Below are 56,249 nucleotides of genomic sequence, written 5' to 3'. Positions count from 1 at the left end.
CAGCTTCAGCGGCGCGTCGACCCGGTCGAGGTCGATGCCGTTGTCGATAACGAACGGCGCGCCGCGGAAGCCGTCGACCGGCTTGCGGGTGATCATGCGCACCGAGTGGATGGTACCGACCGCCGCAGCGGTGACGGCGTCGAGGCCGATCAGCGCGCCGGTCGGCACGATGATCTGGCCGCCATTGGCCTTGGCGATGTCGATCAGGTCCGGGTTGTCGAGCAGCGCGGCGGCGCTCATCACGATCGCGCTCTTGCCGCGGCTGACGAATGGCTCGACAATTTCACGTAGCAGCCGGCTCGGTGCGGCCTCGATCACCAGGTCGGCCTCCTCCCACAGCCGGTCGAGCGTCCGCACCCGCGGCAGCGTCTGCAGCGACTGCAGGAAACCGCGGTGTTTGGCCGGGTCGGCGGAGGCGACTGCCTCAAGCGCCATGCCGTCGACGCCGCCGCGGTCGAGTTCGCGCGCGATCGCCTTGCCGATCGCGCCGAGCCCGGCAATGGCGACACGCCGCCGCGGACGAGGCTGAGTGGTCACGCGGCTCTCCCTAAACCACCCGCTCGCGATGCACGCAGCGGCAGTCCATCTCGTAATCGAGGCCTTCGACCGGCGGGCGGTTGAAGTGCCAGGTCAGGCCGTGGCGGAACACGCCGCGCCTGCCGAGCTCGCTCTCCAGGAACGGGTGGATGTCGTGCACGGTGTAGAGCTGCGCGCCGGTGATGTCGGCCCAGGTGCCGCCGAACGCGCTCATCCGCCGCTCCATCTCGCCGAGCACGAACTGCGCCTTTTTCTGCAGGCCGGCCGCGCTGGTGTCGCCGAGCGCCACGGTGTGGTCGCGATAGTTGCCCTTGCCCTCGGGCGCCTCGCCGCTGCCGGCGATGACGAAGGACTTCGGCGCATTGTCGGCCGGCACCGTGTAGGAGAACGCGTAGAAGCTCGGCTCCGCCGGCGGATCGATCGCCGGGCACACGTTGCTGCGCGCGATCGGGTTGACGCGATCCTGCATGATTCCCCAGTCCATCAGCGTCTTGATGTAGATCTCGTTGAAAGCGACGAAGCCCTCTTCGGTGAACGGCGCGGGCGAGCGCAATTCGCAGGCGCCGAACGCGGTCAGCGGCCGGCCGGCCTCTTTCAGGATCTCGGCGATCTTCGCAAAGCCCTGCTTGAGCGGCACCGGATTGGCGAAGCGCACGCGCTCGATCGCGAAGCCCGGCAGCGCGGCGATGCCGCAGGAATACTGGAAAACGCCCGGCATGTAGCGATAGCCGCTGTTCGGGGCTTCGACGGTCTCGATCATGATTCCTCTTTCGATCAGGCAGTGAAACTTTGGATTGTCATTCCTGCAGCACGCCCAGATAGGCGTCGCGGACGATCGGATCGGCGAGCAGCTCCTCGCCGGAGCCCTCGCGGACGATGCGGCCCATATCCATCACGAAGGCACGGTCGCACAGATCGAGCGCGATGGTGACGTCCTGCTCGACCAGCAGGATCGAGGTGCCGTCCTTGTTGAGCGCGCGCAGCGCATCGACCAGCTGCTCGACCAAAAGCGGCGACAGGCCGAGCGAGAGTTCGTCGATCATCAGCAGCAGGGGCGCGCTCATCAGGCCGCGGCCGATCGCGCACATCTGCTGCTCGCCGCCGGACAGCGTCGCGGCCTGCTGATTGCGGCGCTCGCGCAACTTCGGGAACGTGGTGTAGACCTGATCGAGGTCGCGCCTGATCGCGGCGCGGCTCGCGCTGCGCAGATACGCGCCCATCAGCAAATTCTCTTCGACGCTCATCGCGCCGAACAGCCGCCTTCCTTCCGGCACGTGGACGATGCCGTGTGACAGGATCTCGGCGGCGCTGCGGCCGGCGAGGTCGTGGCCCTCGGAGCGATAAACGCCGCCGCGCACTGCGACGAGGCCGGACAGCGTCCGCATCAGCGTGGTCTTGCCGGCGCCGTTGGAGCCGATCAGCGCGGTGATCTCGCCGCGGCGCACCGCGAGGTCGACGCCCCACAGCACCTGGATCTCGCCGTAGCCGGCATCGAGTCCCCTGGCTTCGAGGATGAGGTTCTCAGCCATGGCGGGCCGCCCGTTGCGCGTATTGCTGGCCGAGATAAGCCTCGACCACGGCCGGATTGCTGATCACCTCGCGCGGCGGGCCGTCGGCGATCGGGTGGCCGTTGTGCAGCACGACGATGCGGGTGCAGACGTTCAGCACCACCTTCATCAGATGCTCGATCATCACGATGGTGATGCCGCCGGCCGCGAGCTGGTGGATCAGTTTAGTCGCGCGCTCGACCTCGGCGCTGTTGAGGCCGGCATTGACCTCGTCGAGGAACAGCAGCTTCGGCTCCATCGCCAGCGCCTTGGCGAGCTCGAGCCGCTTGCGCATCGCCAGCGTCAGCGTCGCGGCGGGCTGCTCGGCCTGCGCCTCGAGGCCGACGAAGGCGAGATGCTCGCGCGCGGCCTCGCGGGCCGATTTCAGGCTGGCGCCGGGCTGCGAGAACAGCGCCGCGGCGGCGACGTTGTCGAGCGCGGAGAACTCGGCGAACGGCTGCACGATCTGGAAGGTGCGCGACAGGCCGAGCCGGGCGGCCTGGTAGGTCTTGATCCGGGTGATGTCCTTGCCGTCGAACACGACGCTGCCGGTGTTGGCCGGGGTGACGCCGCAGATGGTGTTGACCAGCGTGGTTTTGCCGGCGCCGTTCGGCCCGATCAGGCCGAGCACTTCGCCGCGCGCGACCGACAAATTGACGTCGCGCAGCGCCTGCAGGCCGGAGAAGCGGCGCGACACGCCGGTGAGGCGGAGCAACTCAGACATGCTTGGCCCTCCGCCACAGACGATCGGCGCGCAGCGAGGTCAGGCCGTGCGGCAGGAACAGCAGCAGCAGCACGATCAGCACGCCGAGCACGCCGGTGTGGATGTGGGTGTAGTTGCGCCACACCAGTTCCTCGAGGCCGAGATACAGGAACGCGCCGCAGGCGACGCCGAGCGGCGAGCCGAGACCGCCCATCAGCGCCATCACGATCGGCTTCACCGAGTAGAGAATGTCAAACACGTCCGACGGGTCGATATAGTGCACCCAGGCGGCGTAGATGCCGCCGGCTACCGCGACGAAGCAGGCCGACAGGCCGAACGCGGCGGCCTTGGCGAGCGTGGTGTTGAGGCCGACCATGCTGGAGGCGGTCTCGTTCTGCCGGATGCAGTTGAGCGCAAAGCCGAGCTTGGAATTGGCGACCGCGATCACCATCAGGGCGGTCAGCAGCATCACGCCCCACATGGTGTAGAAGTAATAGGTCGCCTCCGCCATCACGCCGGCGCCGGAAGCGAGCGGGATGTTCAGCCCCATGCCGCCGCCGGTGAGGTCGGTGGCGTTGTTGACCAGTTCGCGCAGCACCTCGGCGAGCGACAGGCTGGCGATCGCGAAATAATGCCCGCGCAGCCGCAGCAGGATGGCGCCGAGCAGGCCGGCGGCGAGCAGCGCCAGCACGCCGGACACGATCAGCGCTAGGCTCATCGGCATGCCCTTGCCCATCAGCACGCCGGTGCAATAGGCCCCGAAGCCGAAGAACGCCGCGGTGGCGAACGACGGATAGCCGGCGAAGCCGCCGACGATGTTCCACGACAGCGCCATCACCGCATACATGCAGGCAATGGTGCCGAGCCGCAGCGCATAGGCGCCGCCGAACAGCGGCAGCGCCGCCACGCAGGCGATCAGGATCAGGAGGGCGACGTGGCTGCGGGTCATTCGAAGCCCTTTCGGCCGAGCAGGCCCTGCGGGCGCAGCACCAGGAAGATGATCAGCAGCAGGAACGACAGCGTGGTGGCGTGCGCCGGGCCCAAATAGGTGGCGCCGACGCTCTCGACCAGCGCCAGCAGCAGCCCGCCCGCCAGCGCGCCCGAGACGCTGCCGAGGCCGCCGAGCACGCAGACCACGAAGGCCTTGCCGAGGAAGGTGGACGAGGTCAGCGGCGAGATCGGGAAGATCAGCGCCATCAGCACGCCGGCGCAGCCGGCCAGCGCGGCGCCGAGCCCGAACGCGACCGCGTAGATCGACGGCACGTGCACGCCCATCAGCACCGCAGCATCACGATCGAGCCGCACCGCCACGATGGCGCGGCCGACCTTGGAGCGGCGCAGCAGCAGATAGAGCAGGCCAGTGAGCGCCAGCGCGGTCGCTGTGGCGATCAGGCGGTCCACCGGAACCACCACGCCGCCGAACGCCAGCGAGCCGAGCGGCGGGCTCAGGATCAGCTTGCGATAGTCGGCGGTGAAGAAATAGATCATCGCGTTGTTCAGGATCAGGTCGAGCCCGAAGGTCAGCGTCAGGGTCACCAGCACCGGCGCGGTAATCACCCGGTTGAGGATCAGCCGCTGGATGACGTAGCCGAACGCGAAGAACAGCGGCGCCGCGATGAAGATCGCGTACCACGGCGACAGATGCAGCGACTGGTACAGCATGAACGCCAGATAGCCGCCGAGCACGATGAACGAGCCGTGGATCAGGTTGATGACGTTGAGCACGCCCCACACCAGCGAAAATCCGATCGCGATGCAGGCATACAGGCTGCCCAGCACCAGCGCGTTGATCAGGATCTGGAGGGCTTGCATGAGCGCGATTTCACTTGGGTAAGAGACGACGAACGTCGAGGCGCAGCTTCAGCTTGTCGAACGAAGCTTTTGCCCCGTCATTGCGAGCGTAGCGAAGCAATCCAGGGGGCCCATGCGTGGCATGGATTGCTTCGTCGCTGCGCTCCTCGCAATGACGGGGAGAGGCCGTGAGCGGACCCAGCGACGCCTACTCGACGCCGATCTTGAGGTCGCCCTGCTTGATCGCCTGCGGGAACAGCACCACCGGCTTGCCGCCCTGGATCTGGAAGACCGGCGGATCGAGCGAGTTGATCTGGCCGTTGGCGCCGAACTTCACCGGGCCGAAGAAGGTGACGACGTCCAGTTTGGCGAGTTCGTCGCGGACCTTGTCACGGTCGGTCGAGCCGGCCTTCTCGATGGCGATCTGGAACAGCGCGCCGCACAGCGCCGCCGAGGCGTGCGCGTAGTCCGGCTCGCTGTTGTACTTCTCCTTGAACAGCTTCACGAAGTTCGCGGTCGATCCGAAAATGTCCTTGCCGTCGTATTGCGAGGCCGGGTGCCACCAGGCGGCGGACGAGACGTTCTCGGCGCCCTTGCCGAGCGCGTCGATGAACTCCTGATAGGCCGGGCCGGCGATCATCGACACCACCGGCGCCTTGATCTGCTGGTCGGCCATCTGCTTGCGCACCAAGAGCAGGTCGTTGGTGTAGCCGGTGACGAAGATCCACTGCGGCGCCAGCGCCTTGATCGACGACAGCGTCGCCGAATGGTCGAGCGTGCCGATCGCGTATTTCTCGAAATACGCCACTTCGAAGCCGGCGGCCTTGGCGGACTTCTCCATCTCCTGCGCGATAGCCAGCGGGAACAAATCGTTGCGGGCGAGGATCGCGATCTTCTTCACCTCCGGCACCTTGGCCTTGATCATCTCGGTCAGCGGCGTCGTCAGCGTGTCGTTCGGCGTGAAGGTGCCGAACAGATACTTGTAGCCCTGGTCGTAGACCTGGACCGACGACGCGGTCGCCGCCAGGGTCGGCACCTTGTACTTCTCGGAGACGGTGGAGGCTGCCTTGGCGGCGCCGGAGCCGAACGGTCCGAACAGGAAGTTGACGTTGTTCTGCGTGATCAGCTGCTCGCTCGCCTGCACGGCGCGCGGCGTGTTCGACTGATAGTCGGTGTAGACGATCTCGACTTTATACTTCTTGCCGCCGACCGAGATGCCGCCGGCCTTGTTGGCCTGTTCGGCCCACAGATTGTAGCCCTGCTGCTGCTTGATGGCTTCCGGCGCCAGCGGTCCGGTGATCGGCAGCGGCGCGCCGATCTTGATGACGTCGTCCGCCGAGGCGGGGCTGGCTTGTCCGGCGTATCCGAGCGCGAGCGCACCGAGCGGGACGCAGAGGAGGCGAACGCAGCGAGCAATCCACGAGTGGTGCATGTTGTTGTTTCTCCTTGGCGGCTTCGTTGGGACGATCCTGCCAAACGATGAATTCGAATAAAAGCATTGAAATTCGAGGTGTCGGATCGAATAATTCGAACGATGGACGGCCGCTGCCGCGGTTCTGGGCAGTGTCCGCCGGAGGACCTGCCGATGATCGAATCCGCCGCGATCCGCTATTTCCGCGAGGTGACAGAAGCCGGCTCGATCAAGCAGGCCGCCGCGGCGCTGCGGATCGCGCCGAGCGCAATCAGCCGTCAGGTCCAGGCGATCGAAGAGGAACTGTCGGTCAAGCTGTTCGACCGCGGTGCCCGCGGCATGGTGCTCACCGATGCCGGGCGGCTGCTGTATCGCTATGCAGTCGACAACCGCAGCCAGCTCGACGGCATCCGCGCCAAGGTGCAGGAATTCGAGACCATGCGCCGCGGCCAGATCAAGTTCGCGACCGTGGAGGGCATGCTCTCGAACTTCCTGTCGAATTTTCTGATCGGGCTGTCGCGCGACTACCCGGGGATCTCGGTGTCGACAACTGTGATGGGGTCGCGTGCGGTCGCCGAGATGGTGGGCCGCAACGAGGTCGATCTCGGCTTGGTATTCGGCCGGGCGCCGCGTCGTGACCTGATCGAGCTGGCACGGATGCGGCAGTCGCTGTGCCTGATCGTGTCGCCGCGCCATCCGCTGGCAGACCGACGCAGCTGCGCCGTCAAGGAACTCGCCGGCCTTCGGACGGTGATGCCCGATCCGTCGTTCGGCATCCGGCAGGAGATCGACCGCGCCTGCGCCAACGCCAAGGTGAGGCTCGAGATCTGCAGCGAGACGAATTCGCTGGCGTTCGCGCAGATGATGGCCTCGCGCACCGATCTGGCGACGTTCCTGCCGCGCGACACTGCGATGCCGGCTATCGAGGCGGGTCGGCTGGTCGCAGTGCCGCTGCGGGACAAACGGCTGGAAGCGACCCAGGTGACGCTGGTGCGGCTCGCGTCTCGCAACATGTCGCCGTCATGCCGAATGGTCGCCGACCTGCTCGTCGCGCGGATGAAGGCACGGATGGACTGAAGATCCGGTGAGCTCTGGGGCTCATAAATCAATCATGCATCGCCACCGGCCTTGCATGCGCCGCGCGGGCGAATTTCTTCAGGCCCATCGGCTTGCCGAACAGATAGCCCTGCACCCGGTCGAAGCCGAGTTCGTGCGCGGTCTGGAAATCGGCGCGGGTCTCGACGCCCGTCGCGGTGCAGCGCGCGCCGTAGTCGCCGGCGAGTTCGACGATCCGCTTGCACACCGTGCGTTTGAGGCGGTCGTCGGCACAGCCGGTGACGAACGAGCGGTCGACCTTGAGCTCGACGAACGGAAACGTATCGAGATGCATCAGCGCCGGCCAGTCGGCCCCGACCTTATCGATCGCGATCGCGACGTTGCGCAGCCGCAGCCGGCGACCGATCTCGGTGATGTCGGCGAGGTGATCGACGATGTCGGCGGCGTCGACTTCGACGATCAGGCCGCCGAACGCCGGATGCTGCGGAATCCAACCGGCGAGGTCGTCGAGTGCGTTGTCGTTGCCGACGAAGCTCACCGGCAGGTTGATCGACAGATCGACCGGACCCTGATGGTCGAGCAGATAGTGCCAGTCGGAAATCGCGCGCTTCACCACGAATTCAGACAGCGCGCGGAAATGCGGGTCGTTGCCGTCGGGCAGGAACGCCGAGGGTGACACCACGCCCCAGTTCGGATGCCGCATCCGCAGTAGCGCCTCGGCGCCCTGCGGCGTCAGCGAATGCGCGTCGACGCAGCGCTGGTACCACAGCTCCAGCCAGCCCGCCTTCAGCGCCTCGGCGACGTCGATCTCCGGCTCCGGCGCCGGCTCCTGCGGCAGCAGCGGCGCCAGACTGGCGCCGAGGCTGCGCGTGCTGAACGGCGTCGCCAGCACCGGCAGCATCTGCAATCCGCGGGCGGCGCCGTGCTGCCGGATCGCATCCGACATGATGGATTCGCGCGGCGCGATCGTCAGAACCCTGCCGGTGAAGCCGGCTGCCACCAGCACGTCGACGATCGCCTCGGCCTCGACGCCGTCGATGGTCGAGCCGATCACCAGAACATCCGGCTGATGCTCCGCAAGCCGTGCCGGCAGTTCGGTCGCGCCGCCGCATTCGGCGGTGATGAAGCGGAATTCCTCGAGCGCGTCGGCCAGGAAAGCCCGCAGATGCGGCTTGCGATCGACGATGCACGCGCGCGGCGCCACCTTGCGGCGGCCGAAACCGCCTGCAGGTGCGCACGCTTCCGCTTTCGTCGTTGCTCTCATTGTCCATCCCCCCGGAAATAAGCGCCAAACTTTAGGGGTTGGAGAGAGTTCAAAATGTGGAATTAAACCGAAACCCACACTAAGTCCCGGGTAGGGTTAAACCGATGCCTCTGATTCAAATACGATCTTTTCAAACCCGCATGATCTGATGGGTTTAGGTGCCACGCAGCCGTCACGGCCCGAATTGGCGTGGTGACCTTTCGATGATCAATCCTGCACACCTCGACGCGGATCGGTACGACTAAAGCGGAGAGATGCCCGCGGTCTTCGCCACTTTTTCCCACTTGCCGATCTCGGCCAGGACATGGCGCTGCATGTCGTCGGGCGAACCGCCGCCGGGCTCGGCGCCGATCTCGCGGAGCTTCGCCATTCCGGCATCGCTGCCGAGGGAGGCGGCGACCGTGGTGTTCAGGCTGGTGATGATCTCCGGCGGCGTGGCGCGCGGCGCGCCGATCGTGAACCACGAGGCGGTATCGTAGCCCGGCAGGCCGGATTCGGCGATGGTCGGCAGATGCCGCATCGAAGCCCAGCGCTGCGCCGTCGTCACCGCCAGCGCGCGGATCGCGCCCTGCTCGATATGCGGCTTCGAGGACGGCAGATTGTCGATGGTGAGATGCACCCGTCCCTCGGCGAGATCGTGCAGCATCGGCGCCGATCCCTTGAACGGCAGCGGCGTGATTTCGATTCCGGTCATGGTCCTGAACAGCTCGGTCGACAGATGGCCGGTCGAGCCGAGCGCCGAGACGCCGTACACCAGTTCGCGCGGGCGCCGCCGCGCGTAGTCGATCAGCTCGGCGACGCTGGTCACCGGCAGCGTCTTGGTTACCGACAGCAAATTGGGCACGCGGGCGATCACGATCACCGGCGCGAGATCGGCGACAGGATCGTAGCCCATGCTGCGGTAGACGAGGCGGTTGGTGGCGTGGATGCCGGGCGTGCCGACGATGAAGGTGTAGCCGTCCGGTGCCGCGCGGGCGACGAAGGACGCGGCGATGTTGCCGCTCGCGCCGCCCTTGTTGACGATCACGAACTGCTGTCCGTAGTGCTTGGTCAGGTCGTCGGCGATCAGACGCGCCAGCATGTCTGTGGTACCGCCGGCCGCGAACGGCACCACCAGCGTCACCGGCCGGTTCGGCCAATCAGCCGCCCGGGCGCCGCGCGCCAGCAGCGGCAGCGCGGCGGCCGCCGCGGCTCCGCGCAACAGACTACGCCGCGTGATGCGCCATCGCGAATGGACGAACTCGGTCATCGTTGCTCATCGAACGTCATCCGGCGCTGCCGGGCAGCGCAGCCGGTCTGGACGAGCGGCCAGCATGATCCTATGCGCGCGATTCGGCGAGGACCAGCATCGGCGTCGCGCACAGTGCTACGTCGTCTGATTGTCGTTAGCGAGTGATGAGTCCGGGGCGGCCGGCTTCGACCGTGAGCGTACGCACCGTCTGCACCGTCTGCACTGTCTGCACCGTCTGTCCGGGTAACGAAATGCTGTCGATGCCGCGAAACTCCGCCTGCCAGTTTGGCGGCGTCACGGTGTGCCGGGTGTAGCCGCGCTGATCGCTGAAAAACTTCAAGTGCGGATTGTTGCGGTGCATCGCGGCGAGCGCCGCGTCGGTCGGCGGCGCGCCGCCGGGCGACGAGATCGAGGTCGACAAGAATTCCACGCCGACGCAAGGCGACGCGGGATCGCGCCAGTCGCGGTGCAGTTCCAACGCCAACGCCCGGTGCAGGTCGCCGCTCAGCACCACCGCGTTGTCGGCCTTGGCTTCGCGCAGCATCGCGATCACCCGGTCGCGCGCCGCGGTGGCGCCGCTCCAGGTGTCGACGTCGGCGACCGGGGCCCCGGTGTCTTCGATTCCGGGAAAGCCCCGCCAGTCGAACGGCGCGAACAGCACCTGCTGCGCCAGCACCCGCCAGGTGGCGTCGCCGCCTTTCAGCCTTGCGGCGAGCCATTGCTCCTGCGCCGCGCCCAGCATGGTGCGGCCCGGCCCGTCGGCCTCGGCGCAGCCCGGCAGGAAGCCGTCACCGCAGGGCTGGCGCGAGCGATATTGCCGGGTGTCGAGCACCGCGAGGTCGGCCAGCGTGCCGAACCGGAATCCGCGATAGGCGGTCACGTCGGGTCCGCGCGGGCGCTGCGCGCGCCGCACCGGCATGTGCTCGTACCACGCCTGCAGCGCCATCGCCCGGCGGACCAGGAACGCTTCCGGCGGAGTCTGCTTTGGATCGCTGTCGCTCGCCCAGTTGTTGGCGATCTCGTGGTCGTCGAAGCTGACCAGGAACGGGCAGGAGGCGTGAGCGGCCTTCAGATCGGCATCGGACTTGTACAGCGCGTAGCGGCGGCGGTAGTCGGTCAGCGTGTAGCAGGTCGGAAAGTCCTTCGACATCGTTCGCGGCCAGGGCGCGCCGTTCTTGTCGGTGGCCGCAAAGCCGTATTCGTAGATGTAGTCGCCGTAGTGGAACACGAAGTCGAGCTGATCCTCGGCGATCGCGCGCCACGCCGAATAGTAGCCGCCCTCCCAGCGCTGGCACCCGGCTGCGGCAAAGCGGAGCTGCTGCAGCGTCGCGTCCGGTGCCGGCAAGGTGCGGGCGCGGCCGATCGGGCTGTCGGCGCCGCCGGCGCGAAAACGGTAGAAGTAATCGCGTCCCGGCGCCAGTCCCTCGACCTCAACGTGCACCGAATGCGCCAGTTCGAGATACGCGATGCTGCGTTCGGTGCGCAGGATGCGATGCATCGCCGCATCGTCGGCGATCTCGACCGTCACCTCGACCGGCTGGGCGCTCATCCCGCCGCGGGCTTTCAGCGGTTCCGGCGCCAGCCGGGTCCACAGCACGAAGCCGTCCGGTGCCGGATCGCCGGAGGCGACGCCGAGCGTGAACGGGTCGGAGCGGAACGATACTGGTACAGCCGCCTCGGCTCCGCTTGGAACCAGGCCGATCATGCCGGCTCCGAGCGCGCCCCGCAGCAGCGTACGGCGGTCGAATTCGGGCTGATCGAACTGAAATTTCACCATCGGTTTACTTCATTGCGCGGAGGTTCTGCGATCTGCCCGGACGGATCGGCCCGGTCGACGGCGTGGCCGACCGTCCCGACGCCGCCGGATTGTGATCGGCGGATTTTGTCGATAGCCTGCGCCGTCATTGCTGGATAGTCTGTATGAATATGGAAGACCTTTATCGGCTGCTGCGCACCAGCCACGTCCAGGCGCAAGGCATTGTCGACACGGTCGCCGATCCGATGCTGGTGCTGGACGCCGGTCTCTGCGTGCAAAACGCCAGCCGTGCGTTCTTCGAGACCTTCAAGGTCGATCGTTACGAGACCATCGGTCAGCCGCTGTTCGAGCTCGGCAACGGGCAGTGGGATATTCCCGAGCTGCGCCGGCTGCTGCTCGAGGTCATTCCGAAAGCCACGGCGGTGATCAACTACCAGGTTGATCACGATTTTCCCGGCCTTGGGCGGCGGACCATGCTGCTCACCGCGCGGACGCTGGTGCATCCGGACAACGCCAGCCATGCGATGCTGCTGTCGATCGTCGACATAACCGAGCGTGCCAAGCAGGACGCCGCCAAGGACATCCTGCTCGGTGAGATGCGGCACCGCATGAAAAATCTGTTCGGCGTCATCCAGTCGCTGGCGCACCGGACAGCGGTGGAGGGGCGGACCGCGGAGCAGTTCAGAAGCGATTTCCTCGGCCGTTTCGCCGCCTTGATGGAGGCGGAGGATCTCGCCTTCTCTGGCCAGGACGGAACCGCCCTGGCCAGCCTGTTTGACCGTATTCTGGCACCATATCGGTCCGACCCGGCGGCGATCGCGATCGAGCCCGGCCCGGCGGTGAAGCTCCCGCCGAGGGTCCTGATATCGCTCAGTCTGGTGATCCACGAACTGGCGACCAACGCCGTCAAATACGGCGCATTGTCGGCGGGCGGCGGCGCGGTCCGTGTGACCTGGGGATTGGATCCGGCCAGGGGCGATCTCCGGATCACCTGGGTCGAGAGCGGAGGACCGGCGGTGACTCCGCCGCAGCGCGCCGGCTACGGCACCGAGCTGATCCGCTCGGTCGTCAGCTACAGCCTCGGCGGAAGCGTGGAACTCGACTATCGCTCGGAAGGTTTGCTTGCTGACATCGTGATCCCGCTGAGCAGCTCATTGCCCTCCGAGTGAAGGTCATAGTGCAGAAGTCCGTTTTGATCGTGGAGGACGAATTTCTGATCGCCATGGACCTCGCGCGCATGATCGAGGGGGACGGGTGGAAGGTCATTGGTCCGGTGCCGAGCGTCCCAGCGGCGTTGCGTCTGCTGCAAGACGAGCTTCCGACCGTGGCGATGCTGGACGTCAACCTGGGAGGCGAAGTCGTTACTCCGGTCGCCGAGAAGCTCAGGGCTCACAATATACCGTTCGCGATCGCCAGCGCTTACGACAAGCCGGAAAACGTCGGAGGCGCAATCCTGGCTGGAGTGCCCAACGTCGGCAAGCCCACCAACGAGCGGCGCCTGCTCGAGACGTTGCGGCTGCTGACCGGATCCGAGGCGCCCCGCTGACCCGCGCGGGGCCGCCGACGCCGCTACGCGACGGATGAGGTTCGCACCGCTGACGTTGCGGGCGGCGCGGTCGTGCCGCGATCGCGGGTTTCAGGCATCAGCATCAGAAACAGCAGCAGGGCGGAGGCGGCGATCGCAGCGAGCGCCAGGAAGGCGGCGCTGTAGCCGGCGCTGACCACGATCAGGCCGGCGAAGCCGGTCGACAGCGCCGCACCGACGCCGGCGGCGGTGGCGATCGCGCCCTGGCTGATGTTGAAATGCCCGGTGCCGTAGGTGAGGTCGGCTACCACCAGCGGAAACAGCGCGCCGTAGATCCCGGCGCCGACGCCGTCCAGCAGTTGCACCCCGACCAGCCAATATGGATCGTCGGACCAGGGATACAGCGCGCCGCGCAGCGCCAGCACGCCGAGCGCGACCGCGAAGATCGGCTTGCGGCCCCAGACGTCGGCCTTGTGGCCGACCAGCGCCGCGACCGGAACCATCACCAGTTGGGCGGCGACGATGCACACCGACATCAGCGTGGTGCCGAGGTTCTTGTTCACCAGCGCCAGTTTCTGCCCGACCAGCGGCAGCATCGCGGCGTTGGCGAAGTGAAACAGCACGGTCGCGCCGGCAAAGATCAACAGCGGCCGGCAGCTCAATAGCACCCGGAAGCCGGACGGCCGGCCGTGATGCGCGCCGGGCGCGGGATCGTCACCGAGGCCGCGGGCGACCTCGTCGTCGATCGCCGCAGCCGGGATCGACAGCGTGGCGAGAATACTGGCCAGCGCCATCGCGGCCATCAGCCAGAACACCACGCCGGGACCGAACCCGTAGGCGAACGCGCCGGCGAGCGTCGCTGCCACCGCGTTGCCGGCGTGGTTGAAGGCTTCGTTGCGGCCGGTGCGGCGGGCGAAGGCGCGGGGGCCGACGATGCCCAGCGTCAGGGCCGCCACCGCGGGGGCGAAGATCGCGCCGGCGGCTGCCGCCAGCGCCTGGGTCGCCGCGACCAGCGCGAAGCTGTCCAGCCATGGCAGCAGCACCGACGCCACCGTGACGACGACCGCCGCCGCGACGATCAGGACGCGCTTGGCGGTGGAGCGGTCGATCAGCGCGCCGGCCGGGGTTTGCGCCAGAATGCCGGCCGCCGCCGCGATCGACATCACCAGCCCGATCGAGGCCTCGTTCCAATTCTGCACCGCCAGCAGATAGATCGCCAGATACGGCCCCAGGCCGTCGCGGACATCGGCGAGAAAGAAGTTGAGGGCGTCGAGCGGCCGCGCCAACGGCTGGGTGGGGAGCGGCACGGGGGCCTCTTCGGCAGCATTGAACGGAGACGTACAATTCGCCTCCCGGCGGTCCGGTTCCGCTGCCGCCCGCGGCGTTACCGATTTGACGGGTTGACCGCGACGTTTTGGCCGGTCAGTTTCTCATTAATAACTCAGGGGAGAAAACTGTTCATGAAGGCCAGATTGTTCGGTGTCGCCGCGGCTGCGGTGGTTTTCCTTGCGGCGCCGCAGGCCCGCGCTCAGCAGTTCGTCAACGTGCTGACCGGCGGCACCTCGGGGGTGTACTATCCGCTCGGCGTCGCGCTGTCCAAGATCTACGGCGAGAAGATCCCGAACGTGAAGGCGCAGGTGCAGGCCACCAAGGCGTCGGTCGAAAACCTCAATTTGCTGCAGCAGGGCCGCGGCGAGATCGCCTTCAGCCTCGGCGATTCGCTGAAAGCCGCCTGGGACGGCGATGCCGAAGCCGGCTTCAAGTCCAAGCTCGACAAATTGCGGGTGATCGGCGCGATCTATCCGAACTACATCCAGATCGTCGCCACCGCCGATTCCGGGATCAAGACCCTGGCCGATCTGAAGGGCAAGAGCCTGTCGGTCGGCGCGCCGAAATCCGGCACCGAGCTGAATTCGCGCGCGATCCTGAAAGCCGCCGGGATGGACTACAAGGATCTCGGCAAGGTCGAGTATCTGCCGTTCGCCGAATCGGTCGACCTGATGAAGAACCGCCAGCTCGCCGCCACGCTGCAGTCGGCCGGCCTCGGGGTGGCGTCGCTGAAGGATCTTTCGAATTCGACCGAGATCAACGTCGTGTCGGTGCCGAAGGCCGTGGTCGACAAGATCGGCCCGCCGTTCGTGGCCGAGACGATTCCGGCCGGCACCTACAAGGGCCAGGACAAGGACGTGCCGACCGCCGCGGTGATCAATTATCTGGTGACCTCGAGCGCGGTGTCGGACGATCTGGCCTATCAGATGACCAAACTGGTCTATGAATCGCTGCCGGAACTCGCCACTGCCCACGCCGCCGGCAAGGGCATCAAGCTGGAAACCGCCGCCGCCGGCAGCCCGGTCCCGCTGCATCCCGGCGCGATCAAGTACTTCAAGGAAAAGGGCGTGCTGAAGTAAGCACGCGGTCCAACCTCGCGCGATATCGTCATGCGCGGGCTTGACCCGCGCATCCATCGCTTTCGAAGAAGATGGATGGCCGGGTCGAGCCCGGCCATGACACTGAGAATAACAAACCCCACAACAAACCACGCGGCGGAAACGGGCGTCCATGCTGAAGGCTGAGGTTGCGGTCGAACAGGCTCCCGGAGCCGTCAAGGTCGAGTTCGACAATTTCGAGCACGGCTTTCCAGCCGGGTTCGGACCGCACGGCTGGCGCTATCTGGCCTATGCGGTGGCGATCGCCTTCGCGTCGTTCCAGTTGGTGATCGCGGCGTGGAACGTGCTGCCGAGCCAGGTGGTGCGCGGCGTCCACGTCGGCTTCCTGCTGCTGCTGACCTTCGGGCTGATCGGCAACTTCACCGCCCGCACCGATTTCGGCCGCGCCATCGCCTGGTTCACCGGCGCGGTCGGTTTCTTCTGCGGCCTGTACCAATGGATCTTCTACGCCGACCTGATCCAGCGCGACGGCGACCCGACCCGTCTCGACCTCGTCGTCGGCACGGTGCTGGCGGTGCTGATCTTCGAGGGCACGCGGCGGCTGATGGGCTCGGCGCTGCCGATCATGTGCGGCGTGTGTCTGCTGTACTGGTTCTTCGGCCAGTATCTGCCGGCGCCGTTCAATCACCGCGGCTATGATTTCGATCAGGTCGTCACCCATCTGTCGTTCGGCACCGAGGGCTTCTACGGCGTGCCGATCTACGTGTCGGCGACCTACATCTTCCTGTTCATTCTGTTCGGCTCGTTCCTGGAGCGCGCCGGCATGATCCAGCTGTTCACCGACGTGTCGCTCGGCCTGTTCGGCCGCAGCCGCGGCGGCCCGGCCAAGGTCGCGGTGTTCGCCTCCGGGATGATGGGGACGATCTCCGGCTCCGGCGTCGCCAATGTCGTCACCGTCGGCCAGTTCACCATTCCGCTGATGATCAAGTTCGGCTACCGCCGCGCCTTCGCGGCCGGCGTCGAGGCCACCGCCTCGATGGGCGGCCAGATCATGCCGCCGGTGATGGGGGCGGTCGCGTTCATCATGGCCGAGACGCTCGGCGTCGACTACGCGGTGGTGGTCAAGGCCGCGGTGATCCCGGCGATCCTGTATTTCGCCTCCGCGTTCTGGATGGTGCATCTCGAAGCCGGCAAGCACGGCCTGGTCGGGATGAAGGCGTCCGAGATCCCGAGCGCATGGCGCGCCGTGGTCGACCGCTGGTACCTGGTGTTGCCGCTGGCGGCGCTGGTGTTCATGCTGTTCGAAGGCTTCACCCCGCTGTACGCCGGCTCGATCGGGCTGGCCTTGACGGTGGCGCTGATCCTCGGCGCCAGCATCGTCCACGGCTTCTCCAACGCCGCGCTGCGCTACGTATTCTGGATCGGGCTGGCGCTGGTGGTCGGCGCGGTGTCGCACAACGGCCTGGACATCATGCGGATCGTGATCATCGTCGCCGCGCTGGTGGCGATCGCCGCGATCACCCGCGGCGGCCGCGCCACGCTGCACGCCTGCCGGGATTCGCTGGCCGACAGCGCCAAGTCGGCGCTCACGGTCGGCATGGCCTGCGCCATCGTCGGCACCATCATCGGCATGATGACCCAGACCGGCGTCGGCACGGTGTTCGGCACCTGGGTGATCAGCCTCGGCGAGCACAGCCTGTTCCTGGCGCTGGTGATGACGATGCTGCTGTCGATCCTGCTCGGCACCGGCATCCCGACGATCCCGACCTACATCATCACCGCGGCGCTGGCGGCGCCGGCGCTCGCCAATCTCGGCGTGCCGCTGATCGTCAGCCACATGTTCGCGTTCTACTACGGCATCATGGCCGACCTGTCGCCGCCGGTGGCGCTGGCGGCGCTCGCCGCGGCACCGATCGCCAAGGAGAACCCCGACAAGATCGGCTGGGAGGCGATGCGGATCGCGCTCGCCGGCTACGTCATTCCGTTCATCGCGGTGTATTCGCCGGCGCTGATGCTGCAGCCCGGCGACGCGATGGCGGCCGAGCTAGGCTTCTACGGCGCGGTGCTGTACGCGACGCTGAAGGCGCTGATCGCGATCGGCCTGTTCGGCATGGTGTCGATCGGCTTCCTGTTCACGCGGATGACCGCGCTCGAACGGCTGGTGGCGTTCGCGGCGGCGGTCTGCCTGCTCGGCGAGTTTCGCTACAGCGACTATGTCGGTTTCGTGATCGCGGCGCTGGTCGTGGCGTGGCAATGGCGGCAGCGGCCGCGCAATGCGGTGGCGGCGGCGTGAGCCTGTGCGTCGCGTCGGCCGGCGTGGTGAAGACAGTGGCGATCGCCGCTTTCACGCTGGCCTGGACTCATTCGATCGAAAAGACCGAGTGGCAGGAAGACTGGCGGGTGACGCCGCAGGGGCTGCAACTGATCGCCGCGCGCGTCAAAGGCAGCGGCGCCGGCATGGAACCGGCGCCGGAGGCGCGGCTGGTCGGCGGCTGGTTTCAATGGCCGGTGACGCGTCCGCCGCAGCGTGACCTGGTGCTCGGCAATTCCGGGATGGCGGGCGAATGGCGGCTGTGCAGCGGCGGAAGCTGCCGCTCGTTGTCGGAGATCATCGGCCACGCCATCGGCGCGCAGCCGACCACGCTCAGTCGCTGCGACGGGTGACCTCTGCGGTCTCCAGCGCATCACCGACGGTTGAAGATCGATCCTCGCAATTCCGATTAATCGCTTGCGGCCACCGCCATTGCATGGGCACACTGCGCCGCAATGCAGATCGGCCGTTCGACGGGCGATCGGCCGGTCCAGGGAAAGGTGTCGCCAATGGTTCCGGTCGCACGCGCGAAGCGGAAGTTCGTGCTGCTGCTGATCAAACCGTCGCATTACGACGACGACGGGTACGTCATCCGCTGGTGGCGCGGCATCATCCCCTCCAATTCGCTCGCGACTCTTTACGGCATCGCCGCCGACGGCGCCGCGCGCCGGATTCTCGGCGCCGATGTCGAGATCGAAATCGAAGCGGTGGATGAGTTCAACGTCCGGATCGACATTCCGAAGCTGCTCGATCGCTTCGCCCGCAACGGCAATTTCGGTCTGGTGGCGCTGGTCGGGGTGCAGTCCAACCAATACCCGCGCGCGCTCGACATCGCCCGGCCGTTCCGCGCCAGCGGCGTGCCGGTGGTGATGGGCGGCTTTCACGTCTCCGGCTGCCTGTCGATGCTCGACGGCCATGCGATCGGGCTCGACGAGTGCCGCGATCTGGGCGTGTCGATGTTCGCAGGCGAAGCCGAGGGCGGCCGGCTCGACGACGTGTTGCAGGACGCCGCCGCCGGAAGGCTGCAGCCGGTCTACAACTTCCTCAACGACCTGCCCGGGATCGAGGGCGTGCCGGCGCCGTATCTGCCGCTCGCCACCGTGAAGCGGACGCTCGGCCTGTCGACCAGCGTCGACGCCGGGCGCGGCTGTCCGTATCAGTGCTCGTTCTGCACCATCATCAACGTCCAGGGTCGCAAGTCGCGCTACCGCACCCCCGACGACATCGAGGCGATGGTGCGCCGGAACTGGGCGCAGGGCATCAGCAAGTACTTCATCACCGACGACAACTTCGCCCGCAACAAGGATTGGGAGGCGATCCTCGACCGGCTGATCGAACTGCGCGAATCCGAAGGCCTGCCGCTCGGCTTCATGATCCAGGTCGACACGCTGTGCCACAAGATTCCGCGCTTCATCGAGAAGACCAAGCGCGCCGGCGTGACCCGGGTGTTCATCGGGCTGGAGAACATCAACCCGGCCAACCTGCTGACCGCCAACAAGCGGCAGAACAAGATCACCGAGTATCGCGCGATGCTGCTGGCCTGGAAGGCCCACGGCATCATCACGCTGGCCGGCTACATCCTCGGCTTCCCGGCCGACACGCCGGAATCGATCCGCGCCGACATCGATATCATCAAGCGCGAACTGCCGATCGACGTGATGGAGTTCTTCTGCCTGACGCCGCTGCCCGGCTCGGAGGATCACCAGACGCTGTGGCGCGCCGGCGTCGCGATGGATTCCGATCTCAACACCTACGACGTCGAACACGTCTGCACCGCGCATCCGTTGATGTCGCGGCCCGAATGGGAGGCGATCTATCAGGAGGCGTGGAGCCGCTACTACACGCCCGAGCACATCGAGACGCTGCTGCGCCGCGCCGCGGCGACCGGAATCAAGATCAGCAGCCTGGTCAAGCTGCTGGCGATCTTCTCGACCGCCGTGAGGGTGGAAGGGGTGCATCCGCTGCAATGCGGGCTGTTCCGGCAGCGGCATCCGTCGGAGCGGAGGCCGGGCCTCGCCGCGCCGCACCCGTTGCTGTTCTGGCCACGCTTCGCGTTCGATAGCGTACGCAAGACCGCCGCGATTCTGACGGCGTTCGCCAAAGTCGCGGCGATCGGTTTTCGCGTCGCGCGCGATCCGCAGCGCCATGCCTATACCGATCAGGCATTGACACCGGTGGCGGACGAAGATGCGAGTTCGCTCGGTCTGTTGACGCAGAGCGTCAGTGCCAAGCAGGCCGTCGCCCACCAGAAGAAGGTGTTTGATCTCACCCACGGGACGCCGTAAGCACCGCTTGTCGCAGGTCCCGCCGCCGTTCGACCACGTGTCGGCGCGGGTCTGTGCCTGCGACCCGCGAAACGTGGAGTGGAACAGGAAGTATGCAACGTCTGAACGGCAAAACTGCGCTGGTGGTCGGCGCCGGCTCGATCGGTCCCGGCTGGGGCAACGGCAAGGCGACCGCGGTGACGTTCGCGCGCGAGGGCGCGCAGGTGTTCTGCGTCGACCGCAATCTCGAGGCCGCCGAAGAGACCGTCGACATCATCAAGGCTGAAGGCGGCCGCGGCATCGCCTTTGCGGCCGACGTCTCCCGTGCCGACGAAATCGAAGCGATGGTGGCGGCCTGCGTCAAGGCGTGGGACGGCATCGACGTGCTCGACAACAATGTCGGTATCGCGGAGACCGGCGGCGTGGTCGAGGTCGCAGAGGCCGATTGGGACCGGGTGTTCGCGATCAACCTGAAGAGCGCGTACCTGGCGATGAAGTACGTGATCCCGATCATGCAGCGGCAGGGCGGCGGATCGATCGTCAACATCTCGTCGATCGCGTCGATCCGCCATCTCGGCATCTCCTATGTCAGCTACGCGGCCTCGAAGGCTGCGATGAACGCGCTGACCCGCAACACCGCGGTGGAATACGCCAAGGACCATATCCGCGTGAACGCGATCCTGCCGGGGCTGATGAAGACCCCGATGGTGGCGCACTCCGCCGGCCTTGCCGCCAGCTATTCGGGTGGTGACGTCGATGCGATGTGGCGCGCCCGCGACGCTCAGGTGCCGATGGGCCACATGGGCGAAGCTTGGGACGTCGCCAATGCCGCGCTGTTCCTCGCCAGCGACGAGTCGAAGTACATCACCGGCCTCGAGCTGGTGGTCGACGGCGGCCTGACGCTGAAGGTGAACTAAGCAGCAGCGCTTCACGCTTCCCAAGAGGAATGAAACGACGCTGATTTGAAGTACGAAGCGGTAGTTCGATCGATGCGCGCTGTTTTCATTGCCGCGAGTTTCCTGATCGCCGCGTCGCCGGCGTTCGCCACCGGCGGTGAGCCGCCGGACGATCCGACCGCCGATCCGGGGGCGTGTCTCGCCGCGGCCAACATGCCGGACGAGCGCCGCACCATCGCGCTGTGCAGCAAGGTGATCGAGAGCCGCGACACCGAGAAGAAGCAGCGCTGCAAGGCGCTGCTGGCGCGGGCCGCCGCTCGTGCCCGCATCGGCGAGATCGATCGCGCGATCGCAGATTACGACGACGCGCTGCGGCTCGATCCGAAGCAGCCCGACGCGTTGAACGCCCGCGGCGAGCTGTGGCGCGGCAGCGGCGATGCGCGCAAGGCGCTGGCGGATTTCGCCGCCGCGCTGAAGCTGAAGCCCGACCATGTCGCGGCGCGCGGCAACCACAAGGCGCTGGCGCGCGAGGTCGAACGCATCGGGGTGCAGCAGGCACTCGCCGGCAAGCCGAGCTTCGACTGCCGCCGCGCCCGCAAGGCTGTGGACAAGGCGATCTGCGCCGATCCGGCGCTGGCCGATCTCGATCGCCGGATCGACGCGCTGTACCGCCGGGCGCTGCGGGCCGGTGCCGGCCAGCCGGCGGCGCTGCGGACGCTGAAGAAGGCGCAGGCCGCGTTCATCGCCGCGCGCGACGCCGGCTTCGGCCGCCCCGGCTACGATCTGCGTGACGCCCTGGAGGCGCGGCTGCGGCAATTGTCCGCCGCCGGCGGCAGCTAGGACGCCGACCCCGGCTCTCCGGTGGGTGCTTGCAACCCGTTGGCAGCTCGCCAGAATGCCGCCCGGGCCGGACCGAACCACAGGATGCGGCTTGATTAGGAACAAAGGCGGGGTTGCGTGCCGCGCCTAAAAGCCGGACATGGCGGGCAAACCGCCTGAGATCCACGGGAGCGTGACGCCATGACTATCCATGACAAGAGCCGTTACCGCGAGGTTCATGCCCGCTCGCTGGCCGACCCGGAGGGGTTCTGGGGAGAGGTCGCGAAGGAAATCGACTGGATCGAGCCGCCCACCAAGGTGTTCGATGCCTCGCTCGGCCTGTACGGCCGCTGGTTTCCCGGCGCCAAGGTCAACACCTGCTACAACGCGCTCGACCGCCACGTCGCCGGCGGCCGCGCCGATCAGCTCGCGCTGATCCACGATTCGCCGCTGACCGGCACGATCAGCAAGTTCACCTACGCGGAGATGCTGCGCGAAGTGCAGACGCTCGCCGCGATCATGCAGGACTTCGGCGTGCAGAAGGGTGACCGCGTCATCCTCTATATGCCGATGGTGCCGGAATCGATGGTGGCGATGCTGGCCTGCGCCCGCATCGGCGCGGTGCATTCGGTGGTGTTCGGCGGTTTCGCGGCGAAAGAACTCGCCACCCGCATCGACGACGCCAAGCCGAAGCTGATCCTGTCGGCGAGCTGCGGCATCGAGCCAGGCCGCATCGTCAAGTACAAGCCGCTGCTCGACGAGGCGATCGAGCTCGCCTCGGTCAAGCCGGAGGCCTGCATCATCCTGAAGCGGCCGCAACAGGATTGCGAGCTGAAGCCGGGCCGCGACCATGATTGGGCGACCTTGCGCGAGCAGGCGATGTCTGCCGGCAAGAAAGCCGACTGCGTCGCGGTCGACGCCACCGATCCGCTGTACATCCTCTACACCTCCGGCACGACAGGTAAGCCGAAGGGCGTGGTCCGCGACAATGGCGGCCATCTGGTCGCGCTGAAATGGTCGATGGAGAATCTCTACGGCATCAAGCCGGGCGAGGTGTGGTGGTGCGCTTCCGATATCGGCTGGGTGGTCGGCCACAGCTACATCATCTACGGCCCGCTGATTCACGGCGCGACGTCGATCATGTACGAAGGCAAGCCGGTCGGCACGCCGGATGCCGGCGCGTTCTGGCGGGTGATCTCCGAGCACGGCGCCGTCGCGCTGTTCACGGCGCCGACCGCGTTCCGCGCCATCCGCAAGGAAGACGGCGACGGCAGCTTCATCCGCAAATACGATCTGTCGAAATTCCGCACCCTGTTCCTGGCCGGCGAACGCGCCGACCCGCCGACGGTGGAATGGGCCGAGCAGCAATTGCAGGTGCCGGTGATCGATCACTGGTGGCAGACCGAAACCGGCTGGTGCATCGCCGGCAATCCGGTCGGCCTCGGCCTGCTGCCGGTCAAGCACGGCTCGCCGACGGTGCCGATGCCCGGCTACAAGCTCGAAGTCGTCGACGAGGGCGCCAAGCCGGTGCCGGCGGGGACGATGGGCTCGATCGTGATCAAGCTGCCGCTGCCGCCCGGCAACCTGCCGACGCTGTGGCAGCAGGACGAACGCTGCCGCGAGAGCTACTTCGCCGACTTCCCGGGCTACTATAAAACTTCCGACGCCGGCTATGTCGACGAGGACGGCTACGTCTTCGTGATGGGCCGCACCGACGACATTATCAACGTCGCCGGCCATCGGCTGTCCACCGGCGGCATGGAGGAGATCCTGGCCTCGCATCCGGACGTCGCCGAATGCGCCGTGCTCGGCATCAACGATCCGATCAAGGGCGAGGTGCCGTGCGGCCTGATCGTGCTGAAGACCGGCGTCACCCGCGATCCGGCCGAGATCGAAAAGGAGATCGTCAAGCTGGTGCGCGACAAGCTCGGCCCGGTCGCGGCGTTCAAGCTGGCGGTGACCGTGCCGCGGCTGCCCAAGACCCGCTCCGGCAAGATCCTGCGCGGCACCATCAAGAAGATCGCCGACGGCGACGCCTGGACGATGCCGGCGACGATCGAAGACCCGACCGCGCTCGACGACATTTCCTCGGCGCTGAAGAGCCATAGCTGAGCCGGGCAGGGACGCGACTTGCGGACTTACAAACTCCGCAATTCGGGTTAGACAAAGCCTCGCAACGTCATTCCGGGCCGCGCGTGTCACGCGCGAACCCGGAATCCCGATGTTGTTGCGACGAGATTTCCGGGTTCGCTCGCTTCGCGAGCGCCCCGGAACGACCCGTGCTCTGGGGACCTTGGATGCCGTCAACCTCGAAACGCCTGATCGTCCTGTCGGTCGCCGCCCTGGCGCTCGCCGGCTGTGCCAGCCGCAATGACGCGCCGGCCGATCTCGGCGACGACGACGCCTTCTGCCGGCAGAACGGCGTCGCCGCCGGTTCGCCCGAATACGTCGCCTGCCGCAAGGACCGCGACGTGCAGCGTTCCAACGCCCTCAGCCGTGCCAACCGCGCCCAGCGCAATCTCGGCGAATACATGATGCGCAATCCGGAGCGGCCGTAAACGGCCGCGTCGCCGCTGCGCACAGAACCGGGAATCTGATTGCGGGAACCGGCACCGCCCTGCGCGCGGCGGTAAGCGAATCCGTGACCCAAAAGTCACGCGTGGCGCAATGTCGCATCACGGCGCGCATCATTTGATCCAGATCAAACCCTGACGCCCCTCACAGGCATTTGTGCACCGCGAGCGTGGGTTTCCCGCTCACGCGACCGAGCTTCAAAAGGGGCACCTATGACCAAGTTTCTGACTGCAGTGTCGGCGCTGGCTTTGGCGGCGGCATTCACCTTCGTGTCGGCGAACGCCGACGCCGCCGATCTCGCCACCCGGCCGATCTACAAGGCGCCGGTGGTGGCGGAATCCAGCCCGTGGATGATCCGCCTGCGCGCGCTGGGCGTGGTGCCGCGGGATTCGGGTTATGTCGATCAGATCGCCGGCTCGTCGCTGAAGACCTCCGACGCGCTCGTGCCCGAGCTCGACATCACCTACTTCTTCACCAAGAACATCGCCGCCGAACTGATCCTCGGCGTCACCCGCCACAGCGTCTCGGGTGCCGGCACCCTGACCGGCATCGACGTCGGCAAGGCCTGGCTGCTGCCGCCGACCCTGACGCTGCAGTATCACTTCACCGAGTTCGGCGCGTTCAAGCCCTACGTCGGCGCCGGCGTCAACTACACCTTCTTCTTCAGCCAGAGCGCAGCCTGCTGCACCGTGATCGACAGCCACCTCAAGGACGCGTTCGCGCCCGCGGTGCAGATCGGCTTCGACTACATGATCGACCAGCACTGGGGTATCAACGTCGACGTCAAGAAGCTGTGGCTGCGGCCCGAGTGGAGCGGCACGCTGGCGAACGGCACGCCGATCACCGGCAAGGTCAATCTCGATCCGTGGCTGATCGGCACCGGCATCACCTACCGGTTCTGAGCTTTTCGGCTTCCCGATACGGCGCGGGGCGGAGCGATCCGCCTCGCGCCTTTCATTTTGGATATGGGCCGCCGCGGCGTTGCGCGAGCGCGACATTCCTGCTTTGGCTGTGCGCCACGGAACAAGGAACCGACCATGAGCATCGAAGTCAGGGACTGCAACGGCGCGCTGCTCGCCGACGGCGACAACGTCACGCTGATCAAGGACTTGAAGCTGAAGGGCTCGTCCACCGTGCTGAAGCGCGGCACCACGATCCGCGGCATCCGCCTCACCGACAGCGAGGACGAGATCGAAGGTCGCACCGACAAGATCAAGGGCCTGGTGCTGCGGACGGAATTCTTGAAGAAGGCGTGAACGCCGCCGGGAGCCGGCGCTAGTGGAGTTGCCCGCCGTCGCCCACCGCGTAGCTGAAGATCACCGCGGCGCGGAGCCGGGCCAACTCGGCCTCGAGGTGTTCGTTGACCTGCATCAGCGCGCGTAGCGCCTCGTGAACGCTGCCGCCGCTTTCCGCGACGATCCGGTCGATCTGCTTATCCAAGGGGGTCGGCATGAGAGTGTCCCGCTGATCATGCTGGCGATGGCATCAACAAGGACACCAATCCGTCGATCGGGGCGCGAGTTCCTTCGGATCGCGGCGGGATCGCGATTCCCGGAAGTTGTCACCGTTATCCCCAGCCTCACCTGGAGGCAGAGAGGATGCATGCCGGGAACGGGTTAGGCGTCAGCGCGTACCGATGCGTTGGTGTCGTGGCCAGAAACCGGCAAAATAAACCACGTCCGCCATCTCCGTTGCGGCCGGTTGTCACCCGGCATGCGCAGCGACAATGCACGAGTCGCGCCGGCGTTCCGTCGACTCCCGCTGTTGGGACGACGATCGCGTGACATGGTCACAGACGACCGCTGCCATCGGCGATAGCAGATGTCGGCCAGAGGGCAGGCTGCTCGTCTTGCCCGCCTCGCGCCATCCCGTTCATTGTCGCCCCGTGCCGCCCTTCGAAGGAGCCATGATGCCGCATCGGAAGATCGAGAGCAGAGCCGTCGCGGTGCCGAGTTCGCGGCTGTCGCGACTCGCCAAGCTCGGCGGGCTGGCCTCCTCGATCGCCGGCAATGTCGCCGCCGATGTCGCCGGGCAATTGGTGCGCGGCCAGCGCCCGCGGCTCGACGAATTGCTGCTGACGCCGGCGAATGCGCTGAAGGTCGCCGACCGGCTGGCGCAGATGCGCGGCGCGGCGATGAAGGTCGGCCAGCTGATTTCGATGGATGCCGGCGACATGCTGCCGCCGGAGCTGGCCGAGATCCTCGGCCGGCTGCGGCAGGAAGCGCATCACATGCCGGTGCCGCAGCTCAGGCGGGTGCTGACCGAGGCGTGGGGCCGCAACTGGCAGCAGCGCTTCGCCGAATTCGACGCCGCGCCGATCGCCGCGGCCTCGATCGGCCAGGTCCACCGGGCGCGGACCAAAGACGGTCGCGATCTGGCGATCAAGGTGCAGTACCCCGGCGTCCGCCGCAGCATCGATTCAGACGTCGACAATGTCGCCGCGCTGATGCGTGTCGCCGGGCTGGTGCCCGGCGGCGTCGACATCGCGCCGATGGTGGTCGAGGCCAAGCGGCAGTTGCACGAGGAGGCCGACTACGAGCGCGAGGGCCGCTGCCTGTCGAGCTTCGGCGCGCTGCTCGCCGACCGGCCGGAATTTCGGGTGCCCGAGCTGCACCCCGATCTGACGGCGCCGAACGTGCTGGCGATGAGCTATGTCGACGGCCGCCCGATCGACAGCCTCGCCCCAGCGCCGCAGCCGGAGCGCGACCGGGTGCTGACGCTGCTGATCGGGCTCTTGTTCCGCGAGCTGTTCGAATTCCGGCTGATGCAGACCGATCCGAACTTCGCCAACTACCGCTACGCGCCGGCGACCGGGCAGGTGCTGCTGCTCGATTTCGGCGCTACCCGCGCCTTCCCCGCAGAATTCGCCGAACTGTATCGCCGGCTGCTGCGGGCCGGGCTCGGCGGTGACCGCGCCGGCATCCGCGCCGCGGCGCGCGACATCGGGTTCCTCGCCGACGACGTGCCGGCGCGGCTGGAGCAGGCGATGCTGGAGATGTTCGAGATGTCGCTGCAGCCGCTGCGGCAGGATGCGCCGTTCGATTTCGGTGGCAGCGACCTGGCGATGCGGATGCGCGAAGCCGGCATGGCGATGGCGTCGGACCGCGCGCATTTCCGCATTCCGCCGATGGACACGCTGTTCCTGCAGCGCAAGTTCGGCGGCATCTACATGCTGGCGACGCGGATGCGGGCGCGGGTCGATCTGCGCGGCATCGTCGAGCCGTATCTGTGACGACTGGTCGGGAGGAGCCGCCAATGGCCGAGGCCGCAAACGCCAAATTCTGGGACAAGGTCGCCGACCGCTACGCGGCGCGGCCGATCAAGGATCCGGCCGCGTTCGACGCGATGCTGGCCGACGTGGCGGGGCGGCTGCGGCCGACCGACCGGGTGCTGGAGATCGGCTGCGGCACCGGCTCCGCCGCGATCCGGCTGGCGCCGCACGCCGCCGAATGGATCGCCACCGACTTCTCGGCCGAGATGCTGCGGATCGCGCGCGCCAAGCCGGCGCCGGCCAATCTGCGCTTCGTCCTCGCCGACGCCGCCACCGCCTTCGACGGCGGCCCGTTCGACGCGATCTGCGCCTTCCAGGTGCTGCATCTGGTGCCGGACATGCCGGGCACGCTGGCGCAGATCCACGCCCACCTGAAGCCGGGCGGGCTGTTGATCAGCAAGACCTGGTGCTTCGCCGAGATGGGCTTCAAGCTGCGCGCGCTGTTCTTCGTGCTGCGCAGCATCGGCCTGTTTCCGCGTGCCCAGACCCTGACCCGCAGCGCGCTGCGCCAGGCGATCGGCGACGCCGGCTTCGAGATCGCCGACGAGCGGGTGTTCGGCACCAACCCCCACGGCCCTTACATCGTGGCGCGCAAGCCGGGTTGAGGGACGCGGTGTGCGTGAGTATGACGCGCCGACCCGCCAAGTAAGCGCCGCCAGTTGGCCAGCCGTGGACGGACCTCAGGTCTCGACGTACTCGGCCAAACTGGTCGGCTGCGGCACAGGCAATCCGTCCTCTCTCAAGCCGTCGATGTGAAACCGGATCGCCTCCCGGATCTCGGCCTCGACGGCAGCGACGCTGTCGCCGGTCGCGATGCAGCCGGGAAGGTCCGGCACATAAGCCGAATAATTACCCTCGGCTTTTTCGATCACCACCGCATAGCGCATCAGCGCCGCTCCCTTAAGCCTGCCTGTTTGAGGATACTGGCAAATGTGCCCGGGGCAAGATCATCGGAGAGTTTGCCGGCGATCGTGACACGGCCTGGCTCCAAGGATGCTTGAATTGTCGGTGGCTTCCGCGGGTAGCTATGCGGATCCGCCCGTCCGCCTCGATCAGCAGAATGACGTCTCGAACCTTCATGGGAGCGCTCCGCCGAGGTGACCAGCATATTGCAGCCCCGGCCATGTGCCTTGCTGCTTTGGTTGCAGGCGGCAGGCGCCGGCCAGCCCTTGACTCCGCCCGGCCGGAGTGATGGTCTGCCGCTCATGCGCACGTTCCGCCCGACCCCGCAGCTCAGACGTCGTTGGTGGCGCACCTCGTAACCAGAGGTGGCCGTGCGATCCCGTTGATTTCCGATCGTCCTGAGGCCGCCACGCGAGGCGGCTTTCGTTTGTCCTGTGTGGCGTTCCTTCGGCAAGTTGCTTAAGAGGATGCCATGAACAGGACCGTTTTTTCGCTTCCCGCGACCAGCGACTACAAGACCGCCGCGGGCCTCGCGGTGACGCGCAGCGCCGAGCCCTTTGCCGGCGGCCAGGCGCTCGACGAGTTGATCGACCTGCTCGATCACCGCCGCGGCGTGATGCTGTCGTCCGGCACAACCGTGCCGGGCCGCTACGAGAGCTTCGACCTCGGCTTCGCCGATCCGCCGCTGGCGCTGACCACGAGGGCCGACAAATTCACCATCGAGGCGCTGAATCCGCGCGGCCGCGTGCTGATCGCGTTTCTGTCCGACAGGCTGGAAGAGCCCTGCGTGGTGGTCGAGCAGGCCTGCGCCACCAAGATCAGCGGGCACATCGTCCGCGGCGAGGCCCCGGTCGACGAGGAGCAGCGCACCCGCCGCGCCAGCGCGATCTCGCTGGTCCGCGCCGTCATCGCCGCGTTCGCTTCGCCGGCCGATCCGATGCTCGGGCTGTACGGCGCCTTCGCCTACGATCTGGTGTTCCAGTTCGAGGACCTGAAGCAGAAGCGCGCCCGCGAGGCCGACCAGCGCGACATCGTGCTGTACGTGCCGGATCGCCTGCTGGCCTACGACCGCGCCACCGGCCGCGGCGTCAGTATCGCCTACGAGTTCGCCTGGAAGGGCCAGTCCACCGCCGGGCTGCCGAACGAGACCGCCGAGAGCGTCTACACCCAGACCGGCCGGCAGGGCTTCGCCGACCACGCGCCCGGCGACTATCCCAAGGTGGTCGAGAAGGCGCGCGCGGCGTTCGCCCGCGGCGACCTGTTCGAGGCGGTGCCGGGCCAGCTGTTCGGCGAGCCGTGCGAGCGCTCGCCGGCCGAAGTATTCAAGCGGCTGTGCCGGATCAACCCGTCGCCCTATGGCGGCCTGCTCAATCTCGGCGACGGCGAATTCCTGGTGTCGGCCTCGCCGGAAATGTTCGTCCGCTCCGACGGCCGCCGGATCGAGACCTGCCCGATCTCCGGCACCATCGCCCGCGGCGTCGACGCGATCAGCGATGCCGAGCAGATCCAGAAGCTCCTGAACTCCGAAAAAGACGAGTTCGAGCTGAACATGTGCACCGACGTCGACCGCAACGACAAGGCGCGGGTCTGCGTCCCGGGCACCATCAAGGTGCTCGCCCGCCGCCAGATCGAGACCTATTCGAAGCTGTTCCACACCGTCGATCACGTCGAGGGCATGCTGCGCCCCGGCTTCGATGCGCTCGACGCCTTCCTCACCCATGCCTGGGCCGTGACGGTCACCGGGGCGCCGAAACTGTGGGCGATGCAGTTCGTCGAGGACAACGAGCGCAGCCCGCGGCGCTGGTATGCCGGCGCGTTCGGGGCGGTTGGCTTCGACGGCTCGATCAATACCGGCCTGACCATCCGCACCATCCGGATGAAGGACGGCCTCGCCGAGGTCCGGGTCGGCGCCACCTGCCTGTTCGACAGCGATCCGGTGGCCGAGGACAAGGAATGCCAGGTCAAGGCCGCGGCGCTGTTCCAGGCGCTGCGCGGCGATCCGGCCAAGCCGCTGTCGGCGGTGGCGCCGGACGCCACCGGCTCGGGCAAGAAGGTGCTGCTGGTCGACCACGACGACAGCTTCGTGCACATGCTGGCCGACTATTTCCGCCAGGTCGGCGCCCAGGTCACCGTGGTGCGTTATGTCCACGGCCTGAAGATGCTGGCCGAAAACGCCTACGATCTGTTGGTGCTGTCGCCCGGTCCCGGCCGGCCGGAGGACTTCAGGATCAAGGACACGATCGACGCCGCGCTCGAAAAGAAGCTGCCGATCTTCGGCGTCTGCCTCGGCGTGCAGGCGATGGGCGAGTATTTCGGCGGCACCCTCGGCCAGCTCGCGCAGCCGGCGCACGGCCGCCCGTCGCGGATCCAGGTGCGCGGCGGCACGCTGATGCGTGGCCTGCCCAACGAGGTCACGATCGGCCGCTACCACTCGCTGTATGTCGACATGAGCGACATGCCGAAAGAGCTGACCGTCACCGCTTCTACCGAGGACGGCATCGCGATGGCGATCGAGCACAACACCCTGCCGGTCGGCGGCGTCCAATTCCATCCCGAGTCGCTGATGTCGCTCGGCGGCGAAGTCGGGCTGCGGATCGTCGAAAACGCCTTCCGGCTCGGCCAGCCGGCCTAAGCCGAATGGCCGGGATCCGCGATTGATCCAGATCGAAGGCCCGCCGGGGGAGCTCTGCTACCACCCCCGGCGGTAACTCAGCCGAATTTCCCGATTGCGCCTCCCGCCCGCCAATGACGAATTGCGCCATCCGTAACGAAAGACCCGCGCCGATGACCCCCGAGTTCGCCCAAGATTTGAAGGCCAGTGTCCGGGCCATTCCGGACTATCCCAAACCCGGCATCATTTTCCGTGACATCACCACGCTGCTCGGCGAGCCGCGGGCGTTCCGCCGGGCGATCGACGAGTTGGTGCAGTCCTGGGCGGGCTCGAAGATCGACAAGGTCGCCGGCATCGAGGCGCGCGGCTTCATCATCGGCGGCGCGATCGCCCATCAGGTGTCGAGCGGCTTCGTGCCGATCCGCAAGAAGGGCAAGCTGCCGCACACCTGCGTGTCGATGGAATACGCGCTGGAATACGGCACCGACAAGATCGAGGTCCACGTCGACGCCATCACCCCCGGCGAGCGGGTGATCCTGGTCGACGACCTGATCGCCACCGGCGGCACCGCCGAGGGCGCGATCAAGCTGTTGCGCCAGATCGGCGCCGAAGTCGTCGCCGCCTGCTTCGTGATCGACCTGCCCGAGCTCGGCGGCGCCGCCAAGATCCGCGCCATGGGCGTCCCGGTCCGCACCCTGGTCGCGTTCGAAGGGCATTGACTTAACCTCTCCCCGCCATGCGGGGAGAGGTCGGATTGCGCAGCAATCCGGGTGAGGGGCTAGAGCGGTTCATCGTTTGATTGAAACGATCCGACGTTTCCGAACGCACTGAGTCCTCATCCTGAGGAGCCCGGCGAAGCCGGGCGTCTCGAAGGATGGGGTAACGCGGTTCCCTGCGTCACATGGTTCGAGACGGCGCTACGCGCCTCCTCACCATGAGGCTGTGCGTGTGGCAGGCGGTGCGGATCAGCTCTGATTAAGGGCGGGGCGAGGGAGCCGGCTGTCTGCGCTGCGACGGCAGTGCTACCGCCCCTGCGTCAGCTCCAGCTCCAGCGCGCGGAAGGTCGTGTAGTTGGCGCGGATCCACTGGTTGAGTTCGGTGGAGGCGTCCGGCTCGGCGCGCAAATATCCGGTGAACGAGAAGTTCACGCGGTCGATATAGGTCTTCAGGAACGGCGGCAGGCCGCGGATCCGCATCACCCGGCCGTGGGCGTACGTCGCCGGCAGTTCGCCGAGCAGGACGTGCTCGTTGTCGATGGTGATCAGCTGCCGCGGCGGCACAATGTCCTGCAGGCGGTCGTAGGCGCGTGCCGAGTTGCGGTCGGTGTCGGCGAGGAACAGCACCACCGGTGCCACCCGCCGCCGCGCCGCTTCCTTGATGAAGCCGATCTCCGCGAAGGTGTCGAAGAACTCGTCGAAGGCGTGGAAACCGAGGTCGACCACCTTGGCGAGGTCGTCGTTCAGGATCAGCCGGTCCATCAGCGCCATCTTGCCGAAGGTGTCGTCGACCTGCGCGGTCTCGGTGACGCGCGGCAGATAGTCGAGCAGCGACGGCTCCTTGACGTTGACGTCGAACGCCAGCACCGCGCCGCGCTGCAGCAGCAGATATTCGGTGAGCACGCGGGCGATCAGGGTCTTGCCGACGAACGGCCGCGGCGAACAGACGATGTAAATCGGGGTGCGCGACATCAGGCTGGATCGGTCGGGGAATGCCGTCCGATATAGCCGGATTCCGCAGCGATGCGAACTATTTCTCGCCCGGCTCGTCGGTCACCGGGGTGCCGCGGCCGTTCTTGTCCTTGCCGACGATGTCGGTCAGCTTGATCCGGTCGAACTCGCTCCAGACGTTGGCGAGCCAGTGCCGGACATAACCGCGCAGCACGAACGAGTAGTTGGCCGGCTCGCCGCTGACGCCCTTGTTGGCGACGAACTTCAGGAACGGCACCGACGACACTTCGACCTGCTCGTACGCCATTTCGTTGAGCTTCGGAATCGTCAGCTCGGTGGCGTCCTTGATGCGGTGGAAGTACGAATTGTAGGTCGCCTGGTCCCACTCGAAGAAGCTGGTGTTGTTGATGAAGTTCTTCGTCAGGAAGTACTTCGCGCCGATCATGAAGTTGGCGGTCTCGGCGATCTCGTCCAATGACGCGATCGAGGGCCCCAGGATGTGGAACACCGCGAAGGTGATCTGGCCGGAGCGCGCCGCGTCGAGGAAGCCGATGTCGCGGAGCGACGCCAGCGCCGGGGACAGCAGGCCGGCGCGAACGTCGATCACCGTGACCGACGGCACCGCCGAGTTCAGCGTGTCGAAGATCTTCATCTGGTCGGCCGTCGACGTCATGTCGACGATCTCGGTGATGTCGGGATGGAAGCGCTTCAGCGTGCCGCGCGGCGACTCGGTGTCGAAGGCGCGGGTCGGGACGTTGTTGGCGCTGAAATAGTCGAGCAGGGTGCGCGACACCGTGGTTTTGCCGACGCCGCCCTTGTCTGCGCCGACGACGATCACTGCTGGCTTCGCCATGAGATTCCTTTTCGGGCCGGTTCGATCCCCCACCGCGGCCGCGGGGGCCGGGGTGCAGACCTCTGCTTTGGGCGCGAACATGGCAGAAACATGGGATAATTCAATCGGCGCGGCGATGACGGGAGCGATCCTCAACAAATTCGTTCAGATGCGAGGCGATCGCGGTAGCCGCGTCGCGGATCAGCTCCGCCAGCCCCACGGTCCGCGCAGCAGCGATCGCTTGCGAGCCGGCGCCGGCGCGTCGCTCCACGGACCATGCACCGGCCCGGGGGAGGCCGGCGCCGCAGCGTCCTCGACCGGCCCGTCCGGGGCTGCGGCATTGCTGCCCTCGTCCCCGTCCGCCGCCGGCAGCGGCGGCAAATAATGCCCGCCGGCGAACTTCACCAGCGCATCGACGCGCGATTCCACCGACGGGTGGGTGGCGAACAGGTCGGAGAAGCCGGAGCGCGGATTGTCGACGCACATCTCCATCACCGCCGAGGTCGCGCCTTCCAGCTCGCCGCGGTTCTCGATCTTGCGCAGCGCCGAGATCATCGCGTCGGGATTCTTGGTCAGCTCCACCGAGCCGGCGTCGGCGAGAAATTCGCGCGAGCGCGACAGCGCCAGCTTCACCACCTGCGACAGCAGCCAGGCCAGCAGGATCAGCACGATCGCCAGGATCACCACGACGATCGCGCCGCCGCCGCTCTTGCGATCGCCCGACGACGAGGAGGACGATGAACCGCCGCCCGACCAGCCGCCGCCGATTCGGATTCCGCCCTGGACAAACAGCCGGAACATCAGCTCGCCAAAAAACCCGACGACGCCGGCGATGATCACCGCGATCACCATCAGCTGCACGTCGCCGTTCTTGATGTGGGTCAGCTCGTGCGCCAGCACCGCCTCGATCTCGGCATCGTCGAGCCGCTCGACCAGCCCGGAGGTCACGGTGATGGCGTATTGCTTGGGATTGAGGCCGCTGGCGAAGGCGTTCAGCGCCGCGCTGTCCATGATCTTCAGCTTCGGCATCGGAATGCCGCGCGAGATGCACAGGTTCTCGAGCAGATTGTACAGCCGCGGCTGTTCGGCCCGCGTCACCGCATGGCCGCCGGTGACGGCGTCGATCAGCTTCTGGTGGAAGAAATACGCGATCACGATCCACAGCGCCGCGCCGATGGTGGCGAGCGGCGCCGCCTGGATCAGATCGGCCGCCGCGGCGCGCAGATAGTCCGGCACCGTGCGGCCGCCGTCGATCACCACCTCGGCGATCAGGGCGCCGGCATAGACCAGCACATACACCAGCACGAACAGCCCGATCAGCAGCACGATCGACCGGGTCTTGTTGGCGGCGATGTGAGTGTAGAGACCGTAGGCGGCCATGATGGCGATCCGATCGGGCACGGCCCATCCACGTCATTCCGGGATGCGCCCTTGGGGCGCAGGCCCGGAATCCATAATCCCTGCGGTGGTTATGGATTCCGGGCTCGCGCTGCGCGCGCCCCGGAATGACGAACGCTAGAACTTCACCTGCGGCACCTGCTCGACCTGGGTGCGGGTCTCGCCGAGGTCGAAATAGTCCTTGTGAGTGAAGCCGAGCGGGGCGGCGAACAGCGCGGCGGGCATCTGCTGGATGCCGGTGTTGTACTCCTGCACGGCGTTATTGAAGAACCGCCGGCTCGCCGCGATCTTGTTCTCGATGTCGCTGAGTTCGCTCTGCAGCTGCTGGAAATTGGCGTTGGCCTTGAGGTCCGGATAGGCCTCGCCGAGCGCGATCAGCCGGCCGAGCGAGGCGGTCAGCGCGTTCTCGGCGGCGGCCATCTGGCCGGGGCCCTGCGCCGAGATCGCCGCGTTGCGCGCCTGGACGACGTCCTCGAGCGTCGAACGCTCGTGCGCCGCGTAGCCCTTCACCGTTTCGACCAGATTCGGAATCAGATCGTGCCGCTGCTTGAGCTGCACGTCGATATCGGCGAACGCTTGGCCGACGCGCTGGCGCAGCGCCACCAGGCGGTTGTAGGTCAGCAGCGCATACAGCGCGAGCGCGGCGACGATGCCGAGAAAAATCCACATATTGACGGCTCCCATCCGATCACGACCTGCTCCGCCGCGCTGGAACATCAGGCGCGCAACAGGGCCCGCGCAACCGGCGCGGTGCCGATTGGTCGCCGCTGCAGGTGCGAACGTTCAATCGAGCGTATCGCCCCACGCCAGCCGGCGGAAGCGGGCGTAGGCGGGTTTGTCGCGGCGGGGGGCGACGGCGAGCTCGAGTTGGCCGGCCGGCGTGCACAGCTTGGCGGTGATCGCCGCCTTGGTCTGTTCGGGCTGCGCCAGCACCCGCGCCGGCCGCTCCGGCACGCTGGCGCGCGTCAGCGCCACGTAGCTGAACTTCTCGTCTTCGAACGGCACGTCGGCCGATTTGAGCTGCAGATGCAGCTTCGAGCGCGGCAGTCGCTGCACGAAGTGGCACCAGTCCGGCGCGGTCAGCGGACAGGCGGTCTCGTGCGGGCACGGCGCGATCACGCGGGCGCCCTGGGAGATCAGCCGGTCGCGCAGATCGAGAATGCGCTGATATCCGGCGGGGGTGCCGGGCTCGACCACCAGCAGCGTATCGGTGGTGTTGCGCCACAGCGCGTCGGCGAAGGAGGCACGCGCGGCGTCGGAGAGTTCGTTGATGACATAGCTGGCGATCACCAGCGCCGCGTCCGGCGCATCGCCCAGCGTCTTGCCGGCGTCGCCGAGCCGGTAGTCGATCGCGGGCAAACGAGTCGCTTCGGCGAGTTGCAGCGCCAGCTTGCGCAGTGCCGGATTGGCGTCGAGCAGGGTGAAGCGTTGCAGCGTCTCGAACGCTTGCGCGGCGGCCCAGCTCGCGGTGCCGGGTCCGGCGCCGACGTCGAGCAGTGTTGTTGGCGCGAAACCGGGTCGGATCGCAGCCATCGCGTTGAGGCAGGCGATCACCGCCGCGTAGGTCGCCGGCATCCGCGCGCCCGCATAGGCCAGGGCGTCGGCCTCGGTGGTAATCGGCGTCGAGGTGCCGCCGCCGCGATAGGTCAGCGAGATCCGCTCCGCCCGCGCGGCCGCCTCGCTCCGCGACGCACCATGCGCGCGCTGCTCCAGCGCGGCTTTCAGTTCGGCGGGGAGGGCGGGGGAGATCATCGGGAAAGCTTGCGGGCGATGCGAGGATCACCCTCCCCTGGAGGGGGAGGGGCGCTCGCGCAGCGAGCGGGGTAGGGTGGCGAAGTTACGACGAGCCGTGCCCGCGGCTCACCCCACCCCGTCCCGCATCCCGCTGCGCGGGCTGCGGGCCGACCCTCCCCCTCAAGGGGAGGGTGAAGAGAGAGTCGGCGGGACAGTCCGAGACGTTCCATCTGCGATGGCCCCGCCTCACGGGAAAGCGCCGCTCACGCCACGTTCTGATCCAGAATATCCACCGCGCCCTGCAGGTCGACCGAGACCAGCTGCGACACGCCGCGTTCGGCCATGGTGACGCCGAACAGGCGGTTCATGCGCGCCATGGTGATCGGGTTGTGGGTGATGATGATGAACCGCGTCTCGGTGGTTTCGCGCATCTGCTGCAGCAGATCGCAGAACCGCTCGACGTTGTGGTCGTCGAGCGGCGCGTCGACTTCGTCCAGCACGCAGATCGGCGACGGGTTGGTGAGGAACACCGCGAAGATCAGCGCCATCGCGGTCAGCGCCTGCTCGCCGCCCGACAGCAGCGACAGCGACTGCGGCTTCTTGCCCGGCGGCTTGGCGATGATCTCGAGGCCGGCTTCGAGCGGATCGTCGCTCTCGATCAGCTTCAGCTCGGCCTCGCCGCCGCCGAACAGCGTGGTGAACAGCCGCTTGAAGTGACCGTTGACGACGTCGAACGAGGCGAGCAGCCGCTCGCGGGCTTCCTTGTTCAGGCTCTGGATGCCGGTGCGCAGCTTCTTGATCGCTTCGACCAGGTCGTCGCGCTCGGCCGCCAGGGTGCCGTGCTGGGCTTCGACCTCGTTGAGCTCTTCCTCGGCGCGCAGGTTGACGGCCCCGAGCCGTTCGCGGTCGCGGCGCAGCTTTTCCAGGTTCTCTTCGATCTCGGCGAGCGGCGGCAGTTCGCTGCCTTCGACGATCTCGGCGAGCTGGGCCGCGGCCTGCGGCTCGACCTCGAGCATGTCGCGGATCTCGCGTTCGACGTCTTCGAGCCGGCGGCGCGCCGCTTCCATCCGCTCCTCGGCGCGGGCGCAGGCTTCGCGCGCGCTGGAGAGCCGTTCGAGCGACGCCTTGGCGGCGCGGTCGGTGTCGGCCATCGCCTGTTCGGCGGCGGCCAGCGCGTCGGCGGCGGCGCGGCGGTCGCTTTCGGCGAATTCGATCTCGGTGATCACCGCGCTGCGCTTTTCGGCGAACACTTCCGGAGCATTGTCGAGCTCGGCGCGTTCGGCGGTGAGCTCGGCGACACGCTCCTCGACGGTGGCGATCTGCGAGGCCGCGCCGGCCTTGCGCTTCTGCCAGTCCATCCGCTCGGCGGCGATCGCCTGCAGCCGCTTGTCGGCGAGCTCGGCTTCACGCGCCAGCGCCTGGGCTTCGGCGCGGATCTGCGCGGCGATGCGGCGGCGGCCGTCGATGTCGCCGCGCACCGCGGCGAGGCGGCCCTCGGCCTCGGTGTTCGGCTCCAGCTCGGCGATCTGGGCCTCGGCGTTCTCCAGCGCGGCTTCCGCTTCGGCGCGGTCGGTGGCGAGGCGGGACTGCGCTTCGGCCAGCGCCGATTTGCGCGCGGCGTGGCGGTTGACCTCGCGCTCGGCGGCGGCGAACCGCTCGCGCGCGGCGTCGACTTCGCGGCGGGCACCGCGCAGCGCCTCACGCGACGCGGTCTCGGCGGCCGCCGCCATCTTCAATTCGGCTTCGGCGGATTCCAGCGCCTGGCGCTTGGCGGTGGCCTCGATCCGGGCCAGTTCCAGCTCGTTCTCGATGTCGGTCAGGCGCGCGCGTTCGGCGAGCCGGCGGGCGGCGCCGGTCGGCGCATGGGCCGAGGCGACGAAGCCGTCCCAGCGCCAGACGTCGCCGTCGAGCGACACCAGCCGCTGACCGGTCTTGAGCTGTTCGCACAGCTCATTGCCGCGCTCCTTGGTGACGACGCCGATCTGGGCGAGGCGGCGCGCCAGCTCCGGCGGCGCGGTGACGTGCTGCGCCAGCGCCTCGACGCCGTCCGGCAGCGCCGGGTCTTCCGGCTGCACGCCGATATCGGTCCAGCGCATCGGCGCGCTGGGGTCGACCGGCGCGTCGAGATCGTCCCCGAGCACGGCGCCGATCGCTTTCTCATAGCCCTTGGCGACGGTGATGCCGTCGATGATCGGCGGCCACAGATTCTTGGTCTCGCCGTTGAGGATCTTGCTGATGGTCTTGGCTTCGGTCTCGAGCCGCTGCACCTTCTTTTCGGCATCGACCAGCGGCGCCCGCGAGCCGTCCAGCGTCTGCCGCGCGACGATCTGCGCGGCTTCGGCGGCCTGCACCGCGGCTTCCTGCTCGGCCAGGAGCTCCTGGGCGATCTCGACCGCCTCGGCGAGTTCGGTGAGGTCGCCGGCGCCCGAGGTCTCGGCGGCGAGCCGGTCGATCTCGCTTTCGACGTTCTTGATCTCGGTGTCGAGCCGCGCCAGCCGGTCACGATGGGTGCGGACGCTCTGCTCGAACTGGCTGCGCCGCGCCGTCAGTTCGGCGAGCTGGGTGGTGAGCTCGGCGAACAGTTGCTCGGCCTCGCCGAGCGAGGCTTCGGCTTCGGCGACGCGCTCGTCGACGCCGCTGCGCTTTTCGACCCGCTCCAGGATCTCCTCGCGCAGCTCGACGTCCTCGATGTCGAGCCGTTCCAGCGCGGCGTCGGCATCGATCGCCAGCCGCTGCTCGCGCTCGACGTCGGAGGCAAACTGCGCCAGCCGCCGTTCCAGTTCGATCACCCGTTCCTTGGCGCGGGCTTCCTCGCGGTCGAGCTGTTCGCGGGCGTTGATCAGCCGCTGCAGGCCGGCGGCGGCGCGGGCTTCGGCCTCGCGCAGGCCCGGCAAAGTGGTGGCGCGTTCGGCCTGGATGCGGGCGGATTCGGCCTGCTCGCGGGTGGCCTCGGCCAGCGCGCGCACGCCGAGATCGTGCACCTCGGCGGCCGCACCGACCTCGCTTTGGGCGTCGCGCCAGCGCAGGTGATACAGCGTCGCCTCGGTCTTGCGCACCTTGGCGGCGACCTCGCGGAACCGGATCGCCTGGCGCGCCTGCTTCTTCAGGCCGTCGACCTGGGTGGAGAGCTGGCCGATCACGTCCTCGACGCGGGTCAAATTGGTCTCGGCCGCCTTCAGCCGCAGCTCCGCCTCGTGGCGGCGGGCGTGCAGGCCGGCGACGCCGGCGGCGTCTTCCAGCACGCGGCGGCGCTGTTCCGGCTTGGCCTGGATGATTTCGCCGATCTTGCCCTGGTGGACCAGCGCCGGCGAGCGGGCGCCGGTGGCGGCGTCGGCGAACAGCAATTGCACGTCGCGGGCGCGGACTTCGCGGCCGTTGATGCGATATTGCGAGCCGGCCTCGCGCTCGATCCGGCGCGAGATGTCCAGCGTGTCGGAATCGTTCAGCGCCGCCGGCGCGGTGCGATCGGAATTGTCGATCGACATCACCACTTCGGCGTGATTGCGCGCCGGGCGGTTGCCGCTTCCGGCGAAGATCACCGCGTCCATGTCGGCGGCGCGCAGCGACTTGTGGGAGGTCTCGCCCATCGCCCAGCGCAGCGCCTCGACCAGATTCGATTTCCCGCAGCCGTTCGGCCCGACCACGCCGGTCAGACCCGGCTCGATCATGAAGTCGGTGGGCTCGACGAACGACTTGAAGCCGTGGAGGCGGAGACGCGTGAGTTTCATCTGGTCCGATGCTCTATGGGCCGCAGGTTCCCGCGGCTGTAGCGAATCTCTCAAGCAGGACAATACCATAGGTTGTCCCGCCCGGTCGCAACTCGCTCGCAGCCGGCGGCGGCGTTAGCCGGCGACAATGGCGGCCGATTAAGGCATGAGCAACCACGCCAGCGGGCTTTTCCACGGCGGGATTCGCCGAAAAAGCGCGATAAAGCTGGGGATTTCGGGGTGGGAAGTGCCGAGCTAGGTCATTCCGGAACGCGCGCTGCGCAGAGTGCTGGTCGTGATGTGCAGCCGCTCTTTCGGCCACTCCCTGCTGGAATTATGCAATCCAGTTCTTTGGCTTGTACTGATAATCCAGTAGCCGCTTCTTAGCTCGTTCAATTTCATCGTCAGTGAAAAGTTCTGCCCACTGCTTGTTCTCTGTCACGACCGCTTCGACTGTAAGATCAAGTCGTCCCTTCATGAACAGAGCAGTATACCCTAACGATGGCTTTGTTGCATTGATCAACGATTTGGCAGTTGTTAGGCCATCTGTCTCCGTCAGCATCTGCAAGAAAATCGTTGCGTTGTAATTCGCCTCTTCTTTTGCGCGTCGATAGATTTCGAACATGGCTTTGTCGAAAAGAGAGTTTGTCGTCATGATGCAATCCTCGAACGGAAGGCAACTCGCGGGTAGATAATCCGTCGCAGCCTGCTTGTAACTACACGAGCTCGATCTGAGCACGATGTCCCGCGGCTCCGGCAAGGCGTTTGTCGCGGGTTAGCAGCGGGGCTTCGAGCACTTCCGCCAGCGCCACATAGGTGGCGTCATAGGCGGTGAGATTGTTTCGAAGTTGCCAGATTCGCGGCAGCAGAAACTCGTGCGGGTGCCGCTGCAGCGGGAAGTCTGCCAAGTCGGCGAGGGCCATCCGGCCATCCTCACGGTCGATATCGCCGTTCGCAGCATAGCGCCGAATGACCTGAGCGAGTTCGACATCAATCAGGTGTGGAGCGTGAAGAGTCTCATCGGGCCTGAACAGCCGATCCTCCACGGTGCGAGCCATAGGTGTGTGAATAAGGACTTCGAGCAAAGCTGAAGCGTCGACGACGATCACGCGCGGTCGCGTTCGGCGCGAACCGCATCGGCTGGCGACACGGAGGGATTGGTTTCGGGGCGACTGTGAAGGCGCGCCCGCAATTCGTCCAGAGTGGGCCGCTCCGCGACTTGGCGTAGCTCGCTGAGCAGATAGTCGGACAGCGACATGCCAGCTAGTGCAGCGCGCGACTTCAGTCGCCGATGCAGCGCGTCGGGAACATTGCGGATCTGTACCATCGTGGTCATGTTCAGAGCATAGAAACATGTGTTACACATGTCAACGGTCCGACCATCAAAGCGTCTTGATAATATTCCTATAAGGACTAGAGCCCGGGTCGTCCTGTCCGGGAGGGGCGCTTCTCGAGGGCGGTTGGAAGCGGGACAGATCATCGGCCGGGAGACCGGCCGGTGAGTTCGGTAAGCGGCTGACGTGTCAGCCGAAGCCGGATGACGCGGCGTCCTTCGCTTCGGCCTCCGACGCTTGCAACGCGGCGCCAGCTTGCCGGTTGCTGTGCCAGACCACACCGGCTGCCATCAGGGTGACGATGACCGGAACGGTAAGTAGAAAGAGGATATCGTTCATTGAATCCTCCGCAGGACGCATCGCCCCAGCAAATGTAGGACGATACCCAACACAGCACAACGAAGGCCCGCACCCAAGAAGGCCTCTTTCGTGAGCATCGGCCGGTCGGTCAGCATCGACAGGCCCGGCGCGATGATCCCGGCGATAATGAAGCCGACGCCAATATTGTTCACGAAGGTCGCGGCCAGCTTGATCTGCTGATTGGCGGCGTTCTGAGTCAGCTTTGCCAATGGATGCCACTTACTCCCTGGGGGAGGAGGCGATCAGTCTCTGCAATCGATGGCGCAGCGTTCAATATTCGCGTGAAAATTGCAAGGATGAGGCTCCGGCTTTTGGTATGCCTCACCTCCCGCGGTCATCGCCCGGCTTGTCCGGGCGACCCAGTATTCCAGAGCGATTGTCGTACCGCTCGATGCTGGCCGCGAATGCTCTGGGATACTGGATCCCCGCCTTCGCGGGGATGACGATTGATCAGGTGCGGTTGACTTCAGAGCGGCGGCTCGACGACGCGAGTGGAGCGCTTTGTTACCAGCGCCCCCGCCTCAGCTCTTCTTCGCCAGCAGCGCGTCGATGCGCTTGGAGAATTCTTCGAACGAGTTCTCGCCGCGCAGCATTTCGCCGTTGATGAAGAAGGTCGGGGTGGCGTTCACCTTCAGCACTTCGTTGGCGTATTTCTGGTCGGCGGCGATCTTGTCGAGCAGCTTCTGGTCCTTCAGGCAGGCTTCGACCTCTTCGCCCGACAGGCCGGCCTGCTTGCCGATCCGCTTGAGCTGTTCGGTGGTGTCTTTCAGCACCCACTCGGTCTGGCTCTTGAACAGCACGTCGGTGACCGCGAAGTACTTGGCGGAATCCTCCTTGGCGATGCAGCGCGACAGCATCGAGCCGGCCGCCGCCTTGATGTCGAGCGGGAATTCCCGGAACACCCAGCGGATCTTTCCGGTGTCGATGTAGGCCTTCTTGATCTGCGGGAACACCTGCTGGTCGAAGGTGGCGCAATGCGAGCAGGTCAGCGAGGCGTATTCGGTGACGGTGACGGCGGCGTCCTTCGGACCGAGCGCCATGTCGGGCAGCGACATCGGCTTGGCGACGTCGGCGGCGGTCGCGGCCTCCTTGCTCTGGGCGAAGGCTGTGTCGATCAGCCGGAACGGCGAGACGCCGGCGACGGCGACCAGGCCGGTCAGCGACAGAGCGGCGGTGAAAGTGCGGCGCGTGATCATCGGCAAACGGCTCCAATTCGGCGGGGCGGGCCGCCGACAACGACACGTCACGGCGGCGCCAGCGCCGCGCGACCTCCAGGTCTGGCTAGCTTGAAACAGCAATTGTGGCAATGCCGCGCCAGAACAAGTTGAAAAGCGCCGGCGTCACGTCCGCTTGATCGTCGCGCCGAGTCGCGCCAGTGCGTCGCGCAGTTCCTGGTCGGCGACCTCGTCGAGCGTCGCGGCGACGCGGGCGACCGCCGCCGGATCGGGGGCGCGCGGGACGCTCTTGCGCGGCCGGCGCGACAGCGGCGCCTGACGCAGCGCGATCCGCCCGACCGCGTTCCAGCCGAGGAAGCGGTTGACCCGCTCCAGGATCAGGTCGGAGGAATGCTGAATCTCCAGCGCCATCGGGCCTTCGACCCGCAGCACCAGCGTCGCCGGTTGCACCGGCTGGCCGTCGACCGGCCGCGGCCATTGCATCTTCAGCGGCTCGGAATGCGCCGCGATCTGCGCACCGGCGATTTCGGCCCAGCGCGTCACCAGTTCGCGCGCCGCAAAGCCCTGCTTGGCGAACGCTTCTGACAGCGTCGCGCCCAACAGGCCGGACAATGGCTTGGCGGAGATCGGGCCGGGCTTGCTCATGCAGGGACGCTTTGCGACGATACCGGTCATGAGTCTAGCAGGCGCAGCGCCGCGGCGGAAACAATCCCCGGTCATCACAGCAGAGCACGAGACGGAGGGCGAGGCCGCGCGTGTCCGGCCGCAAGCGCTGCTGACCTGGTACGACCGCCATCGCCGCAGCCTGCCGTGGCGGGCGTTGCCGGGCGCGACGGCCGATCCCTATGCGGTGTGGCTGTCGGAAATCATGCTGCAGCAGACCACGGTGCGGGCGGTCGGGCCGTATTTCGAAAAGTTCATGGCGCGGTGGCCGAGCGTCACCGCGCTGGGCGAAGCCTCGCTCGACGACGTGCTGAAGATGTGGGCCGGGCTCGGCTACTACTCGCGCGCCCGCAATCTGCACGCCTGCGCGGTGGCGGTGACGCGCCAGCATGGCGGCCGTTTTCCCGACACCGAAGAGGGGCTGCGGGCTCTGCCCGGCGTCGGGCCGTACACCGCAGCCGCGATCGCCGCGATCGCGTTCGGCCGCCGGACGATGCCGGTCGACGGCAATATCGAGCGGGTGGTGTCGCGGCTCTACGCGGTCGAGGACGAACTGCCGAAGGCCAAGCCGCGCATCAAGGCGCTGGCCGAGACATTGCTCGGCCCGTCCCGCGCCGGCGACAGTGCCCAGGCGCTGATGGATCTCGGCGCCACGATCTGCACGCCGAAGAAGCCGGCTTGCGCGCTGTGCCCGCTGATGGACGGCTGCGCGGCGCGGCTGCGCGGCGACGTCGACAGCTTCCCGCGCAAGGCGCCGAAGAAGACCGGGGCGCTGCGCCGCGGCGCCGCCTTCGTGGTGATCCGCGGCGACCAGGTGCTGGTTCGCAGCCGCCCCGCCAAGGGCCTGCTCGGCGGCATGACCGAGGTGCCGAATTCCGACTGGCTGCCCGATCACGACGAAGCTGCCGCCAAGGCCCAGGCGCCGGTCGTAAAGGGCGTCACCCGCTGGCACCGCACGGCCGGCGTCGTCAGCCATGTGTTCACCCACTTCCCGCTGGAGCTGACGGTGTATGTGGCGCACGCCCCGGCGGGCACCCGGGCCCCGGCCGGCATGCGCTGGACGCAGATCGCGACGCTGGCGGACGAGGCTCTGCCCAATCTGATGCGCAAGGTGATCGCACACGGCCTCGGCGGCTGACGGCGGATCGAAGCTCGGCCGCTCGAGTGGCCTACCAAGATACCTTTTCCACCACCGGCTGCCCGCCGGGGTCGCAACACGATCGGTATCATGATGGTGCAATTGTTCAATTTGTGAACTTTAGTCATTCACCTTTCGTGGAATAAACCCATTCGCAACACTTCTGCGACTAACGAGCAAGCGCAATGAGTTCCATCGAGGTCGTCTATGCGCCACGTCACGCCGAGCGGACGGGAGGCCTTCTTCCCAGCGTCTGAATTGATCGTGTCCAAGACCGACACCAAAGGACGGCTGACCTACGCCAACCGTCTGTTCTGCGATGTCGCCGGCTATGGCGAGGCCGAACTGATCGGCCGGCCGCACAACGTCATCCGCCATCCGGACATGCCGCGCGCGGTGTTCAAGCTGCTGTGGGATGCGGTGCAGCAGGGCCGCGAGATCTTCGCCTACGTGAAGAACATGACGCGCACCGGCGACCATTATTGGGTGTTTGCGCACGTCACCCCGTCGTTCGACGGTTCGGGCCGGATCGTCGGCTATCACTCCAACCGTCGCGCGCCGGATCGCGGCGTGCTCGAAGGCGCGATCATCCCGCTCTACGCCGATATCCTTCGCCTCGAGCGCAGCCACGCCAATCCCAAGGAAGCGTTGTCGGCCGGCTGCCGCGCGCTGTCCGATTTCGTCGCCTCTCGGAAGGTCTCCTATGACGAACTTATGTTCTCTCTCAAGAGCGCGGCTTGACGTTGCCGGACTGATCGTCGCCGCGGGCACGGCGGCGGCCTGTGGAGCGCTCGGTTATTGCGTCGCCGCGATGATGATCCAGGCCGCCGTGCTGGCATTCGCCGGGCTGGCGTTGTTCCGCATCGGCCAGACGCGGCGGCTGCTCGGCGAGGCCAGCGACGTCTGCCGCCGCATCGCCGACGGCGATTTCGAAGCGCGGATCCTCGGTATTCGCGACGACGGCCGCACCGGAACGCTGCTGCGGTCCATCAACGACATGATCGACGATTGCGACGCCTTCGTCCGCGAGGCGACAGCGGCGATGACCGCGATGCACCACAACAAGTACTTCCGCCGCATCCTGCCGGGCGGACTGCACGGGGCGCTGTTGCACGGCGCCGGCGCCATCAACGCAGCGGCTGAAAACATCGAACGGCGGATCAAGAGCTTCGAAGGCCGCACCGCGGAGCTGGAGGCGACCACCAGCGCGATCGTCACTGCGCTCGACCGCGGCTCGGCGCAGATGAAGGACACCGCCGGCACGCTGACGACCGGCGCCTCGTCGGCACGCGAACGGCTGGCTTCGGTCGCCGCCTCGTCCGAGCAGGCGACCGCCAACATGCAATCGGTCGCCTCCGCGACCTCCGAACTGACCTCGAGCGCGAGCGGCGTGCGGACCGAGATCGAACGCTCCGCCGCGATCGTTGCCCGCGCGGTCGGCAGCGTCGGTGAGGCCAGCGGCAGTGTCGATGCGCTGCAGCAGGTCGCCAACAATATCGGCGAGATGGTGAAGGCGATCCAGGCGATCGCCAGCCAGACAAATCTGCTCGCGCTCAACGCCACGATCGAGGCCGCGCGGGCCGGCGACGCCGGCCGAGGCTTCGCCGTGGTGGCGCACGAGGTCAAGGCGCTGGCGTCGCAGACCGCGCAGTTCACCGGCGAGATCGAAGCGCAGGTCGGCCAGGTCCACGGCGCCGCCGGCGCGGTCGGCCATTCGATCGGCGAGATCGGCACCGTGATCGCCGAGATCGACCGTATCACCCGTCAGGTCGCCGGAGCGGCAGGCGCGCAGTCGCAATCGACCGCCGAGATCGCGCGCAACATCGAGGAGGCGTTCGCGGTGGTGCGCGAAATCTCCGAAACCATCCACGTGCTCGCCGGAAACGCCGAAGACAACGAACGTGCCGCGACGTCGACGATGACGACGTCGGCGCAGCTATCCCTGCAATCCGAGCAACTGGCGCAGCAGATCAACGGCTATCTCGGCCTGGTGCGCAAGGAACTGGTCGAACAGCGAGCTACATGAGCCGCACTGCGGCCGGCGAGTGATCGCCGGTCTTGCGCAGCTCCAACGAGGCTTCGTACGAATACGTGTTTGCAGCAGCGATACAGCGTCGGACCTGAGTCTTAAGACAAATTCAAACCCCTGATCCTACCAAAAACAGAGGCGTGCCCTCCAAGGAGAAAGGCGATGGTTGTCCAAATCCGCCCGACCGGCAAGGAAGTCTTCTTCCCGGCAGGCGAACTGATCGTGTCCAAGACCGATCTGAAAGGCCGCATCACCTACGCCAACCGCACCTTCTGTCACATCGCCGGCTACAGCGAGGCGGAACTGCTCGGTCAGCCGCACAGCATCATCCGCCATCCCGACATGCCGCGTGCAGTGTTCCGTCTGGTGTGGGACACGATCGCGGCGGGCCGCGAGATCTTCGGCTACGTCAAGAACATGGCGCGCAGCGGCGACCATTATTGGGTGTTCGCCCACATCACGCCGTCGTTCGACGCAAACGGCAACATCGTCGCCTATCACTCCAATCGCCGCACCCCGGATCCGAGCGTGGTCGCGGGCGCGATCGCGCCGCTCTATGCCGAGGTGCTGCGGGTCGAGCAGAGCTGCGCCAACGGCAAGCAGGCGGTCGAGGCCGGCCTCAAGGCGCTCACCGATTTCGTCGCCTCGAAGAAGGTCAGCTATGACGAACTTATGTTCGCTCTCCAAAGCGCAGCTTAACATCGCCGTCATCATCGTGGCGTCGTCGATCGCGCTCGCGTTGGAAGCGCTGGACTATCGCGCCGCGGCAATGACGATCCAGGCCTTCGCGATCCTGGCGACGTGCGTCGCGCTGTACAGGATGGTGCAGACCACCCGGCTGATCGGCCAGGCGCGCGACGTCTGCCAGAGGATCGCCGCCGGCGACTTCGAGGCGCGCATTCTGCATATCCCCGACAACGGCCGCACCGGCGACATGCTGCGCGCCGTCAACGACGTGATCGACGGCTGCGATGCCTTCGTGCGCGAGGCCACCGCCGCCATGGACGCGGTGCAGCACCGGCGTTACTTCCGCCGCATTTTGCCCGGGGGCCTGCACGGCGCGCTGCTACGCGGTGCCAAGACCATCAATGCCGCCACCGACAGCATCGAATCGCGGATCGACAGTTTCGCCCAGCAGGCGGCGCAGCTCGAATCCGCGGTGACCGACGTGGTGTCGTCGCTCGACGAGGATTCCCGCGGCATGCGCGACACCGCCGGCAGCCTGACCAGCGGCGCCTCGCTCACCCGCGAACGCCTCACCAGCGTCGCGGCAGCCGCGGAGCAGGCCAGCAACAACATGCGCAGCGTCGCCGCCGCCACCACCGAATTGTCGGCCAGCGCCCGCGAGGTCGGCGCCGAGATCGGCCGCTCCGCCGAAGTGGTCGGCCGCGCGGTGAGCCGGGTGTCGGACGCCTCCGCCAACGTCGCCAGCCTGCGCAGCGTCGCCGAGCGGATCGCCGAGGTGGTGAAGTCGATCGAAGTGATCGCCGGCCAAACCAATCTGCTGGCGCTCAACGCCACCATCGAGGCGGCGCGCGCCGGCGAGGCCGGTCGCGGTTTCGCGGTGGTCGCCGCCGAGGTGAAGGCGCTGGCCGAACAGACCGCCAAATTCACCGGCGAGATCGAGGATCAGGTCGAGCACGTCCACAGCGCCGCCGATCTCGTCAGCCGGTCGATCGGCGAGATCGGCACGGTGATGTCCGAGGTCGACGACATCACCGCGGCGGTCGCTGGCGCCGCCGAAGCGCAAACCGCCGCCACCGCCGACATCGCCAAGAACATCGAGCAGGCCTACGACGTGGTCAGCGACATCGCCGGCAGCATCCAGGCGGTGACCGCCAGTGCCCGCGACACCGAGCAATCCGCCGCCTCGACGATGACCGCCTCGACCCATCTGTCGTCGCAGTCGGAGACGCTGGCGCACCGGATTCGCGACTATCTCGGCCGGGTCCGCGCCGACATGCTGGCCCAGCGCGCGGCCTGAAGGACCGCACGGAGCTTTGCTGCGAATCGCTGGCAAGTAGCTGCGGTCGTTGTGCAGCAGCGGTTGACGCCGACTGCGTTCGCCTCTGTCAGCGTCCTGTCAGCCGCGCTAGCTTAGGCAAGTGGCTCGTTGCGGCGGCTGCGGGGAGCCGGCGCGTCCGGCGCCTTCGGGCCGGCACAGGTGCCAGTGACAGATCCATGCTCCGCTTTTCGACCATTTGGCTTTTGCTTGCCGCCGCGCTGTCGTGCGGGACCGCGCGCGCCGGGGACGAACTGCCGATCTCAAAACAGCAGGCCGAACGCGTCGGGATCGAGACCTCGCCGCTGGAGAAGCAGCCGGCCGCGGCCGGCCTCAGCTTCCCCGGCAAAATCGCGGTACCGCCGGATCGCAGCCGATTGATGAATGCGCCGCTCGGCGGCCGGATCGAGCGGCTGCTGGTGCGGATCGACACGGTGGTGAAGGCCGGCGATCTGCTCGCCGAGATTCAGAGCCCGGCGCTCGCCAACGCCCAAGCCGAATATCTGGTCGCCTACAACAAAGAGCGGCTGCTCAAGACCAATCTCGACCGCGAGACGCAGCTCGCGCCCTACGGTGCGGTGACCAGGAAGCAGGTCATCGTCACCCAGAGCGAATACGAACAGGCCAAGGCCACCGCCGCCGAGCGGCGCCAGGCGCTGCTGCATGTCGGCATGACCGAGGATGCGGTCGAGAAACTGGCGGCGACTCAGAAGCTCGATCCCCGGCTGACGCTGATCGCACCGATCGACGGCGTGGTGCTGGAAAGCCCGACGACGCCCGGCCAGACCGTCGAGGCGCTGGCGCTGGTGTTCAAGCTGGCGCAGCTCGCGCCGCTGTGGGTCGAAATCCAGGTGCCGGCGCTGCGCGCCGACGAGTTCGCAGTCGGCGCCCGGGTCACGCTGCGCGGCCATGACTGCGTCGGCAAGGTGGTGTCGATCGGCTCCAGCGTCGAGCCGACCTCGCAGACCGTGATCGTCCGCGCCGAATTCGACGAGCCCGATCCCGACCTGCGGCCCGGCCAGATCGTCGAGGCGCAGATCGCGCCCCTCACCAGCGGCTCGGCCGAATGGCGGGTGCACAGCGGCGCGATGGTGCGGCGGGGCAAGGACGCCTTCGTGTTCGTGCAGACCGACGGCGGCTTCGTCGCCACGCCGGTGAAGATACGCGAGGAGCTGCCGCAGTTCGCGGTGGTGAGCGGCAGCTTCCGCGGCGACGAGCGGATCGCGGTGCGCGGCATCGCTGCGCTGAAGGGCGCCTGGCAGGGACTCGGCGGGGTCGAGTAGATGTTGACCCGTCTCGTCGAGTTCTCGCTGTCGCATCGCCTGCTGGTGGTGCTGGCGACGCTGCTGCTGATCGGCGCCGGCGTGCTGGCGTTCCGGCATCTGCCGATCGACGCCTTCCCCGACGTCTCGCCGGTCCAGGTCAAGATCATCATGAAGGCCCCGGGCATGACGCCCGAGGAGGTCGAGACCCGGGTGACGATGCCGCTCGAGCTGGAAATGCTCGGCATCCCCAACAAGACGATCCTGCGCTCGACCACCAAATACGGCCTCGCCGACGTCACCATCGATTTTGCCGACGGCGTCGACATCTATTGGGCCCGCAACCAGGTCGCCGAACGGCTCGCCTCGGCGATGAAGGACATGCCCGACGGCCTCACCGGAGGTCTGGCGCCGATCACCACGCCGCTCGGCGAGATGTTCATGTTCACCATCGAGGGCGGCGACCTGACGATGGCGGAGCGGCGGACATTGCTCGACTGGACCATCCGTCCGGCGCTGCGCACGCTGCCCGGGGTGGCCGACGTCAATTCGCTCGGCGGCTTCGTGCGCAGCTTCGAGATCGTCCCCGACAATCTGGCGATGGCCTCGCATGGCATCACCATCGACACGCTGGAGAAGGCGATCGAGAAGAACAACCGCAACGGCGGCGCCGGGCGGCTGTCGGCCGGCGAGGAAGTGCTGCTGGTCCGCGTCGACGGCCAGGTCCGCAATCTCGACGATCTGCGCGACATCGTGCTGGCCTCGCGCGACGGCGGCATGGTGCGGGTGCGCGACGTCGCCGAAGTGCGGATCGGCAGCATCACCCGCTATGGCGCGGTGACGCGCGACGGCCAGGGCGAAGCGGTGCAGGGCCTGGTGCTCGGCCTGCGCGGCGCCAACGCGCGCGACGTCGTCGACGGCGTTCGCGCCAAGTTCAAGGAGCTGGAGCCGACGCTGCCGAAGGGCGTGACGCTGAACGTGTTCTACGATCGCGGCGATCTGGTCGGCCGCGCCGTCGGCACGGTGTCGAAGTCGCTGCTCGAAGCCGTGGTGCTGGTGATCGTGCTGCTGATCCTGTTCCTTGGCGACTGGCGCGCCGCGCTGGTGGTGGCGCTGACGCTGCCGCTGTCGGCGCTCGCCACCTTCGTGCTGATGCGCTGGGCCGGAATGTCGGCTAATCTGATGAGCCTCGGCGGCCTCGCCGTCGCGATCGGCATGCTGATCGACGCCTCGGTGGTGGTGGTCGAAAACGTGGTGTCGCATCTCGCCCACGACCGCCACGCCGCGCAGGTGCCGCTGCTGCACCGGATCTATCAGGCGCTGCGCGAGGTGGTGGTGCCGGTGACCTCCGGCATCGGCATCATCGTCATCGTGTTCCTGCCGCTGCTGACGCTGCAGGGGCTTGAAGGCAAGCTGTTCATCCCGGTGGCGCTGGCGATCGTGTTCGCGCTCGGCTCGTCGCTGCTGCTCGCGCTCACCGTGATCCCGGTGCTGGCGTCGCTGCTGCTGAAGACCGCCGGTCACGGTGATACCTGGCTGGTGCGCAAGATCGGCGCCGGCTACACGCCGGTGCTGCGGTTCGCGCTGCATCACGAAAAGGCGGTGCTGGCGGTGTCGGCGCTGGCGCTGGTCGCGACCGTGTTCGCCTATGGCCAGCTCGGCAAGATCTTCATGCCGACGATGGAAGAGGGCACCCCGATCATCAGCGTCGAAAAGCTGCCGTCGATCGGGCTCGAAGAGAGCGTCAATCTCGACCTCAAGATCCAGCGGGCGGTGATGGACGCAGTGCCCGAAGTGAAGAGCATCGTGGCTCGCGTCGGCTCCGACGAACTCGGCCTCGATCCGATGGGCCTCAACCAGACCGATACCTACGTCATCCTCAAGCCCGAGGCGGAGTGGCGCCGGCCGCACGACAAGGACTGGCTGATGGGCGAGCTGCGCAAGGCGCTCGCCGGCTTCCCCGGCATCGGCTTCTCGTTCACCCAGCCGATCGAGATGCGGGTGCAGGAGATGATCATCGGCGCCCGCGGCGACGTGGTGGCAAAGATCTTCGGCACCGATATCCCGACGTTGAACAGGCTGGCCGAACAGATCACCGCGACGCTGAAGACGCTGAAGGGCGCCGAAGACGTCCGCACCACGCTGAACGAAGGCTTCGAGTACTACAATGTCGCGATCGACCGGCTGCAGGCCGGCCGGCTCGGGCTCGACGTCGATGCGCTCACCGAAGCGCTGCGCACCCAGATCGAAGGCCGTCAGGCCGGCATCGTGGTCGAACAAGGCCGCCGCACGCCGGTGCTGATCCGCGGCACCGAGTCGCTGCGCGAATCCCCGGCGCGGCTCGCCGGCATCAATCTGGTACTGGCCGACGGCAAGTCGGTGCCGCTCGCCAACGTCGCCCGGCTGGAGCGGATCGACGGGCCGGTGAAGATCGACCGCGAGAACGGCCGCCGGCTGGCGCTGGTGATGAGCAACGTCTCGGGCCGCGACCTCGTCGGTTTCGTCGACGAGGCCAAGGCCGCGGTCGCCGCCAAGGTCAAGCTGCCGGAAGGCACCAGTATCGTCTGGGGCGGCCAGTTCGAGAACCAGCAGCGCGCCGCGGCGCGGCTCGGCATCGTGGTGCCGATCGCGCTCGCGCTGGTGTTCCTGCTGCTGTTCGTCACCTTCTCGTCGCTGCGACAGTCGCTCTTGGTGTTCATCAACATCCCATTCGCGCTGATCGGCGGCGTGTTCAGCCTGCTGATCACCGGCGAATATCTGTCGGTGCCGGCCTCGGTCGGCTTCATCGCGCTGCTCGGCATCGCGGTGCTGAACGGCCTGGTGCTGGTGTCGTATTTCAACCTGCTGCGCAGCCAGGGGCTGCCGCCGGATCAGATCGTCGAGCTCGGCGCGCAGCGCCGGCTGCGGCCGATCCTGCTGACCGCCAGCATCACCGCGTTCGGCCTGGTGCCGCTGCTCTACGCCACCGGTCCGGGCGCCGACGTGCAGCGGCCGCTGGCGGTGGTGGTGATCGGCGGTCTCGTCACCTCGACGCTGCTGACGTTGGTGATCCTGCCGGTGCTGTATCGCCGCTTCGGGATTCCGCCTGCTCCGAAGACGCAGGAGGCCCCGCGATGAGCGCGATGGTGCTGACGCTGCTGGTGCCGGTGGCGCTGAAGGACGAGGTGATCGCCGCGATGCTGGCGCACGAGCCGACCGCGCGCGTCGGCTTCACCGCCCGCGAGGTCGAAGGCTACGGCCGCGACGTCGACTACGACAGCGTGGTCGAACAAGTCCGCGGTCACACGCTGTCGGTCGAGATCGTCGTCACCGCCGAAGCGGCCGAGCTGCGTGCGCTGCTCGATACGCTCGGCGACGAATTCGGCGGCCGCGGTGTGCGCTGGCGGATGGTCGCGGCGACGGTCGGGTCGTTGTAACGATCAGATCGGCCACACGATCAGCAGCATCGGCACCGCCACCACGAGCACCACCAGTTCGAGCGGCAGCCCCATCCGCCAGTAATCGGCGAAGCGGAAGCCGCCCGGGCCCATGATCAGCGTGTTGTTCTTGTGACCGATCGGGGTGAGGAAGGCGCAGGACGCCGCGATCGTCACCGCCATCAGGAAGGTGTCGGGATTGCCGCCGACGCGGTGGGCGAGATCGATTGCGATCGGTCCGGCGACCACGATGGTGGCGACGTTGTTGAGCACGTCGGACAGCATCATGGTCGCGACCATCAGCGCCACCAATGCCACCACCGGCGAATAGCCCTGGGTGATCTCGCCGATCCATCCGGCGACCAGCGCGGTGCCGCCGACCTTGTCGAAGGCGGCGCCGATCGGCAGCAGACAGGCCAGCATCACCACCACCGGCCACTCGATCGTCGAGTAGAAGTCGCGCGCCGGCACCAGGCCGAATGCCGCATAGGCCACCACCGCCATCGCGATCGCCACCGTGAACGACAGCAGCCCGAACGAGGCCGCCGCGATCGCCGCGACGAACAGCCCGACGGTGAGCGCGACCTTCCAGGCGCGATACGGCGCGACGTTGATGGTGTTCACCGGCAGCAGCCGCATCGAATTCAGCGTCGCGGTCGAGGCCGCGCCGGGGCCGGTCAGCAGCAGCACGTCGCCGGCCTCGATGATGCGGTCGCCGACCTTTTCGCGCGCCAGCTTGCCGGCATGAGAGATGCCGAGCAGGGTCAGCGCGAAGCGCTTGCGCAGCCGTAGCGCCGCCGCGGACTGGCCGACCAGATAGGAATCGGCGCGGACCACCACCTCGACGATCGCCGAGCCGCCGTTGCGCTCCTTGGCGTCGCCGTCGTCCTTGCCGGTGTCGTCGCGCTTGCGCGCCGGCGCATCCCGCTCCTCGCTGTCGGACGACGACGCCTCCTGCAGATTGGTCGCCTTGATGAAGGCGGCGATCGCGTCGCCCGAGCCTTTCACCACCAAGAGGTCGTCCGGCTCGATGGTGTAGAGCCGCGCACCGCTCCGCCGCAGTGTGCCGTCGCGGATCAGGCCGGTGATCAGCACGTCGGCGTTCTCGGCGTCGTCCTCGAACTCGGCGACCAGCCTGCCGACCGCGGGCGAGTCCTTGCCGACTTCGAGTTCGGCTTCGAACGAGGATTCCGAGGCGAGCTCGGCGGCGCTGTCGTGACGGCGCGGCACCAGCCGCCAGCCGATCAGCGCGACGAAGATCACGCCGGCAACCGCGACCGCGACGCCGACCGGCGCGAAGTCGAACATCCGGTAGGGTTGGCCGAGCTGTTCGGCGCGGATCGAGGAGGCGATGATGTTCGGCGGCGTGCCGATCAGTGTGGTCATGCCGCCCAGGATGGTGGCGAACGACAGTGCCATCAGCGTCATGCCAGGCGGGCGGCCCGCTTTGCGCGCCGCCTGGATGTCCATCGGCATCAGCAGCGCGAGCGCTGCGACGTTGTTGATCACCGCCGACAGCGCAGCGGCGATGCCGCCGACCAGCGCGATGTGGGTGCCGATCGGCCGTTTGTCGTCGACCGCCCATTGCGCGACCAGGCCGAGCGCGCCGGAATTTTCGAATGCGCGCGAGGCGATCAGCACCAGCGCGACCACCACCACCGCCGGATTGGAGAAGCCGGAGAACGCCGCATCCTGCGGCACCAGCCCGAGCGCCACCGCGATGAATAGTCCGGCCGCCGCGACCAGATCGTGGCGGAACCGGCCCCACACCAGCATCGCCAGGATGGCGGCGAACAGGACGAACAGCAGAATCTGGTCGAGCGTCATGAAGGGAATCGCAGTCTCGAAAGGTGAGAGGAGGCGGGGAGTGGAACTTGCGGTGGAACGGCGCGGTCTTCAACGCGCAACATGCGGAACCGTCGCCATCGGCCGGAGAATAATTTCATCCCCGGCGCGGCGCACAAAGGACAAAACTCTGCGCAGTCCACAGGTGCTGCAACTTCCTGCTTAATTTTCCTCACGTATTTACCGGTTTTGCGGCGATGCGTACATCGTCGGTCGGAGGCGCGGCCTTTTGGCGCGCCGGCTGGAGGATCGATCGATGCAGATGCCGGAACTGGTGATCGTGCTGAGCTTCGCGATCGGCGCCGCGTTCGGCGTCGCCGGGCTGCTGAGCGGCTTCTGCCTGATGAGCGGCTTGCGCGACTACTGGACCAAGGACGACGGCCGCAAGCTGCGCAGCTACGCGGTGGCGCTCGCGGTGGCGATCGCCGGCACCCAGCTGATCGCCGGGCTCGGCACCGTCGACATCGGCAAGTCGCTGTATCTGCAGCCGTCGTTCTCGGCGCCGCTGATCTTCCTTGGCGGCCTGATGTTCGGCCTCGGCATGGTGCTAGCGAACGGCTGCGCCTCGCGCGCGCTGGTGCTGCTCGGCAAGGGCAATCTGCGCTCGCTGCTGGTGGTCGGCCTGATCGCGGTCGCGGCGCAGATCACGCTGAAGGGCCTGTTCGCGCCGGCGCGGCTCGCCTTCCTGCAATGGACCCAGGTGTCGCCGCCGCACGTCTCGGTGCCGTCACTGCTCGGCGCCGCCGGCCTCGGCGAAGCGGTCGCGCAGATCGCCGCGGTGCTGATCGCGTCCGGCGCGCTGCTCGCATTCGCATTTTCCGACCGCTCGT

53 protein-coding genes (2 of these 53 only partly in view) are annotated in these 56,249 nt (G+C 67.1%); 26 read left to right on the top strand and 27 right to left on the bottom strand.

Going from position 1 to position 56,249, the window contains the following annotated elements; all coding sequences use genetic code 11:
* The 7 genes from DWA33_RS09310 to DWA33_RS09280 all read right to left on the bottom strand — a co-directional run.
* Positions 1–537: the 5' portion of an aspartate dehydrogenase gene (locus DWA33_RS09310; protein WP_114357805.1), read on the bottom strand. Its footprint begins 288 nt before the window's first position; only the first 537 of its 825 coding nucleotides appear in the window; the start codon lies at positions 535–537; its stop codon lies beyond the left edge, outside the window.
* A 10-nt stretch (positions 538–547) separates the two neighbouring features.
* Complete coding sequence (cnbZ, locus tag DWA33_RS09305) at positions 548–1,297, bottom strand: 2-amino-5-chloromuconate deaminase CnbZ (RefSeq protein ID WP_114357804.1); 750 nt, start codon at positions 1,295–1,297, stop codon at positions 548–550.
* Positions 1,298–1,334: 37 nt separating this feature from the next.
* Positions 1,335–2,066, bottom strand: coding sequence for an ABC transporter ATP-binding protein (locus tag DWA33_RS09300; protein WP_114357803.1), 732 nt, complete (start codon positions 2,064–2,066; stop codon positions 1,335–1,337).
* Positions 2,059–2,808: an ABC transporter ATP-binding protein gene (locus DWA33_RS09295; protein ID WP_114357802.1), complete on the bottom strand. Its 750-nt coding sequence runs from the start codon at positions 2,806–2,808 to the stop codon at positions 2,059–2,061. Before DWA33_RS09295 ends, DWA33_RS09300 begins: the two co-directional genes overlap by 8 nt.
* Positions 2,801–3,736, bottom strand: coding sequence for a branched-chain amino acid ABC transporter permease (locus DWA33_RS09290; protein ID WP_114357801.1), 936 nt, complete (start codon positions 3,734–3,736; stop codon positions 2,801–2,803). The genes DWA33_RS09295 and DWA33_RS09290 overlap by 8 nt, the downstream gene beginning before the upstream one ends.
* The gene (locus DWA33_RS09285) at positions 3,733–4,599 is read right to left on the bottom strand and encodes a branched-chain amino acid ABC transporter permease (protein WP_114357800.1); all 867 of its coding nucleotides are present in this window, start codon (positions 4,597–4,599) and stop codon (positions 3,733–3,735) included. Before DWA33_RS09285 ends, DWA33_RS09290 begins: the two co-directional genes overlap by 4 nt.
* Before the next feature lie 187 nt (positions 4,600–4,786).
* Complete coding sequence (locus DWA33_RS09280; protein ID WP_114357799.1) at positions 4,787–6,010, bottom strand: amino acid ABC transporter substrate-binding protein; 1,224 nt, start codon at positions 6,008–6,010, stop codon at positions 4,787–4,789.
* 153 nt (positions 6,011–6,163) lie between these two features.
* On the opposite strand from DWA33_RS09280, the gene DWA33_RS09275 reads away from it, so the two are divergent.
* Positions 6,164–7,066, top strand: a complete 903-nt coding sequence (locus tag DWA33_RS09275; RefSeq protein WP_114357914.1) for a LysR family transcriptional regulator — start codon at positions 6,164–6,166, stop codon at positions 7,064–7,066.
* Between the two features lie 28 nt (positions 7,067–7,094).
* Here DWA33_RS09275 and DWA33_RS09270 read toward each other — a convergent pair whose 3' ends face one another.
* The 3 genes from DWA33_RS09270 to DWA33_RS09260 form a co-directional block, all read right to left on the bottom strand.
* On the bottom strand, positions 7,095–8,309 hold the full coding sequence (locus tag DWA33_RS09270; protein WP_114357798.1) for an EAL domain-containing response regulator: 1,215 nt from the start codon (positions 8,307–8,309) through the stop codon (positions 7,095–7,097).
* Between the two features lie 241 nt (positions 8,310–8,550).
* Positions 8,551–9,558: a Bug family tripartite tricarboxylate transporter substrate binding protein gene (locus tag DWA33_RS09265; protein WP_114357797.1), complete on the bottom strand. Its 1,008-nt coding sequence runs from the start codon at positions 9,556–9,558 to the stop codon at positions 8,551–8,553.
* Positions 9,559–9,694: 136 nt separating this feature from the next.
* Complete coding sequence (locus DWA33_RS09260) at positions 9,695–11,317, bottom strand: alkaline phosphatase D family protein (RefSeq protein ID WP_114357796.1); 1,623 nt, start codon at positions 11,315–11,317, stop codon at positions 9,695–9,697.
* A gap of 143 nt (positions 11,318–11,460) precedes the next feature.
* Here DWA33_RS09260 and DWA33_RS09255 point away from each other — a divergent pair, with 143 nt between their 5' ends.
* Both DWA33_RS09255 and DWA33_RS09250 read left to right on the top strand, forming a co-directional pair.
* Complete coding sequence (locus DWA33_RS09255) at positions 11,461–12,465, top strand: HWE histidine kinase domain-containing protein (RefSeq protein ID WP_114357795.1); 1,005 nt, start codon at positions 11,461–11,463, stop codon at positions 12,463–12,465.
* Positions 12,466–12,473: 8 nt separating this feature from the next.
* On the top strand, positions 12,474–12,842 hold the full coding sequence (locus tag DWA33_RS09250) for a response regulator (RefSeq protein WP_114357913.1): 369 nt from the start codon (positions 12,474–12,476) through the stop codon (positions 12,840–12,842).
* A 23-nt stretch (positions 12,843–12,865) separates the two neighbouring features.
* On the opposite strand, the gene DWA33_RS09245 is transcribed toward DWA33_RS09250, so the two are convergent.
* Positions 12,866–14,128 carry an MFS transporter gene (locus tag DWA33_RS09245; RefSeq protein WP_114357794.1) on the bottom strand — a complete coding sequence of 421 codons (1,263 nt, stop codon included), beginning with the start codon at positions 14,126–14,128 and terminating at the stop codon, positions 12,866–12,868.
* A 153-nt stretch (positions 14,129–14,281) separates the two neighbouring features.
* Between DWA33_RS09245 and DWA33_RS09240 the strand changes: the two genes are divergently transcribed.
* The 10 genes from DWA33_RS09240 (at position 14,282) to DWA33_RS09195 (ending at position 25,328) form a co-directional block, all read left to right on the top strand.
* Positions 14,282–15,229, top strand: coding sequence for a TAXI family TRAP transporter solute-binding subunit (locus tag DWA33_RS09240; RefSeq protein WP_114357793.1), 948 nt, complete (start codon positions 14,282–14,284; stop codon positions 15,227–15,229).
* A gap of 151 nt (positions 15,230–15,380) precedes the next feature.
* Entirely contained in the window at positions 15,381–17,501 is a 2,121-nt protein-coding gene (locus DWA33_RS09235; protein WP_114357792.1) for a TRAP transporter permease, read from the top strand.
* Positions 17,462–17,872 carry a DUF1850 domain-containing protein gene (locus DWA33_RS09230; RefSeq protein ID WP_114357791.1) on the top strand — a complete coding sequence of 137 codons (411 nt, stop codon included), beginning with the start codon at positions 17,462–17,464 and terminating at the stop codon, positions 17,870–17,872. The genes DWA33_RS09235 and DWA33_RS09230 overlap by 40 nt, the downstream gene beginning before the upstream one ends.
* A gap of 156 nt (positions 17,873–18,028) precedes the next feature.
* On the top strand, positions 18,029–19,804 hold the full coding sequence (locus tag DWA33_RS09225) for a B12-binding domain-containing radical SAM protein (protein WP_114357912.1): 1,776 nt from the start codon (positions 18,029–18,031) through the stop codon (positions 19,802–19,804).
* Positions 19,805–19,896: 92 nt separating this feature from the next.
* Positions 19,897–20,700: an SDR family NAD(P)-dependent oxidoreductase gene (locus DWA33_RS09220; protein ID WP_114357790.1), complete on the top strand. Its 804-nt coding sequence runs from the start codon at positions 19,897–19,899 to the stop codon at positions 20,698–20,700.
* A 72-nt stretch (positions 20,701–20,772) separates the two neighbouring features.
* Positions 20,773–21,519 carry a tetratricopeptide repeat protein gene (locus DWA33_RS09215; protein ID WP_114357789.1) on the top strand — a complete coding sequence of 249 codons (747 nt, stop codon included), beginning with the start codon at positions 20,773–20,775 and terminating at the stop codon, positions 21,517–21,519.
* Positions 21,520–21,699: 180 nt separating this feature from the next.
* Entirely contained in the window at positions 21,700–23,610 is a 1,911-nt protein-coding gene (locus DWA33_RS09210) for a propionyl-CoA synthetase (protein ID WP_114357788.1), read from the top strand.
* A gap of 185 nt (positions 23,611–23,795) precedes the next feature.
* Entirely contained in the window at positions 23,796–24,056 is a 261-nt protein-coding gene (locus tag DWA33_RS09205) for a hypothetical protein (protein WP_114357787.1), read from the top strand.
* A 228-nt stretch (positions 24,057–24,284) separates the two neighbouring features.
* Positions 24,285–24,974 (top strand): OmpW/AlkL family protein, encoded by a 690-nt coding sequence (locus DWA33_RS09200; protein ID WP_114357786.1) that lies wholly within the window; start codon positions 24,285–24,287, stop codon positions 24,972–24,974.
* Positions 24,975–25,115: 141 nt separating this feature from the next.
* On the top strand, positions 25,116–25,328 hold the full coding sequence (locus tag DWA33_RS09195) for an alkylphosphonate utilization protein (RefSeq protein ID WP_181902395.1): 213 nt from the start codon (positions 25,116–25,118) through the stop codon (positions 25,326–25,328).
* 19 nt (positions 25,329–25,347) lie between these two features.
* Here the strand turns inward: DWA33_RS09195 and DWA33_RS25145 are convergent, their stop codons facing one another.
* On the bottom strand, positions 25,348–25,524 hold the full coding sequence (locus DWA33_RS25145) for a hypothetical protein (RefSeq protein WP_167443163.1): 177 nt from the start codon (positions 25,522–25,524) through the stop codon (positions 25,348–25,350).
* 457 nt (positions 25,525–25,981) lie between these two features.
* Here DWA33_RS25145 and DWA33_RS09190 point away from each other — a divergent pair, with 457 nt between their 5' ends.
* Together DWA33_RS09190 and DWA33_RS09185 are read left to right on the top strand one after the other, a co-directional pair.
* Positions 25,982–27,304, top strand: coding sequence for an ABC1 kinase family protein (locus DWA33_RS09190; protein WP_114357911.1), 1,323 nt, complete (start codon positions 25,982–25,984; stop codon positions 27,302–27,304).
* A 23-nt stretch (positions 27,305–27,327) separates the two neighbouring features.
* Entirely contained in the window at positions 27,328–27,948 is a 621-nt protein-coding gene (locus DWA33_RS09185) for a class I SAM-dependent methyltransferase (RefSeq protein ID WP_114357784.1), read from the top strand.
* Between the two features lie 75 nt (positions 27,949–28,023).
* Here DWA33_RS09185 and DWA33_RS09180 read toward each other — a convergent pair whose 3' ends face one another.
* Positions 28,024–28,230: a type II toxin-antitoxin system HicB family antitoxin gene (locus DWA33_RS09180; protein ID WP_114357783.1), complete on the bottom strand. Its 207-nt coding sequence runs from the start codon at positions 28,228–28,230 to the stop codon at positions 28,024–28,026.
* 488 nt (positions 28,231–28,718) lie between these two features.
* Between DWA33_RS09180 and DWA33_RS09170 the strand changes: the two genes are divergently transcribed.
* Positions 28,719–30,878, top strand: coding sequence for an anthranilate synthase component I (locus DWA33_RS09170; protein WP_114357782.1), 2,160 nt, complete (start codon positions 28,719–28,721; stop codon positions 30,876–30,878).
* 152 nt (positions 30,879–31,030) lie between these two features.
* Positions 31,031–31,576, top strand: coding sequence for an adenine phosphoribosyltransferase (locus DWA33_RS09165; protein WP_114357781.1), 546 nt, complete (start codon positions 31,031–31,033; stop codon positions 31,574–31,576).
* A 303-nt stretch (positions 31,577–31,879) separates the two neighbouring features.
* On the opposite strand, the gene DWA33_RS09160 is transcribed toward DWA33_RS09165, so the two are convergent.
* From DWA33_RS09160 to DWA33_RS09105, 13 genes are all read right to left on the bottom strand, one after another.
* Positions 31,880–32,545 (bottom strand): hypothetical protein, encoded by a 666-nt coding sequence (locus DWA33_RS09160; RefSeq protein ID WP_114357780.1) that lies wholly within the window; start codon positions 32,543–32,545, stop codon positions 31,880–31,882.
* Positions 32,546–32,603: 58 nt separating this feature from the next.
* Entirely contained in the window at positions 32,604–33,377 is a 774-nt protein-coding gene (locus DWA33_RS09155; protein WP_011160028.1) for a P-loop NTPase family protein, read from the bottom strand.
* 180 nt (positions 33,378–33,557) lie between these two features.
* Complete coding sequence (locus DWA33_RS09150) at positions 33,558–34,736, bottom strand: M48 family metallopeptidase (RefSeq protein ID WP_114357910.1); 1,179 nt, start codon at positions 34,734–34,736, stop codon at positions 33,558–33,560.
* Positions 34,737–34,871: 135 nt separating this feature from the next.
* On the bottom strand, positions 34,872–35,423 hold the full coding sequence (locus DWA33_RS09145; protein ID WP_114357909.1) for a LemA family protein: 552 nt from the start codon (positions 35,421–35,423) through the stop codon (positions 34,872–34,874).
* A gap of 114 nt (positions 35,424–35,537) precedes the next feature.
* Positions 35,538–36,506, bottom strand: coding sequence for a small ribosomal subunit Rsm22 family protein (locus tag DWA33_RS09140; protein ID WP_114357779.1), 969 nt, complete (start codon positions 36,504–36,506; stop codon positions 35,538–35,540).
* A 245-nt stretch (positions 36,507–36,751) separates the two neighbouring features.
* Positions 36,752–40,216 (bottom strand): chromosome segregation protein SMC, encoded by a 3,465-nt coding sequence (smc, locus tag DWA33_RS09135; RefSeq protein ID WP_114357778.1) that lies wholly within the window; start codon positions 40,214–40,216, stop codon positions 36,752–36,754.
* A gap of 313 nt (positions 40,217–40,529) precedes the next feature.
* Positions 40,530–40,850, bottom strand: coding sequence for a hypothetical protein (locus DWA33_RS09130; protein WP_114357777.1), 321 nt, complete (start codon positions 40,848–40,850; stop codon positions 40,530–40,532).
* A 61-nt stretch (positions 40,851–40,911) separates the two neighbouring features.
* Positions 40,912–41,304, bottom strand: coding sequence for a type II toxin-antitoxin system VapC family toxin (locus DWA33_RS09125; protein ID WP_114357776.1), 393 nt, complete (start codon positions 41,302–41,304; stop codon positions 40,912–40,914).
* Entirely contained in the window at positions 41,301–41,531 is a 231-nt protein-coding gene (locus DWA33_RS09120) for a FitA-like ribbon-helix-helix domain-containing protein (RefSeq protein ID WP_167443162.1), read from the bottom strand. Before DWA33_RS09120 ends, DWA33_RS09125 begins: the two co-directional genes overlap by 4 nt.
* A 187-nt stretch (positions 41,532–41,718) precedes the next feature.
* Positions 41,719–41,868: a hypothetical protein gene (locus tag DWA33_RS25140; RefSeq protein WP_167443161.1), complete on the bottom strand. Its 150-nt coding sequence runs from the start codon at positions 41,866–41,868 to the stop codon at positions 41,719–41,721.
* A complete protein-coding gene (locus tag DWA33_RS09115; RefSeq protein WP_114357774.1) occupies positions 41,865–42,098 on the bottom strand; it encodes a hypothetical protein in 234 nt (77 codons plus the stop codon). Before DWA33_RS09115 ends, DWA33_RS25140 begins: the two co-directional genes overlap by 4 nt.
* Before the next feature lie 312 nt (positions 42,099–42,410).
* A complete protein-coding gene (locus DWA33_RS09110) occupies positions 42,411–43,085 on the bottom strand; it encodes a DsbA family protein (protein WP_114357773.1) in 675 nt (224 codons plus the stop codon).
* Between the two features lie 144 nt (positions 43,086–43,229).
* Complete coding sequence (locus DWA33_RS09105) at positions 43,230–43,709, bottom strand: DUF721 domain-containing protein (RefSeq protein WP_114357908.1); 480 nt, start codon at positions 43,707–43,709, stop codon at positions 43,230–43,232.
* A gap of 28 nt (positions 43,710–43,737) precedes the next feature.
* Between DWA33_RS09105 and mutY the strand changes: the two genes are divergently transcribed.
* From mutY to DWA33_RS09065, 8 genes are all read left to right on the top strand, one after another.
* Complete coding sequence (gene mutY, locus DWA33_RS09100) at positions 43,738–44,865, top strand: A/G-specific adenine glycosylase (RefSeq protein ID WP_181902394.1); 1,128 nt, start codon at positions 43,738–43,740, stop codon at positions 44,863–44,865.
* Positions 44,866–45,072: 207 nt separating this feature from the next.
* Entirely contained in the window at positions 45,073–45,606 is a 534-nt protein-coding gene (locus DWA33_RS09095; RefSeq protein WP_114357772.1) for a PAS domain-containing protein, read from the top strand.
* Between the two features lie 70 nt (positions 45,607–45,676).
* Positions 45,677–46,891 (top strand): methyl-accepting chemotaxis protein, encoded by a 1,215-nt coding sequence (locus DWA33_RS09090; protein WP_283808604.1) that lies wholly within the window; start codon positions 45,677–45,679, stop codon positions 46,889–46,891.
* 165 nt (positions 46,892–47,056) lie between these two features.
* A complete protein-coding gene (locus DWA33_RS09085; RefSeq protein ID WP_114357770.1) occupies positions 47,057–47,593 on the top strand; it encodes a PAS domain-containing protein in 537 nt (178 codons plus the stop codon).
* Positions 47,556–48,878, top strand: a complete 1,323-nt coding sequence (locus DWA33_RS09080) for a methyl-accepting chemotaxis protein (RefSeq protein WP_114357769.1) — start codon at positions 47,556–47,558, stop codon at positions 48,876–48,878. The genes DWA33_RS09085 and DWA33_RS09080 overlap by 38 nt, the downstream gene beginning before the upstream one ends.
* A gap of 197 nt (positions 48,879–49,075) precedes the next feature.
* Positions 49,076–50,179, top strand: coding sequence for an efflux RND transporter periplasmic adaptor subunit (locus tag DWA33_RS09075; protein ID WP_114357768.1), 1,104 nt, complete (start codon positions 49,076–49,078; stop codon positions 50,177–50,179).
* On the top strand, positions 50,180–53,275 hold the full coding sequence (locus tag DWA33_RS09070) for an efflux RND transporter permease subunit (RefSeq protein ID WP_114357767.1): 3,096 nt from the start codon (positions 50,180–50,182) through the stop codon (positions 53,273–53,275). It begins immediately after the preceding gene.
* Positions 53,272–53,574, top strand: a complete 303-nt coding sequence (locus tag DWA33_RS09065; RefSeq protein WP_114357766.1) for a DUF3240 family protein — start codon at positions 53,272–53,274, stop codon at positions 53,572–53,574. Before DWA33_RS09070 ends, DWA33_RS09065 begins: the two co-directional genes overlap by 4 nt.
* Positions 53,575–53,577: 3 nt before the next feature.
* On the opposite strand, the gene DWA33_RS09060 is transcribed toward DWA33_RS09065, so the two are convergent.
* Positions 53,578–55,401: an SLC13 family permease gene (locus tag DWA33_RS09060; RefSeq protein WP_114357765.1), complete on the bottom strand. Its 1,824-nt coding sequence runs from the start codon at positions 55,399–55,401 to the stop codon at positions 53,578–53,580.
* Positions 55,402–55,675: 274 nt separating this feature from the next.
* Between DWA33_RS09060 and DWA33_RS09055 the strand changes: the two genes are divergently transcribed.
* Positions 55,676–56,249, top strand: partial view of a YeeE/YedE family protein gene (locus tag DWA33_RS09055; protein WP_114357906.1) — the 5' portion only. 482 nt of this gene lie beyond the right edge of the window; the window shows 574 of its 1,056 coding nt (coding positions 1–574); the start codon lies at positions 55,676–55,678; its stop codon lies beyond the right edge, outside the window.

Origin of the sequence: Rhodopseudomonas pentothenatexigens (assembly GCF_900218015.1) — a bacterium.
Taxonomy (GTDB): domain Bacteria; phylum Pseudomonadota; class Alphaproteobacteria; order Rhizobiales; family Xanthobacteraceae; genus Rhodopseudomonas; species Rhodopseudomonas pentothenatexigens.
The sequence above is the reverse complement of the archived record's forward strand: the minus strand, read 5'-3'. Positions and strand labels throughout refer to the sequence as shown.

What these genes read in the sequence shown, in the direction of transcription:
- DWA33_RS09225 (WP_114357912.1), top strand. Translation starts at nt 18,029, where the DNA reads ATGGTTCCGGTCGCACGCGCGAAGCGGAAGTTCGTGCTGCTGCTGATC.
- DWA33_RS09065 (WP_114357766.1), top strand. Translation starts at nt 53,272, where the DNA reads ATGAGCGCGATGGTGCTGACGCTGCTGGTGCCGGTGGCGCTGAAGGAC.
- DWA33_RS09150 (WP_114357910.1), bottom strand. Translation starts at nt 34,736, where the DNA reads ATGGCCGCCTACGGTCTCTACACTCACATCGCCGCCAACAAGACCCGG.
- DWA33_RS09070 (WP_114357767.1), top strand. Translation starts at nt 50,180, where the DNA reads ATGTTGACCCGTCTCGTCGAGTTCTCGCTGTCGCATCGCCTGCTGGTG.
- DWA33_RS25140 (WP_167443161.1), bottom strand. Translation starts at nt 41,868, where the DNA reads ATGAACGATATCCTCTTTCTACTTACCGTTCCGGTCATCGTCACCCTG.
- DWA33_RS09290 (WP_114357801.1), bottom strand. Translation starts at nt 3,736, where the DNA reads ATGACCCGCAGCCACGTCGCCCTCCTGATCCTGATCGCCTGCGTGGCG.
- DWA33_RS09090 (WP_283808604.1), top strand. Translation starts at nt 45,677, where the DNA reads ATGATGATCCAGGCCGCCGTGCTGGCATTCGCCGGGCTGGCGTTGTTC.
- DWA33_RS09295 (WP_114357802.1), bottom strand. Translation starts at nt 2,808, where the DNA reads ATGTCTGAGTTGCTCCGCCTCACCGGCGTGTCGCGCCGCTTCTCCGGC.
- DWA33_RS09230 (WP_114357791.1), top strand. Translation starts at nt 17,462, where the DNA reads ATGGCGGCAGCGGCCGCGCAATGCGGTGGCGGCGGCGTGAGCCTGTGC.
- DWA33_RS09155 (WP_011160028.1), bottom strand. Translation starts at nt 33,377, where the DNA reads ATGGCGAAGCCAGCAGTGATCGTCGTCGGCGCAGACAAGGGCGGCGTC.
- DWA33_RS09145 (WP_114357909.1), bottom strand. Translation starts at nt 35,423, where the DNA reads ATGTGGATTTTTCTCGGCATCGTCGCCGCGCTCGCGCTGTATGCGCTG.
- DWA33_RS09220 (WP_114357790.1), top strand. Translation starts at nt 19,897, where the DNA reads ATGCAACGTCTGAACGGCAAAACTGCGCTGGTGGTCGGCGCCGGCTCG.
- DWA33_RS09190 (WP_114357911.1), top strand. Translation starts at nt 25,982, where the DNA reads ATGCCGCATCGGAAGATCGAGAGCAGAGCCGTCGCGGTGCCGAGTTCG.
- DWA33_RS09165 (WP_114357781.1), top strand. Translation starts at nt 31,031, where the DNA reads ATGACCCCCGAGTTCGCCCAAGATTTGAAGGCCAGTGTCCGGGCCATT.
- DWA33_RS09105 (WP_114357908.1), bottom strand. Translation starts at nt 43,709, where the DNA reads ATGAGCAAGCCCGGCCCGATCTCCGCCAAGCCATTGTCCGGCCTGTTG.
- DWA33_RS09120 (WP_167443162.1), bottom strand. Translation starts at nt 41,531, where the DNA reads ATGACCACGATGGTACAGATCCGCAATGTTCCCGACGCGCTGCATCGG.
- DWA33_RS09140 (WP_114357779.1), bottom strand. Translation starts at nt 36,506, where the DNA reads ATGATCTCCCCCGCCCTCCCCGCCGAACTGAAAGCCGCGCTGGAGCAG.
- DWA33_RS09160 (WP_114357780.1), bottom strand. Translation starts at nt 32,545, where the DNA reads ATGTCGCGCACCCCGATTTACATCGTCTGTTCGCCGCGGCCGTTCGTC.
- DWA33_RS09215 (WP_114357789.1), top strand. Translation starts at nt 20,773, where the DNA reads ATGCGCGCTGTTTTCATTGCCGCGAGTTTCCTGATCGCCGCGTCGCCG.
- DWA33_RS09075 (WP_114357768.1), top strand. Translation starts at nt 49,076, where the DNA reads ATGCTCCGCTTTTCGACCATTTGGCTTTTGCTTGCCGCCGCGCTGTCG.
- mutY (WP_181902394.1), top strand. Translation starts at nt 43,738, where the DNA reads ATGAGTCTAGCAGGCGCAGCGCCGCGGCGGAAACAATCCCCGGTCATC.
- DWA33_RS09080 (WP_114357769.1), top strand. Translation starts at nt 47,556, where the DNA reads ATGACGAACTTATGTTCGCTCTCCAAAGCGCAGCTTAACATCGCCGTC.
- DWA33_RS09180 (WP_114357783.1), bottom strand. Translation starts at nt 28,230, where the DNA reads ATGCGCTATGCGGTGGTGATCGAAAAAGCCGAGGGTAATTATTCGGCT.
- DWA33_RS09275 (WP_114357914.1), top strand. Translation starts at nt 6,164, where the DNA reads ATGATCGAATCCGCCGCGATCCGCTATTTCCGCGAGGTGACAGAAGCC.
- DWA33_RS09210 (WP_114357788.1), top strand. Translation starts at nt 21,700, where the DNA reads ATGACTATCCATGACAAGAGCCGTTACCGCGAGGTTCATGCCCGCTCG.
- DWA33_RS09280 (WP_114357799.1), bottom strand. Translation starts at nt 6,010, where the DNA reads ATGCACCACTCGTGGATTGCTCGCTGCGTTCGCCTCCTCTGCGTCCCG.
- DWA33_RS09270 (WP_114357798.1), bottom strand. Translation starts at nt 8,309, where the DNA reads ATGAGAGCAACGACGAAAGCGGAAGCGTGCGCACCTGCAGGCGGTTTC.
- DWA33_RS09110 (WP_114357773.1), bottom strand. Translation starts at nt 43,085, where the DNA reads ATGATCACGCGCCGCACTTTCACCGCCGCTCTGTCGCTGACCGGCCTG.
- DWA33_RS09265 (WP_114357797.1), bottom strand. Translation starts at nt 9,558, where the DNA reads ATGACCGAGTTCGTCCATTCGCGATGGCGCATCACGCGGCGTAGTCTG.
- DWA33_RS09205 (WP_114357787.1), top strand. Translation starts at nt 23,796, where the DNA reads ATGCCGTCAACCTCGAAACGCCTGATCGTCCTGTCGGTCGCCGCCCTG.
- DWA33_RS25145 (WP_167443163.1), bottom strand. Translation starts at nt 25,524, where the DNA reads ATGCCGACCCCCTTGGATAAGCAGATCGACCGGATCGTCGCGGAAAGC.
- DWA33_RS09285 (WP_114357800.1), bottom strand. Translation starts at nt 4,599, where the DNA reads ATGCAAGCCCTCCAGATCCTGATCAACGCGCTGGTGCTGGGCAGCCTG.
- DWA33_RS09240 (WP_114357793.1), top strand. Translation starts at nt 14,282, where the DNA reads ATGAAGGCCAGATTGTTCGGTGTCGCCGCGGCTGCGGTGGTTTTCCTT.
- DWA33_RS09300 (WP_114357803.1), bottom strand. Translation starts at nt 2,066, where the DNA reads ATGGCTGAGAACCTCATCCTCGAAGCCAGGGGACTCGATGCCGGCTAC.
- DWA33_RS09060 (WP_114357765.1), bottom strand. Translation starts at nt 55,401, where the DNA reads ATGACGCTCGACCAGATTCTGCTGTTCGTCCTGTTCGCCGCCATCCTG.
- DWA33_RS09130 (WP_114357777.1), bottom strand. Translation starts at nt 40,850, where the DNA reads ATGACGACAAACTCTCTTTTCGACAAAGCCATGTTCGAAATCTATCGA.
- cnbZ (WP_114357804.1), bottom strand. Translation starts at nt 1,297, where the DNA reads ATGATCGAGACCGTCGAAGCCCCGAACAGCGGCTATCGCTACATGCCG.
- DWA33_RS09200 (WP_114357786.1), top strand. Translation starts at nt 24,285, where the DNA reads ATGACCAAGTTTCTGACTGCAGTGTCGGCGCTGGCTTTGGCGGCGGCA.
- DWA33_RS09235 (WP_114357792.1), top strand. Translation starts at nt 15,381, where the DNA reads ATGCTGAAGGCTGAGGTTGCGGTCGAACAGGCTCCCGGAGCCGTCAAG.
- smc (WP_114357778.1), bottom strand. Translation starts at nt 40,216, where the DNA reads ATGAAACTCACGCGTCTCCGCCTCCACGGCTTCAAGTCGTTCGTCGAG.
- DWA33_RS09260 (WP_114357796.1), bottom strand. Translation starts at nt 11,317, where the DNA reads ATGGTGAAATTTCAGTTCGATCAGCCCGAATTCGACCGCCGTACGCTG.
- DWA33_RS09095 (WP_114357772.1), top strand. Translation starts at nt 45,073, where the DNA reads ATGCGCCACGTCACGCCGAGCGGACGGGAGGCCTTCTTCCCAGCGTCT.
- DWA33_RS09255 (WP_114357795.1), top strand. Translation starts at nt 11,461, where the DNA reads ATGAATATGGAAGACCTTTATCGGCTGCTGCGCACCAGCCACGTCCAG.
- DWA33_RS09085 (WP_114357770.1), top strand. Translation starts at nt 47,057, where the DNA reads ATGGTTGTCCAAATCCGCCCGACCGGCAAGGAAGTCTTCTTCCCGGCA.
- DWA33_RS09170 (WP_114357782.1), top strand. Translation starts at nt 28,719, where the DNA reads ATGAACAGGACCGTTTTTTCGCTTCCCGCGACCAGCGACTACAAGACC.
- DWA33_RS09185 (WP_114357784.1), top strand. Translation starts at nt 27,328, where the DNA reads ATGGCCGAGGCCGCAAACGCCAAATTCTGGGACAAGGTCGCCGACCGC.